Genomic DNA, 57,671 nt, shown 5'->3' with positions numbered 1-57,671 from the left:
GCGGCAGGAACCTCTATTTTGCCCCGCACCTTCCCGTTGACCTGCACGACGATGGTGATTTCGTCCTGCGCAAGAGCGGCTTCGTCCCAACTCGGCCAGCCCTGGGCCTCAATTCCGCCTTCATGACCCATCTGTGTCCAGAGCTCTTCACTGAGATGGGGAACAAAGGGGGCGAGCAATCGCACCACGGCCTCGAGGGCTTCGCGCAGCACCCCGGGCGAGCCGTCCTTGTCCGCAAAGGTATAAATGGCATTGACCAGCTCCATGATCGCGGCAATAGCGGTGTTGAAACTGAACCGTCCGTCAATATCTTCCGTTACCTTGCGAATGGTGCGATGAGTAATGCGACGCAGATCGCGCGCCGCGCCCTCGGCACTCCGAGGAATCTCAGCGCTGCGGATCCCGTCCAGGTTGTCATGGACCGCGCGCCAGACCCGATTGAGAAAACGATAACAGCCCTCAACCGCCTGGTCGCTCCATTCAAGATCTTTTTCAGGCGGTGCGGCAAACAGGATGAAGAGACGAGCGGTATCGGCACCGTAGCGGGAAATGAGGGCATCGGGATCGATCACGTTTTTCTTCGACTTGCTCATCTTTTCGTTGCGCCCGAGACTGGCGGCCCTGCCGCATTTGCTGCAGGTCCCGTCGCGAACCTCTTCGGGGTAGAGCCAACCATGCTCGGGACAGGACAGGGTCTCCATGCAGACCATACCTTGGGTGAGCAGGTTCTGAAAAGGCTCATCGAGATCGATCATGCCTAGATCACGAAGCACTTTCGTGAAGAATCGCGCGTAGAGCAGATGCATGACCGCATGTTCAATGCCGCCGATGTATTGGTCGACGGGCAGCCAATACTCGGCGGCCTCACGGTTGAGGGGGGCCGTCTCATGCCGCGGGCAGGCGTAGCGCAGAAAATACCAGGAACTTTCTACAAAGGTGTCAAAGGTATCCGTTTCGCGTCGTCCGGGTTTGCCGCAACGGGGGCAATCAACAACGAGAAAAGCTGCGCTGCTTGCCAGGGGCGTGCCCCCTTCGCCGCTGAAAGCGACATCGGTCGGCAGCACCACCGGCAGATCGGAGCGAGGTACCGGGACGGCTCCGCAGTCGTCGCAGTAAATAATGGGGATAGGTGTTCCCCAATAGCGCTGACGCGACACGCCCCAATCCCGCAGGCGGTAATTGACGGTTTTTTTGCCCAAACCCTGCGCTTCGAGGGACTCGGCGATTTTCTCTTTGCCCTCCTCGTTGGGCAGGCCGTCGAAATCACCCGAATTGACCAGCCCCCCCTCCCCGACCCAGGCTTGCTCCATCGTTTCGGGGTGCAGCGTTTCACCCTCTGGTTGAATAACGACCACGAGGGGCAGATCGTATTTGCGGGCGAACTCAAAATCGCGTTGATCATGAGTCGGTACGGCCATGACCGCGCCGGTTCCGTATTCCATGAGGACAAAATTGGCCAGATAAATGGGCATTTCCCGCCCGGTGAGGGGATTGAGGCAGAAAGAGCCGGTAAACACACCCTCTTTTTCAAAATCTTCGCCCGAACGCTGGTTTTTGTCCTGCCGGCGTACCTTCTCGATAAATGCATCAACCTCGGCGCGCCGCTCCGCACGGGTCAGCGACAACGCCAGGGGGTGCTCCGGTGCGAGACTCATGAAAGTGGCGCCACAGAGGGTGTCGGGCCGAGTCGTAAACACTCGAATGCGCGTATCGCCGCCTTTGACGGGAAATTCAATTTCACACCCGGTGCTGCGACCAATCCAATTGCGTTGCATGGTCAGTACCCGTTCGGGCCAACCCGGCAGACGTTCGGTCCAATCAAGCAACTCTTCGGCGTAATCGGTGATCTTGAAAAACCACTGCTCCAGATCCTTTTGCGTAACAACATCGTCGCAACGCCAGCAGCAGCCGTCTTCGACCTGCTCGTTGGCCAGAACGGTCTTGCATTTGGGACACCAGTTGACCGAGGAGTTTTTCTTGTAGGCCAGCCCCCGCTCCAGCATGTCGAGAAAAATCAGCTGTTCCCACTTGTAGTAATCGACATCGCAGGTCGCAAATTCACGCTCCCAGTCATAAGCCAAGCCCATTTTCTGAAGCTGGCTGCGCATGTGGTCGATGTTCTGGCGCGTCCACCCGGCAGGATGGATGCCATGCTGGATGGCGGCATTCTCCGCGGGCATGCCGAAGGCGTCCCAGCCCATGGGATGCAGCACGTTGAAGCCCTGCATGCGCTTGAAGCGTGCCACCACGTCACCGATGGAGTAATTGCGCACATGCCCCATATGAATGCGCCCCGAGGGATAAGGAAACATTTCCAGGACGTAATATTTGGGCAGACTGAGATCCTCCTGAACCTTGAAGACCTTGCCCTGCTGCCAGTGCGATTGCCATTTGGCCTCAATGGCGCCTGGATTGTAGCGCTCTTCCATAAAACCTCCAGCGGGGAATGACCAACCCTGGGCCTGATCCGAGTGCCCTGCCCAGGCTTAAAAAAGGAAAACCGGCAGACGCCGGCATGGTCACAGGATAGGGACTGCGGAAAGGGGCAACCCTCAAGCGCAAAAGGCGGCGGCGCGCGGAGCGATCCGCTGACGCCGCCCGGTTCCGCAGGGTTGCAGCCGTCCTTATTTTTCCCGATAGGTGATGCGGCCCCGGGTCAGATCATAGGGAGACAGCTCAACCGTCACCCGGTCGCCGGGAAGAATGCGGATGTAGTATTTTCGCATTTTCCCCGAAATGTGAGCAAGAATTACATGGCCGTTGTCAAGTTCGACCTTGAACATGGCATTCGGCAAAGGTTCGATCACCTTGCCCTCGACTTCAATGGCTTCTTCCTTAGCCAAGAGAACCTCCCTTTAATTCAACGTTACTGGTCCTGTCCGGCAATGATCCAAGACAGATAAAAAAATCACAAATCGGCTAAATCCGCACTATTAAACATAACTGGCGTATCTTTTGTCAAGTTTGCAATGATTTTGCCCGGATATGGAAATTGCGCGACGAGTTTCTCAGAGGTATGGAGGTACGGCCTGACCGCGGCGCAAAATCTCGGGTCCGATATCTGCCAACGGCAGGATGCGATCCACATCCCCCGTCGCGATTGCTTCTTTCGGCATGCCGAAAACGACACAGGATTCCTCTGATTCAGCGATAACCTGCCCACCAGCGGATTTGACCCTGCGCACGCCCTGGGCGCCGTCGTTGCCCATTCCGGTGAGAACGACCGCGACAACAGGAACTGGAGCGACCTCTATTGCCGAAGAAAACATAACATCGACTGATGGAAGATAAAGCTGCCCCGGTTCGGGGTCAACCACCTGAGCTAAAATTTCTCCGGCGCGTCGATAGAACTTGAGATTCTTTCCGCCTGGCGCAACCAGCACACGCCCCGGCGCAAGACTGTCGCCCGAACGAGCCTCAAAAACTTCCAACTCGCAGAACTTGTTGAGACGCTCGGCAAACGCCCGGGTGAACCCTGCCGGCATGTGCTGACAGACGGCGAACATCAAAGGACAATCGCCTTTGATGCCGGCCAGGATATTCTGGATCGCCGGCGGACCACCGGTGGACGCCCCTATCAAGACCAGGCGATTCCGGCTGGACGGCTGAACCTCCCCAGCGGCTCTGGAGAAAATCCGCGGTCTGCTCTGGGTACGCGGGGAGTTGGCGTTACGTTGCACGATTTTTCGCATGTCGGTGCGGGCACAGTAAAGAACCTTCCGCACCAGGTCGTCTCGAATATCAAACAATTGGCTGTCGCTGCGCGCCGTGGGTTTAGGGACAAATTCGACCGCACCAAGCTCCAGCGCCTTGAAAACATTCTCGTCACCAGCTCGCGATGAAACGACAATGACCGGTGTCGGCTGCTTCTGCATGATAATCCGCAGAAAGGTGAAACCGTCGATACGCGGCATCTCAAGATCCAGGGTGATGAGATCAGGCCGCAGATCGGAAGCCTTGCGCAGCCCCTCCTCGCCGTTGACGGCATAGCCGACAACCACCACTCCGGGGATTTCTTCAAGAATCCGGGTAATGGTGCGCCGGTTGTAAGCCGAGTCATCGACCACCAGGATGCGGATAGGAGCCAAGGACATCACAAGCGTCCTCCACCAGGCTGGTCACCGCTCTTGAGGGGATGTTGATAAACCATGTCATGGGTGAAGTGCCGCAACGCAAAACGCGTACTGACGTTGATCAGCGATTCCGAATGCCCGAGCATCAGAAATCCACCGGGGTGCAGGCGCTGAAAAAAGTTCTCCACCACTTTTTTCTTGGCTTCGAGATCAAAATAGATAATGACGTTGCGACAGAAGATGGCATCCATATGACCGAGCAGCGAAACCCGTGAATTGTCGAACAGATTAAGGTGACTGATATTCACCATCCGTCGAACTTCGTCGACAATTCGATACTTGCCTTCTGATTCTTCGAAATAATCTTGGATATAGCGGCTGTCGGTGGTACGGAAAGACGAGGGCCCGTAAACACCCTTGCGCGCAACCTGCAACACCCGCTGGCTGATATCGGTACCGATGATATCGATGTTCCAGTCGTGCAGACCGGCGCGATGCAGCAACATGGCCAGGGTGTAAGGCTCTTCACCCGTTGAGCAGCCGGCACTCCAGATGCGCAGTTTGCGGCTGCCTTCACTTTCACGGCGCTTCTTGATTTCGGGAATGACTTCCTCGACAAACGTGCGCAACTGGCTTTCTTCACGAAAGAAGTAGGTTTCGTTGGTGGTTAGAAGATCGATGGCCTGGGCCAACTCATCATCGCGTGTCTTGCTGTAGCGCAGCAGATAATAGTAATCCTTGAAGCTTTTAAATTTATGCAGACGCACCTGTTTGCTCAGGCGTTTCTCCAGAAGATATTTGTTGTCTTCCGAAAAATGCAGTCCGCAATGCTGATAGATGAGTTCCCGCATGAGGCGGAACTCCTCGTTGGTCATTGGGATGTCGGGGGTAAAATTAAACATCAGTAGCTCATTCCCCCTGCTGTGTGCGACAAGCCAGAAGATTTTCGATCGCCTGCCGAACGAGATCATCGCCTTCTATAATCAGCCGCGTTTCCAGAAGAGGGCGAATTGCGTCATTTTCCACGGATGCCAGCAGGCTGACCAGCGCCAAGCGCACGTCCCATTGGGGATGATCGATCATCTTGATCGCCACCTCGTCAACCCAGCCGCCTTTCGGCAGCTGCCCCAATCCCTGCAGCGCCGTTTTAACCACTTCTTCATCGTCATGGTCAAGGGCGGCCAAAAGGGCTGAACGCGCGCGCCTGGGATCAAACTCGGCCAACGCTTCCAGGGCGGCAATCGCCACCAGACCAACCGGGTCATGCACCAACTGCTCAACCAGGTTGTAGGCGCGCTCACCGCCGATTCGACTCAAGGAGCGCACGGCATTGGCGCGCACCCAGATGTCATCATCCGTCAGCGCCAGACCAAGGGATTCAACGGCCTCATCCCCTCCCACATGCCCAAGATTTTCCGCTGCCAGCGCCCGCACTTCGGCGTCCTCATCGGTTAGGGCCAATTTAAATCCGGCCGTCAAATCTTCGCCGCCGCATCCAGCCAAAGCGCGCACCGCGGCCTGGCGCACGGCGGGCGACTCGTCCTTAAAAGCCATATCCAAATAAGATCGGCAGCTCGGCTCGCCGATCTGCCCGAGAATTTCCACTGCGCAGGTCCGCACGGAGGCGCGAGCAGCTTCAACCATGGGCGAAACCTTTTCCAGAACCTGACGCGGCGCTTGGCGGCCAATGGCGGCAAGGCCCGCGGCGGCCGCATCGCGCACCTCTTCCACCTCATCGTCAAGGGCTTCAAGCAAATGTTGGATCACCTCGGCGCCGCCAATTTTCGTCAGTGTTCGTGCGGTTACCAGGCGCATCTGGGCATCGGCCGCCGCCAATCCGGCAGCAAGGCGCCCCGCCAAGTCACGGCATTGTCCTTCGCCGGCCAGATACACCAGATAAACATCCATGGCCGAATCCTCACCGAGATACTGCCGGACCAGGTCGCAGACCACCTCCTGCCCCATTTCCATGAGGGCGCTAAAAACGCGAGAGCCAAGTGCTTCATCGCCGAGCAGAGTGAGCATGCGACCGGCGGCTGCGCTATTGCCGATCCAGCCGAGAATGCGAACGGCAGATTCCTGAACGCTGCGGTCGCGGCTTGCAAGCAAACCCGCCACCGAGGTGGCCAGATTGTCATCCTGGTGAAGGCGCAGGCACTGTTTAACCTCTTCGGGAAACCGATCCGCCAGTGTAACCAACGCCAGAGCAGCAGCTTCCCGACATTTGCGCATGTCGTCTTCAAGACCCTCAACCAGCAAAGCCGCGGCGTCGCGGTCGCCAATACTGCCGAGACAATCATACAAAGGCTTGCGCAACAAGCGATCCCCGCGAAAAGGAGCGAGCCTTGCCAGGGGAATGCGTTCGCCGATTTGCGCCAAAGCCTCAAGTATGGTGAACCGCCAACTGAAGTCGGGGGTATCCATGGCGTCAAGCAAAGCCGGAATTGCCTCCTGGGATTTAAGTTTTCCGAGGTTTTCCACCGCGGATGAACGCACGTTTATATCTGCGTCGGTCAAAGCCTCCACCAGCGTGCCGATACAAACCTCATCGCCGATCTCACCGAAGATATCCAAAATAAATTTGCGCACATCCTGATCGGCATGCGCCATTTCCGCTTTAAGATCGGCAACCGCCGAAGAACCCATGCCGATCAGCACGTCCATGGCCGCATTGCGCAAACCCGCATTGTCTTGGGAGTGCAGCAGAGCAATGGCATCAGCAGCAGTCCAGCGGCGATGCGCGCCTTTCAAAAAGCAGCTGACCGCCTCTTTACGCACCCGCCAACTGGCATCTCCCAAAGCTTCGGCCAGAACTGCCATAGGCAGAGAAAGATCAAGCTCCCGAGCGGTGCGCACCGCTTCGATGCGATCTTCCTCATCAGGGGAAGCCAATCGATCCTGTATCTGCTCAATGTTCACAGGCCCGTTACCTTTCGCTTGCTTGAATACGCACGCCATGCATGGAATAAGTTCAGCAAAAAAACCAATCCCGGCGGCAGGACGACAGATCAGTCACGAATTCACCGACAAAATCAATCCATCCGGAGTGTCTCGATTTTGATTACTTCTTGGTGGGATAGAATTTTTTCCAAATCAAGGATGATGACCAGAGAGCTCCTTAATCGACAGACGCCAAGAATGAAATCGGTTTCGCGTTCTTGCATGAACTGAGGAGCGGGTTGAACTTCCTCGCGAGTAAAATTGCGCACCTCCGTGACTTCATCGACCAGCAACCCAATAATTTTCCCGGCAACCGAACAGATGATGACGCGGGCTTTGTTTTGCAAAACTCCAACCGGCAGCTCGAAACGCCGACGCAAATCGACAATGGGAATCACCGCCCCGCGCAAATTGATGACGCCTTCGATAAACGCCGGCGCCTTAGGGACGGGTGTCAGTTTCTGCGGCTTGATGATTTCACGAATTTTCATGATGTCGAGGGCGTAAAGCTCATCCCCCAGACGAAAGCATGCCAGTTGAACTTCACGGCGCTCCGTGTTGTTTTCCTTGACCGCCTTTCTGGCATCAATAAGCATTGATGTCATCTGGACAAATACCTCTGAATGGTTTCGATGACCATCGCCGACTTGAAAGGCTTGGTGATGTAGCAGTCGGCGCCGACTTCGCGGCCGCGCTCCATGTCTTCGCGGGTTTTTTTGGCGGTGAGCATAATGACCGGGATATGGCGGGTCACCGGATTCTGCTTGATGCGCCGACAGACCTCGAAACCATCCATTTCAGGGAGCATAATGTCTAGAAGAACCAAATCGGGCATATCTTCTTCAAGACCTTCAAGCGCTGCTCTGCCATTGGCGACCCCCCGAACCTCGTAGCCCTTCGACGTCAGCAAGATGCTTTCCAACTTCAAAAGGCTTTCTTCATCTTCCACGATCAGTATTTTTTTCTTGGACACGCAAGTGCTCCTTTCACTGCCTGATAGTCACGCCAGCATTGAATATGCCGTCAAGATTGAGCAATATCAGAAAACTGCCCTGATGACGGCCGACACCATTAACCAGATCGACGTCGATATCCGGAAGCAGGGATGGGGGTGGCTCGACGTTGCGTTCGGCAATACGAACCACCTGGTTTATGCCGTCAACCAGAAAGCCCGCGGTTGCCTCATCCTTCTGGCAGACGATAATGCGTGAAGTTGGGGTCTGCTCACCAGCACCGAGCTGCAGCCTGCGCTTGAGATCGAAAATGGGGACGATAACCCCGCGCAAGCTGATAATGCCCAGCACAAAATCCGGAACCCGAGGAATTTCCGTAATTTCTCGGGGCTTAATGATCTCGGCAACGGCACTGATGTCCAGCGCATAGTCTTCACTGCCTAGAGAAAATGTCAGCCATTCCAGGCGTTTTTCGTCGTTCTGCTCGATGTTGCCCGTCAGTCCTTGAAAGTATATCTCTTCGCTGGCCAGTTGCAGACTGTTTTGCGACGAAAACAACCGATCGAGAGAATCATTCACCTTCGGCGATCCGTCAGCTGTTCCCTCCGGGACGCTCACAGCCCTGGCCGGTACCCCCTGGACGGAATTCTGCGAAGCTTCAGAGCCTTGCTTATCCTCAGGAGCGACCGCCGCTTGCGGGGGAAGGTCTTTTTGCTCCCGGGCTTTTTTTCGAATGTCGGCGAGATCAATCATTTATTTACCTGCTGCATGAAAAGCGTGAGAGGCAACCCTAAATAATTTTTAGGTCTTATTGAAAAAGGCGCAATTCATCCGCGACCGCATCGAGGATACTGCCGTCGAGTTGCCTGGCTTCCCGCCCGAAACCCTCAATGAGCGCAAGAGACGCGGCGTGATTGATCCGTCGCGGCACTCCCTGAGAAAGCTCATGAATGCGATCGACAGCCGCCGGTGAAAACAACCCGGCTTGCCCACCGGCCGTCTGCAAACGAAAATCAAGGTAATGTTCCGTTTCGTCGCGGTTTAAACACTGCAACTCATACTGCATGCCGATACGCTGCCGCAGGGGTTCATAGACCGGATGACTCAACCTTCGGCGCAATTCCGGCTGGCCCATGAGGATCACGCTCAACAGATTGCGGTCATCAAGCTGAAAATTGGTCAACAGACGGATTTCATCAAAGGTCTCCTTGTGCGGCACCAATTGCGCCTCATCGATCACCAGAACCGGGCAAACGCCTTGCTGGTACAGCAGATAGAGTTTTTCTCCAATCTGCTCAAGCAAATCGGTCTTGAAAGTCGAGGGTTCCTCAACCCCGAGGTGGCGCGCCAGGGCGCGCAAAAATTCCAGAGGGGTGAGCCGAGGATTGATCAGCAAAATCACTTTGAACGACGAATCGAGCTGATCCATCAGCGCCCGTGAAATGGTTGTCTTGCCGCAGCCGATCCCACCGGTCAAGAGAGCCAGATCGCGCTCTTCGACGGCAAAAAGGAGGCGGGCCAGAGCCTCTCGATGTGAGCGGCTCAGATACAGAAAGCGCGGGTCCGGCGTCTTGCTGAAGGGCCTTTCGCGAAATCCGTAGAAGCTCTCATACATTGAGGGTCAACTCTCCCCGCAAAGATTCGCTCATCAGGCTGCCGACATCAAGCACCAGAATGGTTTTGCGGTTGCCCAGTTCAGCGGCACCGGCAAAACCACGCACCAATGACAGGATATTACCCAGGGGTTTGATCACGACGTCCTGCTGGCCGAGCAGTTCGTCAACCACTAATCCCATGCGTTTTTCCGCCATTCCTACGACCACCACAAAAAATGGGCCTTTACCATCGTCGGCAACAGGTTGATAGTTGAACAACTTCGCAAGACGCAACAGGGGCAGCGTACTCTGCCGCAATTCGATCACCTCGCGCCCCTCGATAGTGCGCACGGAAGTCCTTTCAACCATCAGGGTTTCCATAACCGAGGTGATGGGAATGGCGAATTCCTTATCCATCACCCGGATGATGAGAGCCTTGATGATGGCCAAAGTAATGGGCAGAGTAATCACCATGGTGGTGCCTTCGCCCAGGCGGCTGGAGATTTCAATCATGCCGGAGAGTGCCGAGATGTTGTTTTTGACCACGTCCATCCCCACCCCGCGCCCTGAAAGCTCGCTGACCTTATCCGCGGTGGAGAAGCCCGGCAATAAAATCAGTTCAAAGACTTCTTCCTGGCTCAGATCGGCACTCTCGTCGATAAGCCCGCGCTCAATGGCCTTGCGGCGGACTTTTTCTCCGTCGATGCCGCGTCCGTCATCGTGAATCTCGATGACGACATGATTGCCCTTTTGCACGGCGTACAAGCCGATGTGACCATTCTCGGGCTTACCGGCAGCCAGCCGTGTTTCAGGCAGCTCGATGCCATGATCGATTGCGTTGCGGATGATGTGCAGCAAGGGATCGGAGAGATCTTCGGTGATCAGTTTATCGAGCTCGGTTTCCGCTCCGCGAATATCGAGGACGATCTTTTTGCCGACATCACCGGCCATGCGCCGCACCACACGCGCCATTTTATCAAAGAGCTGACTGATGGGCACCATGCGCACTTCCATGACTCCCTTTTGCAACTCGGAAAGACGTCTTTCGAGTATGCGCGTCGCCTTGACCAGATCGCTGCCGAGGCCATGCCCTTCGAGCTTAAGGCGGTCGGAAAGTTCGCCGATGGTTCCCTTGGCGATAACCAACTCGCCAACGATATTCATGAGAAGGTCAAGCTTGTCGATATCGACTCGTACCATGCGGCTGATGGAGCGCATCGAGGCCGTGGAGTCCCCTTTTTTCGCGGCCGGCTCAACCGATGTCTGCCGCGCGGGGGGCAGCGCCGCAGACACTTCAGGCTTTTTTCCTTTGGTGCCGATTCCCTCAACGGACAAACCCTCGCGCGCGACCAACGCACAGAGTTCATCGAGACTCAGGGGCGAGCCGACCAGGATCTGAAACGCGATGGCATCGTCACTGCCGCCGTCACTGCTGGGAAGGGTACTGATCACCTCGCCGTCCTTCTTGAGAAGTTCGGTGACCTCGGCAAGATCCGTATCGAAGGTTGTCAGCTGAAAGCAGGCCAGAACGCGAAAGAGATTGCGCCCTTTCTTCATATTCTCCAGCAGTCGATGCTCTTCATATTCCGTGAGTACGTCAAGCACCAAGGGATCAATATCAAGGGCGGCGAAAGGGTTGTCTCTGCCCTGCTCCCCGTCTCCCTTGAGCATGCCTTCAAGACTTTTGACCACCGGTCCCACATCAATGGTGTAATCAGCGGACTCGCCCTTGCCGTGAACCAGTCGCCCAAGAATCTCGAGAGCTTCGAACAGGGTTTCAACCAACACCTGCTCAAGGGGTAGCTTACCCAGACGCAGACCGTCAAGTACGCTTTCCAGCTGATGAGACAAATCGGCAATATCGACAAAGCCGAACATGCCCGAGAGGCCCTTGAGTGAATGCGCGCCGCGAAAAATGCTGTTGAGCAGATCCGGATTGGTGTCGCCACCCTCGATGGTTTCTCCAAGCTCCATCAAATCAGCACTGAGGTTCTCCAGAATTTCTTCGGCTTCACCGAGGAATTCCTTGATCGCTTGTGAAGATTTCTCCGTCAAGGAAGCCTCCTTAAGATAGGTACTTCTTTACCAGTTTCTGCAATTCTTCCGGCGAAAAAGGTTTGACCAAGTACGCATCGGCGCCAAGCTTCAAACCCTTTTCTCGGTCTCGCTCACTGCCCTCGGTACTGACGATAACCAAAGGAATGGCCTTGTACTGATCGTTTCGTTTTATGAAACTCACCAGTTCAAGGCCATTGATATCCGGCATATTGATGTCTGTGATCACCAGGTCGAACTTTTCCCTCGGGAGCATGCGCAGCGCCTCGAAACCATTGGGAGCTTCGAATATATCAAATTCACCCAACGCTTCGAGCGTGGCGCAAATCATCGCCCGCATGGTGGGCGAGTCTTCGGTAATAAGTATTTTTTTAGACACGCTGACAGCCACTCCTTCGCAAAAAAGGCATTTCACCAGCACAACAGCCGTTTACCTGGACAAGCATGGCAGACATGAAAAAAATTCCTGCCCAGGCGACCGTCCTGCTCCCCCTGAAATATCAGTCAGTCTACCAGCAAACGAGCCTACTGCCAGGTCTGCCTCGACTATCAGGGCCATATTCTGCCGCGATTGCAGAAAAATGAGCCGCGACAAAGCCCGCCAGTGGATTCTGACACACCATGAATGAATGTGATTTAATATATAGAAGGAGTGCGGGTCTGTAAAGTTTTTTTGCGAGGCAAGGAGCCTATCTGCGCTCCCGGTCCCGAAAGATCAGCCGGATAGGGGTTCCTTGAAAACCAAAGGCTTCGCGGATTTTGTTGGTCAAATATCGTTCATAGGAAAAGTGAAAACCTTCAGCCTTGGATACAAAAATCATAAAAGACGGGGGACGCACACCAACCTGGGTGGCATAGAAAATTTTAAGGCGTCTTCCCTGGTGCATTGCCGGCGGGTGAGCGGTGACGGCCATTTCCAGCGCCTTATTGAGCTCTCCCGTGGTCACCTGGCGATTGTATTCCGCGGCAACCTTTTCGATTTCAGCCATGATTTTTGCAACCCGCTGACCGGTCAGAGCGGAAACAAACAAAATGGGAGCGTAGGGAAGAAACTTAAAATTGATGCGAATGTCCTCGACAAACCGACCCAGGGTCTGATTGTCCTTTTCGACGGCGTCCCACTTATTGACCACCAGCATCAGCGCCCTGCCCTGCTCATGGGCATAGCCGGCAACTGTTAAGTCCTGTTCGGTTACGCCCTCGACGGCGTCGATCACCATAATCACAACGTGGGCACGCTCAAGGGCTTTGAGCGCCTGCACCACACTGAACTTTTCGAGTTTCTGACTCACCTTGCCCTTGCGTCGGATCCCGGCGGTATCGATCAGAAGGTAGGGCTTGCGGTTATAGACAAAAGCGGTATCGATGCTGTCGCGCGTGGTGCCGGCCACGGGATTGGCCACCACGCGTTCGAAACCCAGAAGGCGGTTGACCAGACTCGACTTGCCGACATTGGGCCGCCCGATCACCGCAATGCGGGTGACTTCTTCGGCAGCGGCCGGCCCGGGCGCAGACGGAAGCCGGTCGAGAATGTTCGCCACCAGATCATTGATTCCCAGACCATGCTCTGCTGAAACGGTAAAAAGCTCTTCGACACCCAAGGCATAAAATTCGGCGGCAGCCTGTTCCTGGCGCTCACCATCGACCTTGTTGATCGCGAAGAGCACAGGCTTGTCAACCCGCCGCAACATCGCCGCAACCTCCTGGTCCGCAGGCGTCAGGCCCTGTTGCACATCGAGAAGAAAAACAATGAGGTCTGCCTCCTCGATGGCCAACTGCGATTGTTCGCGCATCTGCTGTAGCAGTCGTTCCTGCGATTGCGGCTCGAATCCGCCGGTATCAATGAGGGTAAACGGCCGCTCAAAGCGTGTTACTTCGGCATAATTTCGATCGCGAGTGACGCCGGGAAAATCCTCGACGAGAGCTTTTCGCCGGCCGAAAATGCGATTGAACAGAGTCGATTTGCCGACATTGGGGCGGCCGACGATGGCAACTACGGGCATGGGAATCAGGTCCTTAAATTAATTCACGGGGGTAGACAAATGGCGTACTCGGGGCAATTGACGTCCATCCGTCATCTGTCTTGCTGTTTCAATGGGTGGTTTATTCGTACCCTAAATCACGCACCAGTCGCTCGGAGCGGGTCCAATCTTTCTGCACGCGCACGAACACTTCGAGAAATACCCGGGCACCGAGCAGAGCTTCGATGGACTTGCGCGCCTCGCTGCCGATATTGCGCAGCATCGCGCCTTTGTTACCAATGACGATGCGCTTGTGTGCTTCGCGCTCGACATGGATAACCGCCTCGATGACCACGAGATTTTTCTCGGGTTTCTCCGTGAATGATTCCACTTCCACCGCGCAGCCATAGGGAATCTCGTCGCGGGTCAGGCGCATGACCTTTTCACGAATGAATTCCGCCACGATAAAGCGCTCGGGCAGATCAGTCACCTGGTCGCTCGGATAGTAGCGCGGACCTTCGGGCAGATAACGCCCGATGGTCTGCAGCAGACCATCAACTCCTTCACCGGTCAGGGCCGACACCGGTATCGTCTCGGCAAAATCATGACTACGATAGGATTCGATGATCTCCAGCAACCGCGGACGCGGCACCTGGTCGATCTTATTGATCACCAGAAACAACGGGCGACCGCAGGCGGCGACTCTCTCCAGCACTTCGTCGGCGCGCCGCAAAGGGCCGGATGTCGCCTCAATGAGATAAAGCGCCAGGTCAACTCCGCCGCAGGTACTCAGTGCCTGTTCTACCATGTAGCGATGCAAGGGTCCGCGGGCCTGATGGATCCCGGGTGTGTCAAGGAACAGCATCTGTTCACCGGGACGGTTGCAGATGCCGAGAATGCGATTGCGGGTGGTCTGCGGCTTATTCGAGGTGATGGAAATCTTCTGCCCGAGGACCCGGTTGAGCAGGGTCGATTTACCCACGTTGGGACGGCCGATAATCCCCACGAATCCAGAACGCAGGGTTTCTTGTTCTTCAGGCTGTTCGATCATTGGCTCTTCTCGCTCTCATCCGTCAATATTCATGGTATTTAGTGCAGCGCCGGCGGCAAGCTGCTCGGCACGCTTTTTGGTGGAACCCTCGCCGGAGCCGATCACATCTCCATCGAACAAAACCTCGACCCGGTAGAGCCGGTCATGGTCCGGGCCGCTCGACCCGACGAGATGATATACAGGCGTGCGGCCAAAGGTTTTCTGGAAATGCTCCTGCAGACGGGTCTTGTAATCGATGCCGGCTTTGCGCCGGGCACTCTGGACAATCTCATCTGCAAGCAACCTGTGGATAGTTTGACGCGCCGCGGCAAAACCACCATCGCAAAACACGGCACCAAAGAGCGCTTCCAGGACATTGGCCAGCAGACTGGACTTATTGCGTCCACCGCTGCGTTCCTCGCCGCGACCAAGAAGCAGGTGCCCCCCCAGTTCGAGTCGGCGGGCAATCGCGGCCAGACAGGATTCACTGACCACTTCGGAGCGAATGCGACTCATTTCACCTTCGCTCAACGCCGAAAAAGTCTCAAAGACATACTGGCTCACGGCCAAACCGAGAACCGCGTCACCAAGAAATTCGAGCCGCTCATTGTAGGACCAGGTCGAATCGCCCTGCTCGTTGGCGTAGGATTTATGGGTCAAGGCAACCTGCAACAGCTGCGAATCACCGAATTGGTAGCCAATGCGTGACTGCAGAGCGTCTACTTGACTATGTTCGTTCATAATTGTCTTTTTTGAAAGAAGGTGCTTGCATGAAAACAAAGAGCGTACCAGAATCACATCAGGGAGTACAGTCTGTTCATCGCCCTGAATGGCGCATGGCCTGGGTTTTTCCTTGATTCCCCGGGAACCAATCCATTAGTATGCAGCTTTTATGGATATTTACGGGCGCCATGTCATTATTCATCACTTTTGAAGGTATTGAAGGCTCAGGCAAAACCACCCAGATCAGCCGTCTGGCAACGCACTTGCGCAGTCAGGGTCTTGAGGTGGTGCAAACCCGCGAACCCGGCGGCTGCCGCGTCGCCGACGCCATACGCGGCATTCTGCTCGATAGCGACAACGCCGGGTTGGCGCCGACTGCGGAGTTGCTGCTTTATGCGGCGGCCCGCCGGCAACATGTCGAAGAAGTGATCCAACCGGCCCTGGCCGCGGATCAGGTGGTTCTCTGTGACCGCTTTACCGATGCGACCCTGGCCTACCAGGGGTACGGGCGCGGGCTTTCCCTAGAACTCATCGAGAACCTCAACACCCTTGCGGGAGCCGGCCTCTGCCCTGACCTGACCCTTTTATTTGAATTGCCGGTTGAGATCGGCTTGAATCGCGCCCTGCGCCGCATCGAAAACGCCACCGGTCCCGCGGAAGATCGCTTTGAGCAGGAATCCCTGGCCTTTCACGAGCGGGTTCGACAAGGGTACCTAACCCTGGCCGAGCGCAATCCTCATCGCTACCGATTGCTCGCCGCCGAGGCTCATCCCGACCAGGTTTTCGCCCAGGCTGTTAAGATCGTTGATAAAATCCTGATTAAGCGACAAGGGTTATGATTTTTTCGCAGATTCTCGGACACGAGCGGCAAAAAGACATCCTGCGACGAGTTCTTGCTGCTGATCGCCTGGCCCATGCGTATCTGTTCACCGGACCCGAGGGCGTCGGCAAGCGTTTGATGGCACTGGCTCTGGTGCGCGCCGTTTTCTGCCCACATCAGGGTTGCGGCAACTGCATCGCCTGTCGCAAAGTTGACCACTTCAACCATCCAGACCTTCATCTGCTCGAGCCTGACGGCAACAGCATCAAAATTGAGCAGGTTCGCGCCATTCAACGGGAATTTTCCTATCGCCCTCTCGAAGCGCCCAAAAAGGTGTGCCTGATTGAACAGGCGGAAAAAATGGTTCCTGCCGCCGGCAACGCGCTGCTGAAAACCCTGGAGGAGCCCTCTGGAGAAGCCTTGTTCATTCTTCTGAGCGCTCATCCCGAGCAACTGCTGCAAACGATCCGGTCACGCTGCCAGCCTCTGCCCTTTCATCGCATCCCGGCTGAGCTTTTAAAACGCGATCTGGTTCAGCGCCTGGAAATCGACGATGCCGGTGCCCATCTGCTGGCCGCGCTGTCCGACGGCAGCTTTCGAAAAGCCCTGGGGCGTGATCGGGAACTGTTTCTCACCGGCCGGCGCGATTTTCTCAAAGCCGTAACGGCACTTTCTCCCGGAAGCGTGCTGCCGCTTTTCGATCTGGCACGGGATCTGGCCGAGAAAAAAGAACAGATACCGGAACACCTCGAAATTCTTGAAGCCTTTTATCGCGATGTGCTACTGACCCTGCACGGACGCCCTGAAGAAGATCTGGTCAATATCGATTTACTGGAAAAGGTGCGACGCTGTGCCGGGCGCGAAACCCCGGCATCGGTGCTGGGCAAACTCGAGGCGGTTCAGACCACCCGCCGCTACCTGAGCCGCAACGTCAACAAGCAACTTGCCATGGACCATCTGTTGCTGCAGCTCTGCGCGTGACGGGTACCGTTAACCTGGAGACACGGATCTAGCCCGATCGCAGCGGTTGGGTTTGTGACGAACCATCGCTTGACCAGATCCGTGTAGAAATGATTCTTCATGTTTTTTAAATAAGGAACAGGCAAACCGTTCATGATTCGAGTCGTTTCCATAAAATTTCGTGAGGCCGGCAAAATTTATGATTTTGACGCCGGTGACCTGGAGCTTAACGTCGGCGATAAAATCGTCGTGGAAACCGAACGCGGCCGCGCTTTGGGGACGGTGGTGCTTGCTCCCCGCGAGGCGGAGCAAACCGGGCAAAATGAAGATCTCAAAAAGATCTTGCGTCAAGCCACCGAAGAGGATCTGGAACTGGCCTTACGCTACGCCGCCCGGGAGGAAGAAGCCTTTCGTTTTTGTCGCAAGCGCATCGAAGAGCGCGGCTTGGCGATGAAACTGGTTCAGGCGGAATATCTTTTTGACGGCTCCAAGATCGTTTTCTACTTCACGGCCGATGGCCGCATCGATTTTCGCGATCTGGTCAAGGACCTGGCCCAGTATTTCCACACCCGCATCGAAATGCGTCAAATCGGCGTGCGTGATGAAGCCAAGCTGGTGGGCGGTATTGGTATCTGCGGGCGGGAACTGTGTTGCTGCACTTTTTTGCGGGACTTCAATCCGGTCTCGGTGAAAATGGCCAAAGAACAGGGATTGGCCCTCAATCCCAACAAAATTTCCGGCCAGTGTGGGCGCCTGCTGTGCTGCCTGGGGTACGAATACGAAACCTACTGCCACCTCAAGCGCGGCCTGCCCAAGATCGGTCGCATCATCAAAGTCGGCGAACTTGAAGCAATGGTCCTCAGTCAGAATATCTTTGCCGGAACGGTGAAGGTCAAACTGGAGACCGGAAGCGAGGCCATCCTTTCGGCTCAAGACATCGAGCGAGGTGAACTGCCGTCACCCAAAGCAGCGTCCGAAGAACCCGTTGAAAAGCCGAAGCCGACCGCGCCGGCTGCAGCTTCCGCGCAAGAACGCAGCGACTCGGAGAAGCCGCCACGCAAACGATCGCGCAGTCGCTCACGCAGCAAAAAAAAGTCACCAGCCACCGGAGGCAGCGAGAACAAACCCGCGACCACCGAATCTCAAAAGCCATCGGCGGATTCCGGTGAGCGCAAGCAGCCACCAGCTTCCAGCGCCGAACAAGCCGCTAAGCCGCAAGGCGGCGAACGCAAACGCCGGCCGCGCCGCCGTTCACGAAAAAAAGACCAATAAGGGGAGATCGAGATCATGCCAGAGCCTTTTTACATCACCACGCCCATTTATTACGTCAACGATGTTCCCCACATCGGCCATGCCTACACCACCCTCGCCTGCGATGTCATAGCACGCTACAAGCGCGCCCGGGGCCACGAGGTGTTTTTTCTCACCGGCACCGACGAGCATGGCCAGAAAGTTGAAAAAGCCGCCCAGGCCAAGGGTGAAACGCCGCTGGAGTTGGCTGACCGCGTGGTTAAACGTTTTCAGGCTTTGTGGGAGCGGCTCAACATTTCTCACACCGATTTCATCCGCACCACCCAGGAACGGCACAAAAAAGGCGTGCATCGCCTCTTCCAGATCATTCAAGCCAAAGGCGATATTTATCTGGGCGATTACGAAGACTGGTATTGCACTCCCTGCGAAACTTTTTGGACGGAAAACCAGCTGCTTGACGGCACCTGCCCCGATTGTGGACGCCCCACGGACAAACTCAAGGAAGAGTCCTATTTTTTTCGCATGAGCAAATATCAGCAGGCGCTGCTGACGCATATCGAAGAGAACCCCGACTTCATTCAACCCAAAACGCGCCGCAATGAAATTCTCAATTTCGTTCGCGAAGGGCTGCGCGACCTGTCCATTTCGCGCACCTCTTTTTCCTGGGGCACACCGGTGCCCGGCGATGACAAACACGTAATTTATGTCTGGTTCGACGCCCTGACCAACTACATCAGTGCTCTGGGTTATCCTGACGACCCCAACGGACACTTCGCCACCTTCTGGCCTGCTGACGCTCATGTCATCGGCAAGGACATCCTGCGCTTCCACACCGTCTACTGGCCGACCTTTCTCATGGCCGCCGGCATTCCCTTGCCCAAAAAGGTGTTTGCCCACGGCTGGTGGACGGTGGAGGGCAAGAAGATGAGTAAGAGCCTGATGAACGTGGTCGAGCCCAACATGCTGGTCGATAAGTACGGTGCCGACGCCATCCGCTACTTCCTCATGCGCGAGGTGCCCTTCGGCTTGGACGGCGATTTCTCCCATGCCTCCCTGGTGCATCGCATCAACTCCGACTTGGCGAACGATCTGGGCAATCTGGTGAGCCGCTCGACGGCCATGCTCAGCAAATACTTCCGCGGCGAACTACCTGCGGCAGAAGTCCAGACGGAACTCGACGCTGCGTTTACCGCGCGTTTTCCCGCCGCGGTAAAACTGGTGGACGGACACATGAATGATATGGCCTTCAACAAGGCACTCCAGGCAACCTGGGAATTGATCAGTGCCGCCAACAAATATATCGATGAAACCGCGCCCTGGGCTCTGGCCAAAGATCCGGCGCAGAGCGGACGCCTGGGCACCGTCATGTATAACCTGCTCGAAGGCACACGCATCATCGCCTTGCTGATCAATCCCTTCATGCCGGAAACTGCTGCGAAGATCATGGGCATTCTCGGCGGCGAAAAAAACGATTTGACCTTTGCCGACAATGAGGTGTGGGGTGGTCTGCAGGCCGGCACAATTATCGCCAAAGCAGCCCCCCTGTTCCCTCGCATTGAGACGCAGTAACTGTTGGAAAGAACAAACCTTTCACTGATAACACCCCAAGGGGCGCCACGGCGCCCCTTGGTTTTGCCGGAGCATCGCATGTCCCTGAGATCTTCTCTCATCGATACCCACGCCCATCTCTACAATCGCCCCTTTGCCGAAGACCTGGACCTGGTCATCGCCCGAGCGCGGGACAACGGGGTCGAAACCATTCTTACTGTGGGCTGTGACCTTGAGAGTTCGCGTAACAGCATTACGCTTGCGGAACGTTTCGACGAAGTCTATGCAGCGGTGGGCATTCATCCCCACGACGCCTTGCAAGCCGACGAGGAAGGTATTCGGCGGCTGCGCGAACTGGCCGCCGCTCCCAAAGTTGTTGCCATCGGCGAAACGGGACTCGATTACTATCGCGACCGCGCTCCCCGGGATGCCCAACGCCTCGCCTTTCGCCGCCAGATCAGACTGGCCCGCGAACTGGCTCTGCCGCTTATCGTGCATGATCGCGACGCCCATGAAGACATATTGAGCATTTTGCGCGAAGAGCAGGCCGCCGAGGTCGGCGGGGTCATTCATTGCTTTTCCGGAGACGCCGCCATGGCGCGCGCCTGCCTGGAAATGGGCTTTTACATCAGCTTTCCCGCCACCATCACCTATCCGAAAAACGAAGAGCTGCGCGCGGTGGTGCGCAGCGTTCCCATGGAACGTCTGCTGGTTGAAACCGACTGCCCATATCTTGCGCCCCAACCCTTTCGCGGCAAACGCAACGAACCCGCCTATGTGCGCCTGACCGCCGAGAAGATCGGTGAAATCAAGGGGTTGTCTCTGGAGGACGTCGCACGCATCACCACCCTCAACGCCGGCAACCTGTTCGGCATCGGCCAGGCCGAACAGGCCGTGCGCATCGCCTATGCCATTCGCAACAGCCTCTATCTCAACATCACCAACCGCTGCACCAATGCCTGCTCTTTCTGCGCAAAATTCCACGACTTCACCGTCAAGGGCCACCGCCTTAAGCTCGATCATGAACCCGACGCCGCCGAAGTCATCGCCGCCGTGGGCGATCCACGCGCCTATGATGAAGTGGTCTTTTGCGGCTACGGCGAACCGTTGCTGCGCCTCGATCTCATCAAGGAAGTCGCCGCCTGGCTCAAGAAAAAAGGCTGCAAGGTGCGCATCAACACCGACGGCCAGGCGAACCTTGTGCACGGGCGCAACATCGTTCCGGAGCTGGTCGGGTTGGTGGACAGTTTATCGGTGTCCCTCAATGCACCCGACGCTGCCACCTATCAGGATCTGTGCCATTCACAATTCGGCGAACTCGCTTTCGAGGGGGTCAAGGAGTTTATTCGTGAAGCAGCGCGGTGCATTCCCGAGGTCGTCGCCAGCGCCGTCACGGTGCCAAGCCTCGACATCGCCGCCTGCCGGAAGCTCGCGGAAGAACTGGGGGCAAAATTTCGGGAACGGGAATACAACGAGGTGGGATAAGCTTTCGGCCTCAGTCGGATCGACTGAGGCCGATTATTTTCAGGCGCCCTCTTGATCGACGCAGGTCAGGCGCGGCGGCCCGCCATCCTTGAGTTCGGGATGGTCGTAGGCCAGCGCCCAAAGGCGCCCATCATTGGGATCGCGGTACAGAGCATTACGTCCTTCGCCGCGTTTCACCAGTTCCAGCTTTTCATGGATCAACCAAAGAATGCGCTGCCAGGCGGCATCCTCCTCCATGCTGCTGCCGAGGTCGATCCAAAAAGCCCGCAATTCCTGGTCCCTGGGCTGAAGTTCCCAATCCTCCTCATGAATAGCCATGGTTTCCTCCTTGTTTAGTGCGCATTTTTAGCCCCCCGGCGGCGCAGATTGCCGAACCATCCACGCGGGGGCTTGTCATGTAAAAGAGAATAGAGCACCGGCACCACCACCAGGGTCAGCAGGGTCGCGACCGCCAGGCCGAAGATCACCGCCACGGCCATGGGCCCCCACCATTCCGCGGACTCGCCACCGATCTGAAAACTCAGGGAGCGAAAATCGAAACTGAACCCCACGGCCATGGGCAAGAGGCCCAGAATCGTGGTTGCAGCCGTGAGCAGCACCGGCCGAAAACGCACCACTCCCGCCCGCACCAGAGCCTCTTCCAGCCCCATCCCGGAGCGGCGCAACTGATTGACATAGTCGATAAGCACGATGGCGTTGTTGACCACCACCCCTGCCAGAGAGATGACGCCGATGCCCGTCATAATGATGCCGAACGCCATACCGGTCAAGGTCAGTCCGAGAAAAACCCCGGACAGGGATAGGATCACCGAGGTCATGACGATGAGGGACTGGCGAAACGAATTGAACTGGGTTACCAGCACCAGGGTGATGAGCAAAATGGCGGCGATAAATGCCTTGCTCAAAAAGGCCACGGCCTTTTCCTGCTCTTGCTGCTCACCGCTGTAATCGATGCGGTAACCACCGGGCATCTCCAGATTCTTCAGCAGCCCCTGCGCCTCGCGCAGCACTTCGATGCTGTTGCGCCCGGAGGTGTTGGCGGTGATGGTCACGACCCGCTTCTGGTTGAGACGGCGGATAGAACCGAACCCCGTGCCCATCTCAAAGCTCGCCAGACTGGAGACAGGCACCGGATCGCCGGTCATCGTCGGGATCAGCAGCCCGGTGACATCCGCTAATGACCGCCGCCGCTCCTCGGGCAGCCGGGCGACGATGTCGTATTCCTCATTGCCCTCGCGGTAGACCCCGAGTTTGGTGCCGCTTACCGCAGCCTTGACGGTTTCGGAAATATCCACCGTAGAGAGGCCCAGCAGACTGGCTTTTTCTCGATCCACAAGAATGCGAATTTCCGGATTGGCTCGCACCAGATCGTCCTTGAGATCCACCAGGCCCCGCACGTTCTTGATGCGCTCCCTGATCTCATTGGCCACCTGAGCGAGAACTTCGATGTCCTCGCCGCTGACCTCGATGCTCACCGGCGCACCCGTGGGCGGTCCCTCCTTGTGTTTTTCCACTTTGATTTCGGCACCGGGCAGAGCAGCAACGGCCTGGCGAATCCGCGCCAGCACCTTGTCGGCATGCTCACGACGCTCTTCGCGCTCGATGAAATCCAGAGAGATCTTGCTCTGGTGACTTTGCCCACCGCCCTCCCCGCCCATATCGGCGTTGGCCGACACCCCCATTTCGGAAATGACGAAGCGCAGGTCACCTTCCTGAAAGGTAATGTCCTCGACCGCGCGCGCCAGCAGATCCGAGGTGTCGAGATTGGTACCCTCGGGGGCGCTGATTTCAACATAGGCCAAATTGGGTTCGATATCAGGGAAAAGTTCGACACCGTGCTCAAAATAGGCGTAGAGGATGGCGATGCCGATCAAGAATCCTCCCGCCGCGCCCAGCACCAGCACCCGCCAGCGCAATGACCATTGCAGCAGACGCTGATAAAAACGCAGAATCGGCGGCAGCGCATCGCCCTCGGCCTTGCGCCGCCCTACCCAGAGAAAGCTTGCGCAAACCACCGGATTGATGACCAGGGCCACAAACAGCGAGGCGCTCAGGGTGACGATCAGGGTCAGGGGCAGAAATTTCATGAATTCGCCCATGATACCCGGCCAGAACATCAGGGGAGAAAAGGCGCAGAGCGTCGTCAGGGTTGAGCTGATGACCGGCCAGCCCACCTCTGTCACCGCATCGCGCGCGGCCTGCACCCGATCCTTGCCCTCCTGCATATGTCGGTAGATGTTCTCGACAATGACGATGGCGTTGTCCACCAGCATGCCGAGGGCCAGAATCAGGCTGAACAGCACCACCATGTTCAAGGTGATGCCCAGGGCATGCAGCACCGCAAAGGAGATGAGCATGGAAAAAGGTATGGCCAAGGCGACGAACAGGGAGTTGCGCAGGCCCAAAAACAGGAACAACACCGACACCACCAGGATCAGCCCGGTAAGGATGCTGTTTTCAAGCTCGGCGACCATGCGCCGGATGTCTTTGGACTGATTGAGGGTGACCGCCATCTCGACTTCTGGCGGTAATTGCCCCTGTGCCTGTTCGAGGACGGCAAAGACCTGATCAGCCACGGCGATGATGTTTTCGCCCGTGCGTTTCTTGATCGCCAGGGTCACGCTGGGTTCGCCGTTGAACCGCGCATAGCTTAGGCGATCTTCAAGGGTATCGACGATGTTGGCGACATCCTTGAAGTAGATGGGGCGACCGTCGCGCACCACCAGAACCAAATTGTCGATCTGCGCAGGGTCAGTAAATTCTCCGGGGATGCGCAGCAGATATTTGCCTTCGCCGATGTCGATGCTGCCGCCGGGGATATTAACGTTTTCCCGCTGAACGGCAGCCATGATTTCGACAAAGGACAGGCGATAAGCCGCCAAGCGATCGGGGTCGAATTCGACGCGTACCTGACGCTCGCGCCCGCCGGTGATCGCTACGTCGAGAACCCCGGGGATCTGTTCGATGTAGTCCTCAAGGCGCTCGGCTACTTGCTTGAGTACCATTTCGCCCACGGGACCCGAGACCGCGATCATCAGAATGGGAAATTCCGCGATGTTGATTTCCAGAATGGAAGGATCGTTCTCCAGATCGTCGGGCAGATCGCCCTTGGCCTGATCGACACGATCGCGCACCAGTTGCCGGGCGTTGTCGATATCGACATCCGGGGTGAATTCGATGGTGATCATGGAAGATCCCTCGGAACTCACCGAGCGCATCTTCTCCACATCCTTGAGGCCTTTGAGCTTGCGCTCCAAAGGCAGCGTGATGAGAGTTTCGATATCCTCGGGCGCCACTCCCTCATGATTGGTGACAACCAGCACCACGGGAATGGTGATGTCCGGAGCCGATTCGCGGGGCAGTACCAGGTAGCTGTAGAGGCCCGCCACCAGAGCGATCATCATGAGAGTGAAGACAGTGCTGCGGCGGCTGATGGCGGCGTTGCTGAGCAGCATCAGTGATTACCCGTCGTCACCGCTGTGCCGTCTTCGAGCAGTTGTTGGCCGCGCACGATAAGACGCTCTCCTGCCACCAGTCCATCTTGAATCACCACCCGATCGCCGATGATGCTTCCGGTGGTCAGAAAACGCCGGCGCGCCACGCCTTGCTCTTCAACATAAGCCAGGGTTTTCCCATCGCGCTCCACCAGGGCATAGAGAGGAACGGCCACGGCCTCAGGAAAGGCCTGGCGCAGAAAACGTACGCGCAGAATCATGCCGGGGCGCAGGGAACCATCGGCATTATCGACGACAACCTTGGCGCGGTAGGTGCGCGTTGTCGGGTCGGCCTTGAAGGCCAGATAAAACAACTCGCCGGAGCGAACCGGCCCCCCCTCGCCGACCAGACGCGCCGCAACCACCTCGACCCGGTCGCCGACCTGCAAAAAGTGCACGTCCTTTTCCGGCACTTCGACAACGGCTTGCAGCCGGTCGACCTGGACCAGTTCGGCCACCGGAGTCCCCTCGGAAACAAATTCGCCGCGATCCACATGCAGCCGATCAATGATGCCGTCCAAGGGACTGACCAGAACGCTTTTGGCGAGGGCCACTTCGGCGCTGCGCAAAGCGGCGCGGGCGACCTCGATGTTGCGCCGCGCTTCCTCGAATTCCTGGGGACTGATGATCTGTTCATCGACCAGGCGGCTCATCCGCGCGAAGTGGCTTTGTTGCACCTCGAATTCAGCCCGCGCTCGATCAAGATCGGCCTCGCGTGCCTCCGGATCGATGCGCAAAATGACATCGCCCTTGCGCACCCGATCCCCTTCACGCGGCCCGACGTAACGCACCGGGCCGGCAATTTCCGCAGCCAGCAGCAAATCCTCCCAGGCTTCAAGAGTCGCCGGCAAGGTGAATGTTTCTGAGAGGTTGGTGGACTTGAGGGTCTCCACCGCAACGGAAACAACCCGCACCTGGGGTCCCTGTCCTGTGTCGGTCTCCGCCGTGCTTTCGCGGCCGCAACCCCCTAAAACCCAAGCGGCCAGTACAATGGCCCACAGTGGAGCCAAACCTATCCTGATAATTCTCACGGTGCAGTACCCTCAGAATGGAAAAAGTAACGATTCGTAATCGCCTCGTTATCGGCCTGCAGACCTTGTACCAACGCCTTCTCTAACCGATCAATTTTATCTTCCTGGTCGCTTTCCCGTCAAAGCAATTCTTAACCCGATTTTACTAAAAAAGCGCCGCCGATCCTGGACTCTTCTTTAGAAAAGCCGGGACCGGCGGCGCCGTGATAAATAAAAGTGACTCTGAAATCCAAAAATTCAGATTGTCATCACCTCATTTGAAGGTTTCCAAAATGTAGTGCCCGATATTCTCACCTTGTTCGTCCGAGATGGTATTTTGGTTGAATGCCGGCATTCCAGGTCCCGGATCCCGCAGATAATCCCTGAGACTTTCCGGCGTTCCCAAGCCCCTTTCCATCAGATTGGCATGAGTGAGATTTCTCTCGGGACGCATGACGTTGCCGCCGTCCGCATGGCAAGCGGCACAGTGCTGATTGAAAAGCGTTTCTCCCGCTTCGAGATCCGCCGCGGCAGGCGTTGCCGCAGGGGTAGCCGCCGGTGCAGGTGGCGCCTCCTCTTTGCGTTCACTGCAACCAAAGAAGACCAGACTTCCCAGAACCAGTGTCACGATCACAAATTTCGATCTGCTGCGTTTCATTTTTTCCTCCCGACAAAGGTTAAATTAAAGACCGGCTTCCGACCAGGACGGAAGCCGGAAAGAACAATCACCCGAGCATCTGCTTCATGTCTTCTTCCACCGTACCGATGGGAGCGATATTGAAATTCTCGACCAGAAAGTTGAGCACGTTGGGCGTGACGAACGCAGGGAGACTGGGGCCGAGCTTCATGTTCTGCAGGCCGAGGGAAAGCAGTGACAACAGGACCACAACGGCCTTCTGCTCGTACCAGCTCAGGATAATGGACAGGGGCAGGTCATTGACCTCGCAGTCAAAGGCTTTGGCCAGGGCCAGCGCGATCTGTACCGCCGAATAGGCATCGTTGCACTGACCGACGTCGAGGAGGCGCGGAATCCCGCCGATATCACCGAGATCGAGCTTGTTGAAGCGGTATTTGCCGCAAGCCAGGGTGAGGATCACCGTATCCTTGGGCAGTTGCTCGGCAAATTTGGTGTAGTAATTGCGCCCGGGCTTGGCGCCGTCACATCCACCGATGACAAAAAAGCGCTTGATGGCCCCGGAATTGACCGCTTCGATCACCTTGTCGGCGAGTCCCAACACCGCGTCATGCCCGCAGCCAGTGAGGATGTCCTTATCCGCTTTTTCACTGAAGCCCTCAGCCTTCTGGGCGGCGGCGATGACTTCGGAGAAATCCCAACCCTCGACGTGCTTAACGCCCGGCCATTGCACACGTCCCCAGGTGAACAGACGATCTTTGTACTCGTCGGCAGGGCGCTGGATGCAGTTGGTATTGAAGATGATGGCGCCGGGGAAGTTCTGAAATTCCTGGTACTGGTTCTGCCAGGCGCCGCCGAAGTTGCCCACCAGATGTTTGTATTTTTTGAGCCCCGGATAGCCATGGGCAGGCAGCATCTCAACGTGGGTATAAATGTTGATGCCCTTACCTTCGGTCTGCTTGAGCAGCTCTTCGAGCATCTTCAGGTCGTGGCCCGAAACCAGAATGGCCTTACCGGCCTTGGTCCCGATATTGACCGGGGTGGGCGTGGGCGCCTGATAATTTTCGATGTGCGCCTGATTGAGCAACCCCATGCATTTGATGTTGGTCTGGCCGCATTCCATACACAGGGTGACGAAATCCATCAGGCCGAGCTTGCTCTCGGCAATGGCCGCCAGCGCCTTATGGATGAAGGCGTAAATCTCGTTGTCGTCCTTGCCGAGAATGTGGGCATGATCGGCATAGGCAGCCATCCCCTTGCAGCCATAGAGCAGAATGTTCTGCACCGAATTGATGTCCGCATCGCTGTTGAAGCTTTTGACGCCGCGTTCGCGGCCGAGGGTGGCCATCTCTTCGCGGTTGGCGGGGCAGATCCAGTTGGCGGCGGCATCTGGAACCTCGCCGGTATAGGGACCGTTATTGGCTTTTTCAAAGAGGGCCCAGGCCTTGTCGCGCATCTGGACGGTCTTCTTTGCCACAGCGGCACAGTTCTCCGGATCAAAATCGACATTGGTCACTGTGGTGAAGAGCCCCTCAATCATGTGCACGTCGATATCGCGGTCAATGGCGCCTTTTTCACGCGCCTTGTGCGCCCAGAAGGCCATGCCCATCAAACCCCAAACAATGAGGTTCTGCAATGCCGCCACCTCAGGGTTCTTACCGCATACGCCCATCTTAGTGCAGCCAGTGCCCTGGGCCGCCTGCTCGCACTGAAAACAGAACATCTCTTCCATGTTTCTTCCTCCGTGGTCTTTTAGTTCGTTTTATTGCCCTGCCAAGCAAAACGAGAAGAGGTCGGAGCCAGCTAAGACACCGACCAGAATAAAAAGCAGTACCGGAGGATAGTTTAACAGACAAAGAACATTTTTCCAGGGAGGGTGGAATCAGGATTGTCCACGAAACCACCCTCACCTATCGGGGGAGTGCTCAGGCTTGCGTCTCTGCCCGCATGGGCGGCGAAAATCTCCGCAAGCGCAAAGCGTTGCTCAGGACGCAGATGCTTGAAGCTGCCATGGCCATGGCAGCAAACACCGGCGAAAGCATCAAGCCAAAGAACGGATAGAGGGCTCCAGCCGCCACTGGAATGAGCAAAGTGTTGTAGGCGAAAGCCCAGAACAGGTTTTGTTTGATGTTGCGAAGGGTCGCCTTAGACAGGGCAATGGCGTTTGGCACGTTACGCAGATCACCGGACATGAGCACCACTTCGGCGGCCTCCATGGCGATATCCGTGCCGGTGCCGATGGCAATGCCGACATCGGCCTGGGCCAGCGCCGGAGCGTCATTGATGCCGTCGCCCACGAAGGCCACCTTGTGCCTTTGAGATTGCAGTTTTTTCACCGCTTCGACCTTACCGTCGGGCAGCACCTCGGCCACCACCTGGTCAATGCCGAGGTGCCTGGCAATCGCCTCGGCGGTACGGCGGTTGTCACCGGTGATCATGACCACCTTCAACCCTTCAGCGTGCAGAGCTGCAATGGCTGCCGGAGTCGATTCTTTGATGGGATCGGCCACTGCGAGAATCGCGGCGAGCCTACCATCCACCGCCGCATAGAGGGGCGTTTTTCCTTGATCGCCAAGTTCTAACGCAGCTTCGGCGAAAGCTTCCAGGTTCAGCTCAAGGCGGCGCATATAACGATCCGCGCCGACATGAACACGATGTCCCTCGACGTCCGCGACCACCCCGAAACCAGGCTCGGCCGTGAAGTTGCTCCCTTCCGCCGGCTTGAGTCCGCGGGATTTTGCCGCCGCGACGATGGCCTCGGCGATGGGATGTTCCGACAGGCGCTCCACGGAGGTCACCCACCGCAGCACATCTTTTTCAAAAAAACCCTCGGCGACGACGAAATCGGTCAATTCCGGGCGCCCCCGGGTCAGAGTCCCCGTTTTGTCCAGGGCGACCACCCCGGCATCGCGCAGGCGCTGCAAAGCATCGCCTTTGCGAAACAATATGCCCAATTCCGCACCCTTGCCGGTGCCGACCATGATGGACGTCGGCGTTGCCAATCCCATGGCGCAGGGGCAGGCGATGATGAGCACGGCCACGGCATTAACCAGGGCAAAGGTCAAGGCCGGTGCAGGCCCTAACAATAGCCAGACGACGAAGGTAAGCACCGCCGCACCAATCACAGCCGGCACGAAATAATTGGTAACCCGGTCGACCAGTGCCTGAATGGGCAGCTTCGCGCCCTGGGCTTGCTCGACCATGCGCACGATCTGCGCAAGCAGTGTATCGGCGCCGATTCTGGTCGCACGAAAGGTAAAGCTGCCGGTCTTGTTGATCGTGCCGCCCACCACCTCGGCGCCCTGCTCTTTTTCGACCGGTAGCGGTTCACCGGTGATCATCGATTCATCAACGTAGGACCGCCCCTCGACCACCTCGCCGTCGACGGGAATTTTTTCACCGGGACGCACCCGCACCAAATCATCGACCCGCACCTCCTCGATGGCCGTTTCAAGCTCTTCACCATTGCGCACCACCCGCGCGGTTTTCGCCTGCAAACCGATCAGCCGCTTGATGGCTTCGCTGGTGCGCCCCTTGGCTCGGGCTTCGAGATAACGACCGACCAGAATCAGCGTAACAATGACCGCAGAAGCCTCAAAATAGACATGCACCGTACCTTCAGGAAGAACTCCCGGCAGGAAAGTCGCCACCACCGAATACCCCCAGGCCGCTGAAGTGCCAAGCATGACCAGCGAATTCATATCCGGCCCACCGCGCACCAAAGCCGGCCAGCCCTTCTTGTAAAATCTCAGTCCCGGGCCGAACTGCACCAGGCTGGCTAACACAAAGAATAGGTAAAACAGGTTCTGCTGACCCAGACTCCGCACCAGCCAATGGTGAAAAGGCGGGATAAAATGGGAGCCCATGTCGAGCACGAAAATGGGCAGGGTCAGGGCCGCGGCAAATAAAACCGAGCGCTTAAGGCGGCGCGCCTCCTGCTCACGCGCCTCTCCCTCTTCAACGCTGCGCTGCGCGGCGGAACCCAGTTCTTCGGCCTCATATCCTGCCTCCCGCAGCGCGGCAATGATCGTCTCAACCATCACCGCGCCCGAGACAATGCGTACCCTGGCTTTTTCCGTGGCAAGGTTGACCTGTCCTTCCAGAACTCCGGGCACACGCCCCAGGGCCTTTTCCACCCGACCGACACAGGAAGCGCAATTCATGCCGTGGATAGCGAACTCCAGATTTTCTACCTTTGGACCATAGCCGGCTTGCTGAATCGCGTCGAGGACCGCGGCGACATCTCCCTGCTTCGCGGCAAAAACCACCCGGGCACGCTCCGTAGCGAGGTTTACCGATACCTCGACAACCCCCGGCACCTCGCGCAGGGCTTTCTCAACGCGCCCCACACAGGAGGCGCAACTCATTCCGGAAACACCTATATCCAAGGTTTGGCCGCTTGACAGCGGTCCGGAAGAATCATCCGAAGTCATTTGTTTGCCCACGAGAAAAAGATCTCCTATTTGCAGAAGGGTTCAGCGGCATTGCCAAAAATCGCTCGTTTTCGCAGGAAAAACTTGCTACTGTCCATCCGGAAAAAATCGATGGTCAAAGTTAAGATTATGTCACACTGGCCTCTGGACGCTAGCACTCGCACCACCACTATGGAGAAAAGGAGAATCTCGTCTATGCAAGCCCTGATCTGCGGTTCTTTTGCCTACGACAACATCATGGTCTTTGGCGACCGCTTCAAAAACCACATTTTACCCGACCAGGTGCACATCCTGAATGTATCGTTTTTGGTGCCGGAGATGCGCAAGGAATTCGGTGGTTGCGCGGGCAACATCGCTTACAATCTTCAGTTGCTCGGTGGCTCACCGCTGCCCATGGGCACCGTCGGCGAAGACTTCGCTCCCTATGCCGAATGGATGGATGCATGCGGCATTGAGCAGCGCCACGTGATCCGGATCGAAAACAGTTTCACGGCTCAGGCTTTCATCACCACCGACCTGGACGACAACCAGATCACCGCCTTTCACCCGGGCGCCATGGCCTTCGCCCACCACAACAAGGTCAGCGATGCCCAAGGCGTCTCTCTGGGCATCGTCTCTCCCGACGGGCGCGAGGGGATGATCGAACACGCCGCCCAGTTCGTCGCTGCCGGGATCCCTTTCATCTTCGATCCCGGCCAGGGGCTGCCCATGTTCGACGGCGACGATCTGCGTCGTTTCATCGATCAGGCCACCTGGCTGACTGTCAATGATTACGAATGGCAACTGATCCGCGAACGGACCGGCTTGAGTGCCGCCGAAGTCGCCGGACGGTTGGAAGCGCTGATCGTTACCCGCGGCGGCCAAGGCTCCACTATTTATACCACTGGAGGTGAGATTTGCATTCCCGCCGCCCACGCAGCACAGCTCAAGGATCCCACCGGCTGCGGTGACGCCTATCGTGCCGGGCTGCTGTACGGACTCATGAACAAGCTGGACTGGGAAACCACCGGACGCATCGCCTCGCTCATGGGCGCCATCAAAATCGAACATCAGGGCACCCAGAATCACCGCTTCGACATGACTGAATTCAGCAACCGCTACCGCGAGGCATTCGACCGCGAACTCTAGTGCATCGTGTGCTAAGACAAGTCGGCACAGCGCAGACCGCGGCCGAAAGAGCCGGAATCAGACGTCATGACGCCTCGCACGGTGCGTTCCCATATACCACCAAAGCCTCTTGAGTCAGGGGCTTTGGTGGTTTTTTATCGGGCGATTTGGATTGTACCCTGGTACCGCGAAGTCGGCAGCGGCCGGCACCGAGGCTGCCGGTGAGGCTGTGCGCCTTGTTCTAAGGTTTCGATCTGCTCTGGGCCGGCGTCGGTCGACATATTCGTTTCGTTACCAATCCGTCACCTTTCATCGGCCCAAGTCGAGGCGTTTCATCACACTCGGCGCGCTGATCCCGTGAATCACGATCGAAATAATGATGACGGCGAGTACGATACTCCAGAGGGCCCTGGCGTCGGGAAAATCCACATGAAAAAGCCCGTAAGCGAGGTAGTAAACAGAGCCGATGCCGCGAATCCCGAAAAATGAAATCGCCCAGCGTTGTTTGCGCGACAGGTCGCTTCCAACCAAAGCGAGCATGCTGGTCAGGGGCCGAATGAGAAAAACGATGGCCAAGGCGACACCCCACATCCCGGGAGTCATCATGTTCAAGGCCCCACTGGATCCATAAGCTCCGACGAAAAACATGAGGACAGCCACCAGCACACGCACGGTTTGCTCGGCAAAATCATGCACCAGTTGCTGATACTGATGGTTGCGTTCGTAGTGGCGAAAGACGCAGGCTGCAACAAAAACAGCGATAAAGCCATAGCTTGAGGCCAGCTCAGCGAATCCGTAAGGAACAAGAGTGAGGCTTAGGGCTAGAACCCCGGTCATAGCCGTCATGAATTTGGACAAGATAATCTTGGCGATCAAATATCCGCAAGAGGCTCCGATAACAGCGCCCACCGTGAGTTTGTAAAAAACGTCAACGGCCAGCCAGCCGGCGACCCAGCCCGATGGCGCCAATCCCACCAGAGCCACGGCAATGGCCAGGTTGGTAAATGGAAACGCCAAACTATCGTTAATGCCGGCCTCTGTGGTTAATGCCAACCTGGTTTTGGATCGCTCCGGCTCATTGTGAATGCCGGCCTCAGTGTTTAAAACCAATCTGGTTTTTGGCCCTTGCGGCTCGTCCGGCGCACGGACTTCAACATCGCCGGCGAGCACGGGGTCGGTCGGCGAAATAACTGCGCCCAGCAGAATGGCAGAGGCTGGAAGTAGACCGGCCGCCCACCAGCCAAGCCAGGCCGAAGCGGCAACAGTCAGCGGCATGGTCAACACCAAAAGCCGCCAACTGATTCGCCAGCTTGCCCACGCGAAAGGGCTGTTGAGCTTCAGTCCCGCTGACGTAAGGGAAAGGATCACGCCGAGTTCGGCAACACGTTTCAGCCACGCGACGTCATCCACCAAGTCCGGCAACAGTGGAGCCCAGGGCAGGATAAAAACCAGGACTCCTAACCCCATATAGAAAATGGGTACCGTGATCAGCCGTTTTTCAGACACCAGTCCCGGAAGAAGTGATGCAATGAAAATGATGAGGCCCGCCAGCAAAAGACCGATGTCATACAGATCAATACTGAACACATCGAATTCACCATAAGAGATCAGCCGCTGCGCTGAATATGACATAATAATAAGTTCCGTCGACTGGAATTAGAAATAGCCAGGAATGCCATTGCGGTTTGAGCCCACCTGCACCCTCTGGTTTACAAAGGAACCATCTTTCCAGGGAAAAGCAACCTTGAACAGCCGCCGAAAGGATCTTGCGTGCTCTCAGGGTCAAGTTTCGTCAGTTCCACATCCCAATCCTTGCCCTTTTAGCTGCTGTCGTCGCGGACTTTCTTCACCTGACATACAACTTGAAAACGATTATCTTTTTCCTTGACACTCAGGCAGGCTTTCAGCAAAAATGCCTATTGTTTTCAAATTCATTTATCTTTCTGCTGTCGTCTGAGCAAACCTTCCGGCAGCGGTTTTTTTCCAGCGATTAAAATTCCTATCAAACTGAAGGAGACATTCGCATGACTCACTCCTTGCGACGGCTTGCCGTCAATGAACGGGCGCGGATTACCTCGGTTACGGCCGGTGGAGAAATCGGCCGACGTCTGCGCGACATGGGACTGACTCCCGGCACCATCGTACAGGTCATCGGCCGTGCACCGCTCAGGGATCCCGTGGCTCTGCGACTGCGCGATTTCACGCTGACCCTGCGCAACAACGAAGCCGACGTCATCATGATCGAAAAGCTGGAGGAGTAGTCCATGAGCAGCACAGCGACAATAGCCTTTGCCGGCAATCCCAACTCCGGAAAAACGACACTTTTCAACACTCTCACCGGGTCGCGGCAACGGGTCGGCAACTACCCCGGCATCACGGTGGAGCGCAAGGAAGGCCACTTCACTTTCGAGAACGTCAAGGTCAACGTGATCGACCTGCCGGGGTGCTATTCCCTATCGGCCTACTCCGCGGAAGAACTGGTGGCGCGCAAGGTGCTGGTTGATGAGCGACCCGACATCGTGGTCGATATCGTCGATGCCACCAAACTCGAACGCCACCTCTACCTGGCAGTTCAGCTCTTCGAGTTGGGCGTTCCCGTCATGTTGGCACTTAACATGATCGACGACGCAAAAAAACAGGGACTGCGCATCGACACCGGCCGCCTGAGTGAGCTACTCGGCTGTCCGGTGGTCGAAACCGTTGCCCGCACCGGCCAGGGCAAGCAGGAGCTGACCGCTAAGGCCCTCGCCCACGCCAAACAGCGTGGCGGCACCTGGGAGCCACTGGCCGTCTCCTACGGCCCCGACATCGATCCGGCTCTCAAGACCATGAGCGAAAAAATCGAGGCCGCAGGATTCATGACCAATCGCTATCCGGCTCGCTGGGTGGCCCTGAAGTACATGGAAGCCGATGAGGAGATCGTCGCGGCCGGAAAAGAGATCGGCGGGCTCCACGACGAGCTGCAGACGATCGTCGCACAAACCCGCGAGCATTGCCGCAAGACGCTGAACACGGTGCCCGAGGCGATCGTCGCCGACTACCGCTACGGCCTGATCAACTCGATCATGAAGCAGGATATCGTCACCAGGGAGATCTCTCAGCGAGAACGCGTCGACTTCAGCCAGAAGCTCGACAGCGTCCTGACCAATCGCGTTCTCGGCCCCTCGATCATGATCGCCGTGCTCTACACCATGTTCCACATCACCTTTACCGTCGGTGAAATTCCCATGGGCTGGCTGGAGGGCTTTTTCGGCTGGCTCGGCGAGACGGCAACGGCCCTTATTCCCGATGGCATGGTGCAGTCGCTGGTGGTCTCGGGCGTCATCGACGGCGTCGGCGGCGTTCTCGGTTTCGTGCCCCTGATCATCGTCATGTTTATCATGATTTCCTTTCTCGAAGACTCAGGCTACATGGCCCGCGTCGCCTACATGCTCGACCGAATCTTGCGGATTTTCGGCCTGCACGGCTGTTCGGCCATGCCATTTATTATTTCCGGGGGCATCGCCGGCGGCTGTGCCGTCCCCGGCATCATGGCAACACGCACCCTGCGCAGCCCCAAAGAGAAGCTGGCCACCCTGCTGACGGCCCCCTTCATGCCCTGTGGCGCCAAGCTGCCGGTGTTTTTGCTGCTGGTGGCGGCCTTCTTCTCTGAACACCAGGCCCTCGTCATGTTCTCCATCACCCTGTTCGCCTGGGCCATGGCCCTGCTCGTTTCCAAGCTGGTGCGCTCGACCATTATCAAGGGCGATCCGACACCCTTTATCATGGAGTTGCCTCCCTACCGCATGCCGACTCTGCGTGGCGTCCTGACCCATACCTGGGAGCGGGCCTGGCAGTATATCAAGAAAGCCGGTACGATTATTCTGGCCGTTTCGATCATCCTGTGGGCTGCTTTGACCTTTCCGGGGCTGCCGGAAAGCGAAGAGGCCCGCTTCGAAGCACAACGCCAGAGCGTCATGGAAACCGTTCTGCAGGAAGAGCAGCGGCAGAAACTGTTAATCGAGATTGAAAATGCGCAGGCCCAGGCGGCTGTCCGCAACAGCTTCGCCGGTCAGGTCGGCACCTTTTTCGAACCGGTCAGCCAATGGGCCGGATTCGACTGGCGCACCAATATCGCCCTGGTCGGGGGCTTTGCCGCCAAGGAAGTCATCGTATCGAGCTTCGGCACGGCTTACTCCCTCGGCGAAATCGATCCCGAAGAATCAGCGCCTCTGTCAGCCAGGCTCGCGGCCGACCCGATGTGGACACCGTACACGGCCATTGCGTTGATTGTCTTCGTGCTCCTCTATGCGCCTTGTTTTGTGACAGTGGTAACCATGGCTAAAGAGTCCTCCTGGCGCTGGGCGCTGTTTTCGACCGTGTTTAATACTTCTCTCGGGTTTGCCATTGCGGTTCTGGTCTATCAGATCGGCAGTGCTCTGAGCTGAGGCAAAGACTGGGAATTTATACCCTCAGGAGAAATCTGAAATGGGTCTCTGGGACAGCATTATTACCCTCGTCATCGTTATCGGCGCCGCATTCTATCTCTACCGCAAGTTCAGCCGGACTCGCTCCGACAGTGGTTGCGGCTGCTCCGGTGAGGGAGGTTGCAACCAAGCGGGCTCTTCGCGCGATCTCCCCCATGCCGGATGCAAAAGCGACCGGAAGCGTTGAGTTCAATCGAGTTGACAGAAGCATTTCAATTAGTGCGCGCATTTCCCAGGGGACGAAGAAAATCTCCTCCGTCCCCTGGGCACCACAAATCAGCCTCTCAATAACCAACTAGATCACCCACCATAAAAAAACCTGCATCGAAAAATGCAGGTTTTTTTATGGAATCTACACCGCTCACAAGCGGTGTTTTTTTATCTGCAGGGTCGTTGCTGGTCAGAACTGAAAAGCGAGCTGAGCCATCACGCTGTGGCTCTTCTCGGCATCGCTGTCGCCATAGAGATATTCCAGAGCCAGCACCGTACTGCGGAACAGACCACGGGAAACAACACCACCGTAACGCTGGAGATCGTCCTGAAAATCCTTGGCGCCTTCTGCCTTGACCCCCAGCTGCCAGCGCTCCGCAGGCAGCCAGGCCAGCTCAACATTCCATGCCTGGGGGCGCTTGCCCGTCAGATCCTCGCCTGCGGCAACGACATCGGCAGAAAAACCTCTAAGCGCTGCGACATATTCGGCCTGAAGTACGAAAGCGTTCATCTCCCAAGTCCCATAAAACGCGATTCCATCAACACTTGAGGTATACAAATCGGCATCCGTCACCAGCCCGATATCGCTTTCGGCCAGATCGCTGAGGTACGAAACCCCCATGGACAACCCCTCCGCCAGGATAATATCAAACGATGCCACCCAGGAGTCGATACTGTCATCGTCGCCGACGGTATCGACCTCGCCGTTAAACACCCCGACGCGCAGGACCGCAAAATCTCCTTCAACACCAAGGACCACGGCGGTCTGATTGGTTTCGCCAAGTTCAAGAGTCAGGGGATCGGTGATGAAGACGCTTTCGAAATTTCCGAAAGGCAGATACATTTTCCCCCCTGCAAATGTTGGATGCATACCCCATACGGGATAGGGATGACGCAACAGGATCACGGCCTGATCGACCTCCATGGATTCGGTTTCACCCTCCTCCCACAGCAGTGAAAGGTGTCCGCCGATATTGTCGTTGATGGCGACATCGGCATAGAGTTCAATAGTTGCCAGTTGCAGATCGCTACTCTCGTCACCGCCCTCGCTCTTATGCCAGGACCCTTCCAACTCCAGCAAACCACCGAAATCGATGCGCTTGCCCAGCGCCCACAAGCTAAAGGGCTCGTCCAGCTCCACCTCATCTTTTTCCAGAGCTGCAATACGCTTCTTTAAATTTTCAATCTCACTGCGTGTCGCGTCATGTGTCGGCTGTGCCACGGCCATCGTCGGCACCAATGCCACAGCCACTATGATCGCGACCAAAATGGGCCAAAATCCTGCTTTCTGCATAGTTACTTTTCTCCTCTTCGGGGTTAATTTGGCGTAACATAAGACATTTGAAAGCGATTTTCAAGTACAAATTCAAACTATTGCCTTGACCTCGGGAACGAGTTATCTATGATCAAAAATTCTCTTGAATATCTTTTCCAGCGACGAGTGCGGGTTATGATGGACGAGCAGAAAAAAACGAATGTGCTTCGCCAAGGTGTGGCGGCTGCCTGGCCGATCTGCCTGGGCTACTTTCCCCTCGGCCTGGCACTAGGCGTGCTGGCGCAGAAAGCGGAAATTCCCTGGTGGGCGGTAGCCATGATGTCCGTTCTGGTTTTTGCCGGCAGTGCCCAATTCATTTGCGTCGCCATGCTCGCCGCTGGAGCCTCGATGCCGGCCATCATTCTGACGACCTTCTTCGTTAACCTGCGCCATGTACTGATGAGTTCGGCACTGGCGGTCTATCTGCAGGGCGTCAGCCGTCGATTCCTGGCCCTTTATTCCTACGGCGTCACCGACGAGAGCTTCGCCGTGAACCTGACTCGCTTCCGCGCAGGAGCCTGGGATCGCTGGCGGGCCCTGATAGTCAACCACCTGGCCAATTCGGTCTGGATCCTGGCAACGATCTGCGGAACCCTCGTCGGGCAATTTGTCCCGCCCGGCGCTCTGGGTATCGACTATGCCCTGACCGCAATGTTCATCTGCCTACTGGTTCTTCAGTTGCAGGGTGCCATCTACCTTCTTACCGCCGTGATCGCCGGCGCGCTGGCCGTTGTCTGGTACCTGACGATTCCCGGTGACTCCTACATTGTCGGCGCCTCGATAAGTGCCGCGACAATGGGCTACATTCTTAAGCGGCGACTGCGGAGGGAACCATGAAATTCATGGATTACCTGTTTCTCTTCGCCGGCATGGGGCTGGTTACCTACCTGCCCCGCGCCCTGCCCCTGCTCTACTTTACCCAGCGGAAAATGCCACTGTGGCTCATCGACTGGCTCAGCCTGATTCCCGCAGCAATTCTTAGCGCCCTGCTCGCGCCGACCCTTTTTACCGATACCGCGACGCGCACCCTTTCCTTCAGCAAGCTCGAACTGCTGGTGGCGATTCCAACCCTGTTGTTCGCATTAAAAACGCGCAGCCTAGGAGGCACGGTATTGGTGGGCATGCTGCTTTACTGGCTGGGGGGAATGCTTTTTTGACAAGATTTGCGCGGCTCTGAGTGCATCCTGCGCGTGGATATCGGCACGTGGGCGCAACGCGGGCCGCGCTCATCTCTAAAAACAAGGAGAAAGTTTCTCATGCGCGATGATCTGGTTCTGGACGAATTCGAAAAACTTCTGGAGGAGCGCCTCGCCACAATCCAAAGCGAACGCGAAGCCCAGCGCAAAGAAGGGGCACCCGTTGAGCTTGATCAAACCAAGGTCGGGCGTCTTTCGCGTATGGACGCCATGCAACAACAGGCCATGGCTCAAGCTACGGCTAACCGTGCTGAATTGGAAACGCAGCGGATCCGAACCGCTCTGAGCCGTTTGCGCTCAGGAGACTATGGCTACTGCGTTAAATGCGAAGAAGAGATCGCCGAGGGGCGCCTACGGGTTGATCCGGCAACCTTGATCTGTATCGATTGTGCTCGGACCGCAGAGAAAAAATAAAGGGAGGATATCAACATAAATTCTGCTGATGCGAGCCATAATGGCTGACAGGTGAGAAAAAAAAACCTGACATCTCAACCACGCTTGTTAAAGACAGCGGTGAAAGTCAGGGTTTATTTTCTCGAAATCCGCAAGAATTTCGAAATTTTAAATTGGAGCGGGAAACGGGATTCGAACCCGCGACCTTCAGCTTGGGAAGCTGACACTCTACCACTGAGTTATTCCCGCCCAGAATGTGGAAGTGGATTATAGGAACCGCCCCACCCTTTGTCAATCTTCTTTTTGGCTCAGGGATTTCAGGAATTCTTGCGCGCTTTCAGGGCTTGTGACGGAGCCGTTAAGTTCGGCTTCAGTAAGAGCATCCAGAAGTTTCCCGACCGTCCTGCCGTTGCTGACGTGGAGTTCGCGTCGCACCCAGTCGCCGCCGAGCAGAGGCGGCACACGCCCGTCGAGATTAAGGGACTGCCAGGCCCTCGCGACATGGGGAATAAGTTTTTTGAGCTGCGCGGTCGCATCGACTTGGCAGGCTAAAAACACCAAGGCATCAAGGGGGTCGCGGCCGAGGCGCGCGGCCCACAGGGCGAGTTGCCGCTGTGATGGATTGTTGTTGCCGGGCAGGGGTGAAATTTGGCTGGGCCGGAGCAACGCCAGAGCCTGTAAGCGATTGGTTGTGACCCGCGCCAGAGCCAAACGTTGGCCCAGCCCAATCAGCCCTAAGGCGATGGGATAAGCACGTAAAAATGCTCCCAGGCGCAGAAGGCCTGCGCGGGTCAGCCCCGCTTCCACGCCGTCCGCCAGACAATCCTGCATGCCGTCCAGGGCGCTCAGGCGTTCACAGAATTCAGTCGTTTCTTCAATGGCAACGCTCTGCTCCCGCTCCGTGGCCGCGCCGAATATATTTGTCAGGCCTGCACAATCGGCCAGGACCTCTAGACCCTTCAGGAGTTGCGCACTGCCAAAGAGGATAAAGAGTTCAGCCTTGATGCGCTCACCGGCCACCTTGACCAGTTGCGATGACGCGGCCTGGGCCAGAGAGCAGGTTTCGCGATCGGGGTAAAGGTCATGAACCGCCGCAAAGCGCGCCGCCCGCACCACCCGCAGAGGATCATCCGCGAAGCTCGTCGCCGCGCAAGCCCTGAGCCTTCCCTGGGCCAGATCCTGCGCGCCCCCCAGGGGATCGATGAGCTCCGGCGCGTCTGTGGCGGTCATGTCGATGGCCAGGGCATTGACCGTAAAATCGCGGCCGCGCAGATCACCCTCCAGATCGGCTGCGCGAAAAGGCGAAAAATCAAAGGTCGGCTCTTGGGCACCACGTCCAAGGACCACCCGACTTTGACGGCGTGGCTTATCAAGCCAGAACCAGTGGCCTTTGCACTGACGCGCCCAAGCCCGCGCCAGAGATGTCGGATCACCCGGAGAGGCAAAATCATAATCATGAATCGCGCGCCCGCGCAGAGCATCACGCACTGCTCCCCCGACCAGGTAGCAGGCTTGCCCTTCAGGAAGAAACCCAATAAATTCAAAAATCTTGCAATCTTTTTCAAGAAACGACTTGAGGTTTTTCAACGACCCACCAAAAAGAAAAGGCCCGCCGAAGCGGGCCTTTTCCCTACTGTTTCAAGGCTCAGGTTAAATCCTGAACCGCCTGGTAAATGATGTCGAACAATTCCGGAATATCTTTCTCTTCGATACACGAGAAGGCGATCCGCAGATCGGTCTTGCCGATGGAGATAGTGCCCACGCCGTATTTGTCGAGCAGATGCACACGCAAATTTTCGGCATCGACGTTCTTGAGCTTGAGGCACATGAAATAGCCCGAGTTGAAAGGATAGTAATCCCAGGCCTTGTCGAACTTGCCGCTGTTGAGCACCTTTTTGACCTTAAGCGCGCGGCCCTTCATGACCTTGTATTTTTCTTCCTTCTGCTTCTGGAATTTGGGCGACTTGAGCGCCTCGACCACGAAGGTTTGCGAAGGATGCGGACAGTTGGAAATGGTGGCGCGGATGATGCCCAGAGTTTTCTTTTCCAGAGCGGTAATCACCGGGGCGTTTTCGTACTCATGTCCATCGGCGAACGTGATAAATCCAATGCGAAAACCCCAGACATACTCTTCCTTGGTCGCGCCGTCGAGTTTGACCGCCAGCACGCGCGGGTGCCGGTTAGCCAGTTTGCCAAACAGCGACTCGGTCATGGAATCCTCGAAAAACAGACCGAAATAAGCGTCATCGGTGACCGCAACGATCTTGCAGCCGCTCTCGGCCACCTCAAAAATCGCCTCGATGATGGCATCACCCTCGGCAACCGTCGGCGTGTAGCCGCTGGGATTGTTGGGGAAGTTGAGCAACACCACCGCCTTGCCCTTCTCTTCAGCCGAATTTCTCAGCACAGCTTTGAAGGCATCGACATCGAATCCGCCCGCGACGGTAAAGGTCGGATACTTCTTGATGATGGCGCCACGCCGAGTGGCAAAGGTCAGATTATAGTTGCCCCACAGCATGTCGGGAAGAATCAGATGGTCGCCCGGATCCATGAACAAGTCTGCGACAATGGAAAGACCATGGGTCAAAGCGTTGGTGACGATGGGCAGGCTGATGTGTTTGCCCTGAAGGCTGGGGTTTTCTGCCAGCATCTTGTCGCGCCAGAGGTTTCGCAGGTCCAGGCGCCCGGCCGGTGGCGCATAGGGGTAGATATCCTTGGGCTCGAAAGCGGAGAGTTTTTCGTGAATGCACGGCAGATACATGGGTCCGCCCTTTTCCGTGGCGATCCCGATGGTGGCGTTGAACTTGTGCGCTTTTTCCTTCGCTTCGGCCGACTGGGTCAAAATCCCCTTGGGGAAAAACAGGTTTTTCCCGAGATCCGAAAGGGATTCAAGAACATTGGAGTTGTGCTGCACAAGCATTTCATTGAGTTCGGCGGCCAGTGGATTCATCAAGTCCTCCCAGATACAGGTTTCCAACGTTTCGAGCCTTTTCGTGGCAGGGAAAAGGCCTGCTCAAAGTCGGTATTTAATCAGGATGGTCGGGGACTGTCAATGGGAATCAAAGTCCCTTTGAATGTATACAAACAAGGCCCTCAATCGTGCGAGAGAAGCGCCAGGGGCCAGAAACCTTCGCCCTGTGCCTCGCGCCCCTTGCCGTCGACGATCTGCCAACTCAGGTAAACCTCGTCGCCGGCGCGAATGTGCCCGGGCTCGACAGGGTGTACCACCACGGCCATGTCGAATACCGAGGTGAAGTAGTCTCCCCGAACAGGCTCGCCCCGCGGATACTCCATCTGAAATGCCTTGACCTCAACGGGGCGATCAAAAAAGACCAGCATTTCCCCGGGAATCGCGTCGGAATCCTCGTGCAGCAAGGCCTGCAGGACAATCGGCGGACCGGGGTCCACAACCTCGGTTCCCGCCAGCGAAATATCGCCTTCGGGCAAAAGGGCCGGCACCTGTCCAGCCACCATCACCCTGACCCGCTCTATCTCTTCGAATTGCAGCAGAGTTTGGCCGATGGAGGCCAGCATGGCCTGTTGCAAATCGGATCGCATCTGCATCAATTCAGCGGAAAAATGAGCTATCGCCAGCCCGTCGCTCACCGCGACCTCGCGCAGGACGGCCTCTTCGGGGAAGGGATTGAGCAGTGAGGTCTCCATGCCGAAAGCCTCCGGTCCATGCATGACCTGCCCCAGCACCATTTGCGGCCGTCCCTGGGTCGCAAAGGTGAAATGCGGCACAGGCCTTAACTTCGTCGGATCTTCGGCCAAGGGATAAAACCCGACCAGCGCATAGCACACGCCTTCGGCAACCGTGGGCGGCTCACCAAAATGCGCGCGATAAGCTTCGCTGGCCACGACCCGCGCGGTGGGTGCCTCCTGGCGCTGGCAGCCAAGAGCCAGAAAAAAGACAACCAGCACCGCAATCATGAACGTGCCGAACTTCATGGGAATCTCCTTATGTTTGTGGGGCTTCGTAACAGTCTACCAAAATGTCATCTGCGCTGCAGAGCGTTGCGCCGCGCAAGGCTGCATGCTACTCTCCTGCTTCATTCCGCGCGAGGTTTCCATGCTTTTCGTCCAGGTTGTCTTACCTGTTTTTCTGATTGTTTTCAGCGGCTTTGTTCTGGAAAAAAGCAGCCGCCTGGATTTTCGCACGCTCACCATCACCTCGCTCTACCTGCTTGCACCTGCCCTGGTATTCAGCGCCCTGATGAAAAGGGACTTCGACCTGAGCCTGGCGGGCGACCTGTTTCTCTTCATGGTGCTTTACACGGCGATCCTCTATGCCCTCTCCCGCGGGTTGGCCGCACTGCTCGGCTTTGATGACGAGAGTCGCGGCGCCCTACTGCTGACCACCGTCATGATGAATGTCGGCAACTTCGGTCTGCCCCTGACCTATTTCGCCTTTGGTGAGGCAGCGTTGGAAATCTCTGTGCTGACCTTCGTCCTTTTTAACATCCCTTTGGGAACTCTGGCCATCGTTATTGCCCAGGGATCCCGCAGCTCCCTGCCTACGGCCCTGGGCAACATGGCAAAAATCCCCATCTTTCATGCGGTCATTCTGGCCTTTTTCTTTAAATGGCTCGGCTGGCATCCCCCCGAATTCATTCTGCGCCCTCTCGATCTGCTCGGCCAGGCGGCGATTCCCCTCATGTTGGTCATGCTCGGCATGCAACTCGCGCGCACCCAATGGCAAAGCCGTGTCGGATTTTTCTCGCTGGCCACAGCGGTGCGGCTCGGTGTCGCTCCTATTCTGGCCTGGGGCCTGACTGCCGTCCTGGGGATAGAGGGCCTGACACGCGCGGTCCTCATCCTGCAAACCAGTACGCCTTCTGCGGTGTTGCCCCTGCTCTACGCATTGCGCTTCGGCGGACGTCCCGACCTGGTCGCCGGCACCATCCTCACCACGACTTTGATCAGCGCGGTGACGCTGACGATTTTGCTGTATTTACTCTAGGAGCAGAAATCGGACACGGATCGAATCTGATCAAACCGGATTCAACAAAAAGAATTTTCCGAAAACCCTGTTGGTCGGATTTATCATCCGTCTTTATCAGATTGGATCCGTGTCCCATGACCGGGTCTAACCAAAAAAAGCCCCCCGGCTGAAACCGGGGGGCTTTTTGGTGCTGCGATCGAAATTGCCGAGAGATCAGCAGTCGTAATACAGAGCGAACTCCAGAGGCGCGGGACGCATGCGCACGGGGTTGACTTCGGCGTTCATTTTGTAGTCAATCCACATGTCGATGACGTCCTCGGTGAACACGTCGCCCTTAAGAAGGAATTCGTGGTCATTGCGCAGGGACTCGAGGGCATCCTGCAAGGAGGTGGCAACGGCGGGGATGTCCTTGAGCTCTTCGGGGCTGAGGCCGTAGATGTCCTTGTCGAGGGGATCGCCGGGATCGATCTTGTTCTCGATACCGTCGAGACCCGCCATGAGCAGCGCAGCAAAGGTCAGGTAGCCATTGCACGAGGGATCGGGCGTGCGGTACTCGACGCGTTTGCTCTTGGGGTTGGTCGTTGCGGGAATACGCAGCGACGCCGAGCGGTTGCGGTTGGAGTAGGCCAGGTTGACAGGCGCTTCAAAGCCGGGCACCAAACGTTTGTAAGAGTTGGTGGTCGGGTTGGTGAAGGCACACAGCGCCTTGGCGTGCTTCATGATACCGCCGATGTACCAAAGGGCTTCCTTGGAGAGGCCGCCGTAGCCGTCGCCGTAAAAGAGATTGACGCCGTCTTTCCAGATTGACTGGTGACAATGCATGCCCGAACCGTTGTCTCCATACAGAGGCTTTGGCATAAAAGTTACGGTTTTTCCATTACGTACGGCAACATTCTTAATAATATACTTGAACCACTGAAGGGTATCGGCCATGGAAACCAGGGAGTCGAAGCGCATGTCGATTTCACACTGGCCACCGGTAGCGACTTCGTGATGAGCGGCTTCAACGCGAACGCCCACGCCTTGCAGCACCTGCACCATCTCGTTGCGCAGGTCGATGAGGGAATCGGTCGGCGCGCAGGGGAAATAACCTTCCTTGTGGCGCGGCTTGTAGCCGAGGTTGGGAAACTCTTCACGGCCGGTGTTCCAGATGCCTTCCACCGAGTCCAGGCAATAGAAGGACTCATTGGCACTTGAGGCGTAGCGCACATCGTCAAACACGAAAAACTCGGGCTCGGGACCAAAAAAGGCGGTGTCGCCGATACCGGTAGACTTCAGGTAGGCTTCGGCCTTCTGCGCGATGAAACGCGGATCCCGAGAATACCCCTCGCGGGTGAAGGGATCGATGATATTGCAGATCAGGCTCAGAGTAGAAACTTCCGGGAAAGGATCAACCTTGGCGGTGGCGGGATCGGGCATGATCAGCATGTCGCTGTTGTGAATCGGCTGCCAGCCACGAATAGAGGAACCATCAAACCCAAGACCTTCCTCGAAGATGTCTTCTCCAAATTCACTGACGGGGGTGGTGAAGTGCTGCCAAACACCGACGAAATCCAGGAATTTGTAGTCAACCATCTGGCAATTATTTTCTTTGGCGAATTCGACAACTTCTCTTGGGGTCATGCGCATCTCCTTTGAACGTTAAACGTTTCTGAACAGTCCTTCCCTTTGAAGGATAGCTCAACACTTTGTTGCATAATCCTATGTCGCGACGGGATCAGAGGGCATCGTCACCGGTTTCGCCGGTACGAATACGTACCACTTCATCAACCGGAGTGACGAAAATTTTCCCGTCACCGATGCGCCCGGTGCGGGCGGCCTCGGCGATGGCATCGACCACTTTCGACACCAGATCATCGCGAACAATAATCTCCATCTTGATCTTCGGAATGAAATCAACGACATACTCGGCACCGCGATAAAGTTCCGTGTGCCCTTTCTGGCGCCCGAAACCCTTGACCTCACTGACGGTGAGGCCCTGGATCCCAATTTCGTTGAGAGCCTCTTTGACCTCATCGAGTTTAAAGGGCTTGATGATTGCTTCAACTTTTCTCATCTTTTTTACCTCCAGAACGATTTTGGAAAACCAAGCATGCAAAAGGTTGACAATTATAGGCTTCACATCTCGCCCAAGCAAGGTGAATTGCGGGATTGTGTTTTCCGCTGCGCTCTCGAGATCCAAATAATAGCAAAGAGTCTGCCCATTTCTGGCAACCCTCAACAGAAACACAACAAGCCTATGTAAACATTAAGTATTTAAATTTATCAAGGAGAATTCTTACCGCGCCCCGAACGGGTTCAGGGCTCAAAAGTTAGGCATCCAGACAACGCCCGTGCCTAAAAAGAGAGCAACAATCAAAGAACAGGGTTAACCTGCGATGCATTTGCAGGCAGGTGCCAACAGCGGCTGGACCAATAATCCTTTGACCTGGTTAAAAACCTATTGTATAAAAATTACCAACTATTATTCCCTTTCATCAACTGGGACCCCATGAAAAAAAACCTCACTGTGCTGGTGGTGGATGACAGTCCGACCCAGGTAGCCGTCTTACAGGACGCCCTGGAAGAAAGGGGATTTTCGGTTCAGGCAGCTGCCAACGGCATCGAAGCGATCGGCAAAGTCTACCAAAATCCTCCCCACTTGGTTCTCAGCGATATCATTATGCCTGAACTCAACGGCTACCATTTATGCCGATTGCTCAAGAACGACCCCGCGACTGCCGAGATACCCGTCGTCCTTCTGACTCACCTCAGTGAACAACATGATCGTTTCTGGGGCCAGCATGCAGGAGCGGATCTCTATCTCGAAAAATCATCTCCCACAGATCAGATTGCCGAGGCTCTGGAGAAGCTGGCCCAACAAAGCCCCCTGGCCAAAGCCCCCGGGTTTTCTCCCGCCGTCACAGGCAACCCGCCGCGGGAGGTTATCCAGGCACAGGTCAATGCGATTCTTGATCGGCTGCTTTACGAGTCCACCATTTCCAACGAAGTCCTCAAGCTAACCAGTCTCGCCCATGATGTCGGCGCCCTGGCGCAGGAGCTACTGAAGTTTCTCAGTGCTATCTGCCGTCATGATGCTGCAGGCCTTTTGCTACGCCACAGTCGCAAGAAACAGACTTTGGCCTTTTGTCTCAATGCGCCCATGCCGAGCGGATTTGCCGCCCAGGCACAGGAGATGATGCTGGCTCGGGCAGGCCTTGAGGCCGACAGCGTGGCGCGTACACAGCTCTTGATTTTCCCCGAAGGGCAGGATTCTGCTCCTGAGGATGAGGAGAAGGGCGAAATCCATGTTTTTCATGCTGCTGAGGTCAAAAGCGACGGCGAGCTTTTGGCCCTGATCTGCCTTTTCAATCGCGCTCCTCGCCGCCCCAGTGAAGGCATTGTCCAGGCGCTGCAACTGGTGGCCGAACGCTTTTTGATCGTGGCGCGCTACCTATGTAAATTAGCCGAAATCGATGAAGTTAAAGCCGACTTCATATCCATGCTGGTTCATGACCTGCGCTCCCCCCTGACCAGCATTCGCGGTTTTTCCGACGTCCTGGCCCAGGGAATGCTCGGGCCGCTCAACGATGAACAAGCAGGTGCCCTGCAAAATATCCAAGGCGGCTCAGACCGCCTGCTGTCGCTGATCGAAGATATCCTGCATCTCTCAAAACTTGAAGCCGGAAAAATGCAGATTCACCCCGGCCCTTTTCGATTCGACACCCTGGCACGCGCTACTTTTCAGGATCTGGCCGCTCTGTTTCTTGAAAAAGACCTTCAGTTGGATTTTTCGCCCGACGAAAATTTACCCGTCATTCTCGGTGACGAGCAACAATTGCAGAGGGTTCTTGCCAACTTGTTGACGAATGCGGCGAAATTCAGTCGCCGCGGTGGACGGATTCTCATCACTGCGCGGCTGCTTGAGGCTTTGCCCGAAGGCGCGACTTCTTTGCAGGTCGAGGTTGCCGATGAAGGTCCGGGAATCGCCAAAAACCAACAGAAAGAACTCTTCGGCCGCTACCAGCAGATCCGCGGCGACACCCCACGCTCCCGCGAGGGAACCGGGTTGGGGCTAGCCATCTGCAAAGAAATCGTGCATTTGCACGGTGGCCGGATCTGGGTTGAGAGTCCCATCAATGCTGCAGGCGGTAGTCGCTTTTGTTTTACCATCCCCCAACCCCGGCATTGACATCGGTCTGTCTGTTTCTGCATATCGCACATTGCCCTTGCCGCAGTCCGGGCTTGGTGGTATATCCATGGCGATTTACTCTGTGGAACAGTCGGCTGTGGCGGCATCGCTTGCAGTGACAACTCACCTGCGGCTCAAATATCCAACGCGACACTCAACGCCGCGGTCGGCGGCCCGATGGCCCATCGCAACTGAATAGTCGAGTTGCTTTTTTCAACGTCTTCCCAAAGGTGTTTATCATGGCGGTGAGAATTCATCCCAGTGCATATGTTGATCCGAAGGCTCAGTTGGGCGACGGAGTGGACATTGGCCCTCAGGCATTTGTCGATGCCGATGTGGTGATCGGTGAAGGCACGCACCTCATGCACGGCGCACACATCGCCCGCTGGACGACTCTGGGTAAAAACAATCGGATTTTTCCCGGTGCCATTATCGGCCAGGAGCCTCAGGATCTCGGTTACAAGGGTGAGGAAAGTTACACTCTTATCGGAGACGGAAACGTGTTTCGCGAAGGGGTCACGGTGCATCGCGGCAACCGCCCTGGTACCCGAACCCTGGTGGGCGACAATAATTATTTCATGGTCAACAGTCATATCGCCCACAACTGCATCCTCGGCAATCACATTATCCTGGTCAATGGCGCTCTGCTTGCGGGCCATGTGGAAATCGACGACCGAGTCATCATCTCGGGCAACTGCCAGGTTCATCAGTTCGTGCGCATCGGTGCATTTGCCATGATGCGCGGCGGTTCGGGAGCAGCCAAGGACGTCCCTCCTTTCTGTATAAACGACGGCCTCAACTGGATTCGCGCGATCAATGTGGTGGGCCTGAAACGCAACGGTTTCACTCCGGAAAGAGTCCGAGCGATCAAGGAGGCTTTTAAGATCATTTTTCGTTCGGGAGTTGGCCTGAAAGTGGCCTTGGAGAAGGTCGAGCAGGAGGTGCCGATGACGGAAGATGTACAGGCCATGCTGGCCTTTATCCGCGCCAGTGCGCGCGGCATCGGCAACGGACGTGGCTCAAGCAGGGAATGAGTTGATCTGAGTCCCTGAGGCGGAACAGGAATCAGTTATGCAAGCGGGCAAGGAAAATTTCAAGCAGGGAGCTTTTTTCACCGAGAAGAAAATTTCGCACTTCGTCGCGCGCAATGTTGCGGTCCCAGCCTCGGGCGACCAACTGATCGAGAACGCGTTGGAATTTCTCTCGACGCCGGCGACCCGGTTCGCTGTCGTCGCGCCGATCCCAGTAGTGAGCCACCAGGGTCGATCCGCAACGGCAATTGCGGTACAACTGGACAAAGCTCAGATCGTTGTCCGCCAAGGGCTTGAGTCGGCCGCCGCCGAACAGCCTGCGGGTCTTGCGCACATAATCCTCGGTTGACTGGAATACAGCGCCGCAATTGCCGCAAATCTTTGGAAAGGTTTCGGCGTGCAGGGCTTTCAGACTCTTCAGAATTTCATATCCTGGATTTCCCTCCATGGCCATGGGCCACCTACCTTCCTTGGGGTCGCTTACGGCACCTGCACAAAAAAATTAACTCACTCAAATATATTCGCAACAGAATAAATTGCAAGGGTTATTTGATCTATTCCAGCATTTTTTTCGGTTCAACCCGTAGGGTCGTGAACGCCTGCACACTCACCAGCCCCGCCGGCGCTCCCTTGGGCTTGCGCACGTCGGCGGCACGCGCCACCATCACCTCGACTTTACCTGCCGCAGACCCTTTGGAATAGCCGGCCGCCAGCGCCGCCGCAAAGAGCATGTCCTCGTCGGGGATCTCTTCGCCCCGGTTACGCACTTTGAGCACCAGGTGGCAACCGGGCATGCCCTGGGCATGGAACCACCAATCTTGCGGGGCGGCCAGCTCGCGTGTCACATAATCGTTGGTGCGATTGTTGCGCCCCCAGAAAATGCGATAGCCGCCCGGACTGACGGCTGAACGAACCCGACTGCGCGGATCAGTGACGGGGCGTTTGCCGAGACGCCCCTGCGAGGCAAGCAGGCCCGCCTCTTCGAGTTCATGGCGAACGGCGGTCACATCAACAGCTTCCTGCGCCTGTTCAAGAGCGTGCTGCACCGACTCGAGCCAGTCGCGCTCCTGTTGCGATTCCTGCAGGCGCCGGGCAATATGCCCGGCGCCGCGCCGCCCTTTTTTATAACGACGAAAATACTGTTCGGCATTCTGGGCTGCGCTGAGGCGCGGATCAAGGTTAATGGTCAGGGGTTGTGGCGGATCACGATAATAATCTTCCACTTGGATCTGGTGCATCCCCGCCGAAATGCGATAAAGGTTGGCCAGTAACAACTCCCCCTTTTCGCGCAAGCCTTCTCCCTCGGCAAGTCGCCGTTCTTCCTGGCGAATCTTCTCGATCCGTGCATTGATCCGCGCCAACTGCCGCGCCACTCGTTGCAGCAATTGCCGTTTTTCGCCCAACTCGCCGGCCTCCCCCATGGCCAATTGAAAATAATACTCAGCCGCCTCCGAGGGGGAGGTAAAGTGGCGCACATCCTCCAACTCCACGAAGTGCACCGGGAAGGCAGAGATAAAAGGCGCGCCTTCCAGGCGCCCGACCGTCGGGGCATAATCGCGCTCCCCGCGGCGAATAATGATTTCTTCAACAAGCTTGCTCAATGAGCGACCCTGTTGCAAGCCGGCGGCAAGTTCCGCCGCTACAAACGACGACATAGGCGTCAGCGTGCGAAACAACCAGCGCGCGACCTCGTCAGGCGCACCTCGGTCTTCCGGTAATTCGTGAACCTCGGAGAGGGGCGTCAGGAGCCGGGGGGCGGGAAGTTGATAGGGTTGCCCAGGCAGCAGAATGCGGGCTGCGCTCTCTTGTTTTTCACGTTTCCAGAGATCGACGATGAAACCGTCGCCGTCAACCAGCACCAGATTGGAGCGCCGCCCCACGAGTTCAACGGCCAGCAGATAGGCCTCGCCGCCGGGTCCGCTACAGTGCAGATGCACGATTCGCTCATTGGGTACAAGGGCGATGCGCTGAAGGCGGCTGAGTCGCGCACGCAGCAGTTGGCAGAAGCGCGGCGGTGCGGCCGGGTTGGGAAAACTCTGCTCGCTCAGGTGCAGACGAGGAAAGCGCTGCGCGGGAGAAAGCAGCAGACGCAAGTTTTCGCGGCCATTCCACAGGCGCAGAATGAGGATATCGGCCTCGGGTTGAAATATCTTGTCGATGCGCGAGCCTGCCAGCTTTTCTTGAAGTTCGGCAGTCACCGCTTCGATCATGAGAATGTCCATGGTTTCTCTCGAAGATGAAAAAAATGTTGAACTTTTTTTCGGATTTGATATAGGTACAAAGTTAGTTTCTTTATAATTTTACTTAATTTCTGCGAAGATTTTCCCCTCAAGGCAAGGAGTCATTCAATGAGTGAAGAAAGAAAAACCGGTCTCGGCACCAAGGCCCTGCATGCCGGCCAGGTCCCCGATCCCACAACTGGCGCCCGCGCCGTTCCCATCTACCAGACATCTTCCTACGCCTTCAGCTCCTCGGAACATGCGGCCAATCTTTTTGCCTTGAAGGAAATGGGCAACATCTACACCCGTATCATGAATCCGACCAGTGATGTGCTGGAAAGACGGCTGGCGGAACTCGATGGCGGGGTGGGCGCGCTGGCGCTGGCTTCGGGCTCGGCCGCCATCACCCTGGCGGTGCTCAATATCGCCCGCGCCGGGGACAATATCGTTTCCACCAGCTACCTCTACGGCGGCACCTACAACCTCTTCCGCCATACCCTGGCGCGCATGGGCATCCAAGTCAAGTTTGTCGATTCGTCCAACCCGCAAAACATCGCCGAGGCCATCGACGCCGACACCAAGGCCGTCTTTCTGGAAAGCATCGGCAACCCCAAAAACAACGTCGATGATTTCGAGACCATCGCCACCCTGGCCCATGGGCAAGGGGTCCCGGTTATCGTCGACAATACCGTGACCACGCCCATGCTCTTTCGCCCCATCGAGCACGGCGCCGATATCGTCTGCTACAGCCTGACCAAATTCATCGGCGGCCACGGCACCAGCATCGGCGGCGCGGTCGTCGACAGCGGTCGCTTCGACTGGTCGAGCGGCCGCTTTGCCGAATTCACCACGCCCGATCCCAGCTATCACGGTCTGGTCTATCATGAGGCGCTGGGCAACCTGGCCTACATCCTCAAAATGCGCCTCACCCTGCTGCGCGACATGGGGCCCTGCCCCTCACCTTTCAACAGCTTTCTCTTTTTACAGGGGCTTGAAACCCTGCATGTGCGCATGCCGCGCCACTGCGAGAACGCTCTGGGCGTCGCCCGCTTTCTTGAGCAGCATCCCCAGGTTTCCTGGGTTAATTATCCCGGGCTTGAAAGTCATGCGGACTACCAGCGCGCGCAAAAGTATCTGCCCAAGGGTCAGGGAGCGATTCTCGGCTTCGGCATCAAAGGCGGGGCCGCCGCCGGTGCAAAATTCATCGACAACGTCAAGCTGGCCAGTCATCTGGCCAACATCGGCGATGCCAAAACCCTGGTGATTCACCCGGCGTCCACAACCCACCAGCAGCTTTCCGCCGAGGCGCAGACTGCTGCCGGAGTGACGCCTGACTTCGTGCGGGTTTCAGTAGGCCTGGAAGATCTCGATGACATCCTTGCCGATCTCGACCAGGCGTTGCAGGCCGCAAAATAGAAAACCCGATGGCTGATGCCTGAACATTTATCAGGCATCAGCCATCGCCCCGAAAGTTCACCGTCTGACCCCGACAGCCGCCTCCACCACCGCGCTACGACCAATTCGCTCTTCAATCGCCGCTTTTATCTCGTCAAGTGCCACATCGTCGATGGATGTCGCCGACAGCAGGCGCATGGATAGATAAATCGGCTCTCCCCTGCGTACCGCGACATCACGGAGGACCACATTATGCACCTCCATGCCTTCCAGAGCGCGCACGATGGCCTGCTCTTGCTGCATGCGTACAAAACCAAACGCCAGCGGCACGCACACCAGGCCAACCAGCAGCACGGATAACAGTAATCCACGTTTGGCGCGGTGAAAGGGAGCGAAGCCCAACACCAGAAAAGTTAGAGTGCCCATCAACACAATACCGGAGAGATTGGTCAGAAACAGCAGCAGAGCTCCCCAGAGAACCTCCCAATTCATCCAGCCGATGCCGATGCCCGCGACCGCCAGGGGCGGCACCAGGGCTACGGCGATAGCCACGCCCGCCAGGCTCTTGACCACTTCCTCCCGGGCATGGGCATAGGCACCGGCGATCCCCGAAATGACCGCAACGCCCAGGTCCAGCAAGGTCGGGCTCAGGCGCGCCGCGATTTCCGGTGTTACCACGCGCAGCGGCATCAGCCATCCGACCACGGCAGAAAAGCCCAATGCCAGCGCAATCCCAAGCCCCAGGGTGCGCAGGCTACTGCCAAGAAGCGCCGCGTCCTGACGGGCGACGGCCATGGAAAGAGAAATGATGGGACCCATGGTAGGGGCTAGAATCATCGCGCCGATAATAACCGGCGAAGAATCGGCGAACAGGCCGACGGTTGCCAAAAGGGCGGCAAGCACCGTCAGGGTGAGATAATGGGGCGTCGTTCGCGCGTTCGCCCAGAGGTGTTCATAGAGATCACGGAACTCTTCGGTTGCCGCATGGGACATGATTGGCAGCGGCTTGGCCATCAATTCTTTGCAGGCTTCACCGACCGGAAGAGCCTGAATCCGGAAAACCTCTTTATCCGAGATGTCTCCTTCATCAATATCCAGGTCGCGGCCGGGGATCAGGCGCAGCACTCGGGAGGATACCTCGAAGACCAACTCCTGGCTGCTCAGCCAGGCGCCGTCCTGGACATACTCCAAAGGCTGATTGCTGGATATTTTCAACCATCCCGTGCGAATATGGCCGATAAAAGGAGCCCGCCGCCCCCCTCGGCGACCGCCCAAAAACAAGGCGTTGACCAAAAAACGCAGCATCTCCATCAAGCTGCGCGGCGCCAGCACCAGGGCATGCAGCTTGCCGTCATTGATGTTGGTGTCAGGTAGGATACTGCGCGAGAGTACCGAGTTGCGCGCATGCTCGACCACCACGACACCCAGCGCCGCGGTTTCGAGGTTTTTTTCCTGTTGAGTCAGTATCTGAAAAAGCTGTGGGCGCAGCTTGCCAAGACCCTTCAGGCGTTTGAGAAAGCTGGAAAATCTCACGCTCAGGCCCTCCACATCGGCGGCTGGGCGTAAACCGAATACCTGACCGGAAACCACCGAGTGGAATACCGGACGACCATTGCAGAACAACAGGTCAACGCGCCGCTCCTTGGGCTCGGCCAGAATATCGGCAACCGCATCTTCGAGTTTCTTTGCAATGCCATAGCCGGCCAAGGCATGCTCCATGTCCGGATGGGGAAGCAAGCCCAGGCACCAGCCCCGTTCGGCTGCCAGGGGCACAAGCTCATACATATCCTCGTCGCTGAGATATGTGACGACCCTCTGGTCTTCGCCCCACTCAGGAAGCGCCTTGAGCAGAAAAGGGAGGATTTCAACCTCCTGGGCTTCAAATAGGGGAGCAAGTTTTTCATGCACTTCCTGCTCTCTGGCAGGGTCAAACAAAAGCTTCAATGAGCCGGGCATAACTTTTACCTCATGCTTGAATTTTTCCAATCGCACGGAAATCAGTGCTGCCATCGCCAAGGACAGACGCTGCAGCCTTGGCAGAATTTTGCCTGTCCGGAGTTTGCACGCAAGGAGTTGCCAATAAGAGGATTCTCGATACTCTTATATCAATTTTTTCAGCGACCGCCGGGTTTTTGAGAGACTATCCCCTTTTATCGATTGAGCAACGACAATCCGGAGGACAAAAATAAAACTCCACAACCAAGCACCCTAAGGAAAAAGCCATGCAAAAAACATTGATCGCACTGGTCGTTGTGGTTCTCGTCGGAGTTGCCGGGTTTTTCTATTGGCAAGGCACCCGGCATCGTGATCCTGAGCCGCAACCCCTGGTGGAAACACCGACCCAGCCACTTCCAACGCGCGAAGAGCCCGCCATGCGTTATCCGGTTCCGGAAGTGCCTCCGCCGGTTGTGGAGGAGGCCACCCCGGAGCCCGTCGAACCCATTCGGCCGCTGCCCACCCTGAATGAAAGCGATGCGGAAATGCAGGACCACCTCGCCAGTTTTTTCCCCGGGCAGGAGTTGAGTGAGCTTTTTGTACTCAACAACATCATTCAGCGCATCACGGTTACAATCGATACTTTGCCGCAAAAAGATCTACCGGTGCGGCTTCTGCCCACCAAACCCACCCCCGGCTCTTTCATGGTCGAAGGCCCTGAAGGTGAGCAGGTCATCAGCCCCCAGAATCAGCGCCGCTACGGCACCTTCGTCAGACTTGTGGATGCCGTCGACACTCGCCGGGCGGTGGCCGTCTATGTGCGTCTCTATCCTTTGTTTCAGCAGGCGTACCGCCAATTGGGTCATCCCACGGGATATTTCAACGATCGACTGGTCGCGGTGATTGATCATCTACTGGCCACCCCCCAGGTCACCGAGCCTGTACGGGTCGCACAACACGTGGTCCGTTACCGCTTCGTCGACCCGGAACTCGAAGCACTCTCGGCGGGACAGAAGCTCATGATTCGCATCGGTCCGGACAACGCTCGGATCATCAAGGCAAAACTGCGTGAGATTCGCGAGGCGGTGACCAACCTGCCCCAATAAAAACTTGAGGGCGCGCAAGACACTGGAACTGGACATACTTTTTGTAACCGTTCAGCCTGCGGCGCCACTCAACATTGCAGCTGAACAGGTACATTTTTTTTTCGATTTTTGTCGACAACAACCACGGAGTCCCATGTATTACTATTTCGATTACGAAGAACCCGTTTTTCGCCCACCGTCTGAAGCTCGCTCATTGATTTTGCAGGCCACCATCGGGTGTTCTCAGAACAGTTGCGGATTTTGCGGCATGTACAAGATGAAGCGCTTTCGGGTACGGCCTGTCGCCGAAACCCTTGCGGAGATCAGATCCATCCCCCGGCATCATCGGGAAGATATTCAGCGGGTGTTTCTTGCCGACGGTGATGCGCTGGTTGCGCCCCAGGCCGACCTGGTTGCCATCCTCGATGAATTGGCCGCGACTCTGCCCCATCTGACCCGGGTGGGAATTTACGCCTCCCCTAACAGCCTGACGACCAAAACCCAGGATGATCTTGAGCAGTTAAGGGAAAAAAAGGTGCGCATTCTCTATTTCGGCCTGGAAAGCGGTGACGACCCGACACTGCAACTGGCCCGCAAGGGCTTTTCGGCCCAGGAGATGCTCGCATTATGTCGCAAGGCGCAAGCAGCAGGGATAAAACTATCGGTGACGGCCATTCTCGGTCTCGCCGGACAGGAACGCAGCGCAGAGCACGCCTTGGCCACTGCCAATTGGATCAACGCCCTATCTCCCGAATATTTTTCACTGCTGACCATGTTCCGCCGTCACAACGACACGTACTTCTCCGCCATTCGCCCCCTGAGCAACGGGCAAATCATTCAGGAGGCGCTGACTCTGGTGAGGCAACTGCAGCCGCGCCGCACCATCCTGCGCTCCAATCACATCTCCAACAACCTCAACCTTGCCGGTAGCTATCCCAAGGATCGCGATAAAATCATCGCCCAGGCTGAAATGGCACTGCTCCAGGCGCGCCGTCAGCCAAGCTGGTTTGAGGAAATTCCGGACTACGGCGAGGCCTACTATTGACCATGAACTCAGATACGCAGGGCTTTACGCCCGCCTATCTGCGCCTGTTTCAGAACGGTGCTTTGGCCGAGCGCGCACGCCGTGCGCGGCAGCTGCTGGAAAACTGCACGCTGTGTCCGCGCCGCTCTGCAAGCAGCAAAAAAGTCAGGACTACGGCGCCTCGACCGCACCTGAGCGAAAGAACTCCGGATTT

The 57,671-nt window shown here is 56.6% G+C and carries 48 protein-coding genes and 1 tRNA gene (1 of these 49 cut by a window edge); 18 read left to right on the top strand and 31 right to left on the bottom strand.

The annotated features are described in order from the left end of the window. From leuS to rnc, 14 genes are all read right to left on the bottom strand, one after another. On the bottom strand, positions 1–2,429 hold the 5' portion of the coding sequence (leuS, locus tag GFER_RS01105) for a leucine--tRNA ligase (protein WP_040095304.1). The gene continues 127 nt to the left of window position 1, outside the view; only the first 2,429 of its 2,556 coding nucleotides appear in the window; it begins with the start codon at positions 2,427–2,429; its stop codon lies beyond the left edge, outside the window. Between the two features lie 195 nt (positions 2,430–2,624). Further along, the gene (gene infA / locus GFER_RS01100) at positions 2,625–2,843 is read right to left on the bottom strand and encodes a translation initiation factor IF-1 (RefSeq protein ID WP_040095302.1); all 219 of its coding nucleotides are present in this window, start codon (positions 2,841–2,843) and stop codon (positions 2,625–2,627) included. Positions 2,844–3,008: 165 nt separating this feature from the next. After that, on the bottom strand, positions 3,009–4,088 hold the full coding sequence (locus GFER_RS01095) for a protein-glutamate methylesterase/protein-glutamine glutaminase (protein WP_139172139.1): 1,080 nt from the start codon (positions 4,086–4,088) through the stop codon (positions 3,009–3,011). Positions 4,089–4,093: 5 nt separating this feature from the next. Beyond that, entirely contained in the window at positions 4,094–4,975 is an 882-nt protein-coding gene (locus GFER_RS01090; RefSeq protein WP_040095297.1) for a CheR family methyltransferase, read from the bottom strand. Between the two features lie 7 nt (positions 4,976–4,982). After that, complete coding sequence (locus GFER_RS01085) at positions 4,983–6,992, bottom strand: HEAT repeat domain-containing protein (RefSeq protein ID WP_040095295.1); 2,010 nt, start codon at positions 6,990–6,992, stop codon at positions 4,983–4,985. A gap of 113 nt (positions 6,993–7,105) precedes the next feature. Continuing rightward, positions 7,106–7,618 (bottom strand): chemotaxis protein CheW, encoded by a 513-nt coding sequence (locus GFER_RS01080; protein ID WP_235263983.1) that lies wholly within the window; start codon positions 7,616–7,618, stop codon positions 7,106–7,108. Next, positions 7,615–7,986: a response regulator transcription factor gene (locus GFER_RS01075; RefSeq protein WP_040095293.1), complete on the bottom strand. Its 372-nt coding sequence runs from the start codon at positions 7,984–7,986 to the stop codon at positions 7,615–7,617. Before GFER_RS01075 ends, GFER_RS01080 begins: the two co-directional genes overlap by 4 nt. 13 nt (positions 7,987–7,999) lie before the next feature. Further along, positions 8,000–8,719 carry a chemotaxis protein CheW gene (locus GFER_RS01070; protein WP_052445830.1) on the bottom strand — a complete coding sequence of 240 codons (720 nt, stop codon included), beginning with the start codon at positions 8,717–8,719 and terminating at the stop codon, positions 8,000–8,002. Positions 8,720–8,774: 55 nt separating this feature from the next. Then, positions 8,775–9,581, bottom strand: a complete 807-nt coding sequence (locus GFER_RS01065) for an ExeA family protein (RefSeq protein ID WP_040095292.1) — start codon at positions 9,579–9,581, stop codon at positions 8,775–8,777. Continuing rightward, positions 9,574–11,616, bottom strand: a complete 2,043-nt coding sequence (locus GFER_RS01060) for a chemotaxis protein CheA (RefSeq protein ID WP_040095289.1) — start codon at positions 11,614–11,616, stop codon at positions 9,574–9,576. The genes GFER_RS01065 and GFER_RS01060 overlap by 8 nt, the downstream gene beginning before the upstream one ends. A gap of 10 nt (positions 11,617–11,626) precedes the next feature. Continuing rightward, the gene (locus GFER_RS01055) at positions 11,627–11,995 is read right to left on the bottom strand and encodes a response regulator (protein ID WP_040095287.1); all 369 of its coding nucleotides are present in this window, start codon (positions 11,993–11,995) and stop codon (positions 11,627–11,629) included. Positions 11,996–12,305: 310 nt separating this feature from the next. Continuing rightward, entirely contained in the window at positions 12,306–13,619 is a 1,314-nt protein-coding gene (der, locus tag GFER_RS01050) for a ribosome biogenesis GTPase Der (RefSeq protein ID WP_040095285.1), read from the bottom strand. Positions 13,620–13,719: 100 nt separating this feature from the next. Next, positions 13,720–14,628 (bottom strand): GTPase Era, encoded by a 909-nt coding sequence (gene era / locus GFER_RS01045; protein ID WP_040095283.1) that lies wholly within the window; start codon positions 14,626–14,628, stop codon positions 13,720–13,722. Between the two features lie 15 nt (positions 14,629–14,643). Next, a complete protein-coding gene (rnc, locus tag GFER_RS01040) occupies positions 14,644–15,348 on the bottom strand; it encodes a ribonuclease III (protein ID WP_040095281.1) in 705 nt (234 codons plus the stop codon). A 170-nt stretch (positions 15,349–15,518) separates the two neighbouring features. On the opposite strand from rnc, the gene tmk reads away from it, so the two are divergent. The 5 genes from tmk to GFER_RS01015 all read left to right on the top strand — a co-directional run bounded on the left by tmk (position 15,519) and on the right by GFER_RS01015 (position 21,394). After that, positions 15,519–16,169, top strand: coding sequence for a dTMP kinase (gene tmk / locus GFER_RS01035; protein ID WP_040095279.1), 651 nt, complete (start codon positions 15,519–15,521; stop codon positions 16,167–16,169). Beyond that, positions 16,166–17,131 carry a DNA polymerase III subunit delta' gene (gene holB, locus GFER_RS01030; RefSeq protein WP_040095278.1) on the top strand — a complete coding sequence of 322 codons (966 nt, stop codon included), beginning with the start codon at positions 16,166–16,168 and terminating at the stop codon, positions 17,129–17,131. The genes tmk and holB overlap by 4 nt, the downstream gene beginning before the upstream one ends. 132 nt (positions 17,132–17,263) lie before the next feature. After that, a complete protein-coding gene (locus GFER_RS01025) occupies positions 17,264–18,382 on the top strand; it encodes a PSP1 domain-containing protein (protein WP_040095276.1) in 1,119 nt (372 codons plus the stop codon). 15 nt (positions 18,383–18,397) lie between these two features. Then, on the top strand, positions 18,398–19,930 hold the full coding sequence (gene metG / locus GFER_RS01020; protein WP_040095274.1) for a methionine--tRNA ligase: 1,533 nt from the start codon (positions 18,398–18,400) through the stop codon (positions 19,928–19,930). 78 nt (positions 19,931–20,008) lie between these two features. Continuing rightward, complete coding sequence (locus tag GFER_RS01015) at positions 20,009–21,394, top strand: TatD family hydrolase (protein ID WP_040095272.1); 1,386 nt, start codon at positions 20,009–20,011, stop codon at positions 21,392–21,394. A 39-nt stretch (positions 21,395–21,433) separates the two neighbouring features. On the opposite strand, the gene GFER_RS01010 is transcribed toward GFER_RS01015, so the two are convergent. From GFER_RS01010 to GFER_RS00985, 6 genes are all read right to left on the bottom strand, one after another. Further along, positions 21,434–21,712 (bottom strand): Imm27 family immunity protein, encoded by a 279-nt coding sequence (locus GFER_RS01010; RefSeq protein ID WP_082047744.1) that lies wholly within the window; start codon positions 21,710–21,712, stop codon positions 21,434–21,436. A 14-nt stretch (positions 21,713–21,726) separates the two neighbouring features. Then, positions 21,727–24,849, bottom strand: a complete 3,123-nt coding sequence (locus GFER_RS01005) for an efflux RND transporter permease subunit (protein ID WP_074669544.1) — start codon at positions 24,847–24,849, stop codon at positions 21,727–21,729. Further along, the gene (locus GFER_RS01000; protein ID WP_052445829.1) at positions 24,849–25,898 is read right to left on the bottom strand and encodes an efflux RND transporter periplasmic adaptor subunit; all 1,050 of its coding nucleotides are present in this window, start codon (positions 25,896–25,898) and stop codon (positions 24,849–24,851) included. The genes GFER_RS01005 and GFER_RS01000 overlap by 1 nt, the downstream gene beginning before the upstream one ends. Positions 25,899–26,172: 274 nt before the next feature. Further along, complete coding sequence (locus GFER_RS17360) at positions 26,173–26,556, bottom strand: c-type cytochrome (RefSeq protein ID WP_052445828.1); 384 nt, start codon at positions 26,554–26,556, stop codon at positions 26,173–26,175. Positions 26,557–26,623: 67 nt separating this feature from the next. Then, on the bottom strand, positions 26,624–28,255 hold the full coding sequence (gene hcp, locus GFER_RS00990) for a hydroxylamine reductase (RefSeq protein WP_040097104.1): 1,632 nt from the start codon (positions 28,253–28,255) through the stop codon (positions 26,624–26,626). A 202-nt stretch (positions 28,256–28,457) separates the two neighbouring features. Next, on the bottom strand, positions 28,458–30,965 hold the full coding sequence (locus tag GFER_RS00985; protein ID WP_040097101.1) for a heavy metal translocating P-type ATPase: 2,508 nt from the start codon (positions 30,963–30,965) through the stop codon (positions 28,458–28,460). A 195-nt stretch (positions 30,966–31,160) separates the two neighbouring features. Between GFER_RS00985 and GFER_RS00980 the strand changes: the two genes are divergently transcribed. Further along, the gene (locus tag GFER_RS00980; RefSeq protein ID WP_040095269.1) at positions 31,161–32,093 is read left to right on the top strand and encodes a carbohydrate kinase family protein; all 933 of its coding nucleotides are present in this window, start codon (positions 31,161–31,163) and stop codon (positions 32,091–32,093) included. A 288-nt stretch (positions 32,094–32,381) separates the two neighbouring features. On the opposite strand, the gene GFER_RS00975 is transcribed toward GFER_RS00980, so the two are convergent. Next, positions 32,382–33,704 carry a cation:proton antiporter gene (locus GFER_RS00975; protein ID WP_052445827.1) on the bottom strand — a complete coding sequence of 441 codons (1,323 nt, stop codon included), beginning with the start codon at positions 33,702–33,704 and terminating at the stop codon, positions 32,382–32,384. Between the two features lie 392 nt (positions 33,705–34,096). On the opposite strand from GFER_RS00975, the gene GFER_RS00965 reads away from it, so the two are divergent. Genes GFER_RS00965 through GFER_RS00955 form a run of 3 tightly spaced genes read left to right on the top strand, consistent with a single transcriptional unit; the run spans position 34,097 to position 36,725 of the window. Then, entirely contained in the window at positions 34,097–34,333 is a 237-nt protein-coding gene (locus tag GFER_RS00965; RefSeq protein WP_040095265.1) for a FeoA family protein, read from the top strand. Between the two features lie 3 nt (positions 34,334–34,336). Beyond that, positions 34,337–36,499, top strand: coding sequence for a ferrous iron transport protein B (gene feoB, locus GFER_RS00960; protein WP_040095263.1), 2,163 nt, complete (start codon positions 34,337–34,339; stop codon positions 36,497–36,499). Positions 36,500–36,539: 40 nt separating this feature from the next. Then, positions 36,540–36,725 carry a FeoB-associated Cys-rich membrane protein gene (locus GFER_RS00955; RefSeq protein WP_040095260.1) on the top strand — a complete coding sequence of 62 codons (186 nt, stop codon included), beginning with the start codon at positions 36,540–36,542 and terminating at the stop codon, positions 36,723–36,725. Positions 36,726–36,938: 213 nt separating this feature from the next. Here GFER_RS00955 and GFER_RS00950 read toward each other — a convergent pair whose 3' ends face one another. Then, on the bottom strand, positions 36,939–38,015 hold the full coding sequence (locus GFER_RS00950) for an LbtU family siderophore porin (protein ID WP_161807369.1): 1,077 nt from the start codon (positions 38,013–38,015) through the stop codon (positions 36,939–36,941). A 135-nt stretch (positions 38,016–38,150) separates the two neighbouring features. Here GFER_RS00950 and GFER_RS00945 point away from each other — a divergent pair, with 135 nt between their 5' ends. The 3 genes from GFER_RS00945 to GFER_RS00935 all read left to right on the top strand — a co-directional run bounded on the left by GFER_RS00945 (position 38,151) and on the right by GFER_RS00935 (position 39,673). Beyond that, positions 38,151–38,900, top strand: coding sequence for an AzlC family ABC transporter permease (locus tag GFER_RS00945; protein WP_235263982.1), 750 nt, complete (start codon positions 38,151–38,153; stop codon positions 38,898–38,900). Further along, positions 38,897–39,220: an AzlD domain-containing protein gene (locus GFER_RS00940; protein ID WP_040095255.1), complete on the top strand. Its 324-nt coding sequence runs from the start codon at positions 38,897–38,899 to the stop codon at positions 39,218–39,220. Before GFER_RS00945 ends, GFER_RS00940 begins: the two co-directional genes overlap by 4 nt. A gap of 99 nt (positions 39,221–39,319) precedes the next feature. Next, positions 39,320–39,673, top strand: coding sequence for a TraR/DksA family transcriptional regulator (locus GFER_RS00935; protein WP_040095252.1), 354 nt, complete (start codon positions 39,320–39,322; stop codon positions 39,671–39,673). A 153-nt stretch (positions 39,674–39,826) separates the two neighbouring features. Here the strand turns inward: GFER_RS00935 and GFER_RS00930 are convergent. The 4 genes from GFER_RS00930 to GFER_RS00910 form a co-directional block, all read right to left on the bottom strand. After that, positions 39,827–39,901 (bottom strand) — tRNA-Gly (locus GFER_RS00930). A gap of 42 nt (positions 39,902–39,943) precedes the next feature. Then, positions 39,944–41,239: a tRNA nucleotidyltransferase/poly(A) polymerase family protein gene (locus GFER_RS17355; protein ID WP_052445826.1), complete on the bottom strand. Its 1,296-nt coding sequence runs from the start codon at positions 41,237–41,239 to the stop codon at positions 39,944–39,946. A 58-nt stretch (positions 41,240–41,297) separates the two neighbouring features. After that, positions 41,298–42,602, bottom strand: coding sequence for an aminotransferase class I/II-fold pyridoxal phosphate-dependent enzyme (locus tag GFER_RS00915; protein ID WP_040095246.1), 1,305 nt, complete (start codon positions 42,600–42,602; stop codon positions 41,298–41,300). Between the two features lie 143 nt (positions 42,603–42,745). Beyond that, positions 42,746–43,603 carry a GerMN domain-containing protein gene (locus GFER_RS00910; RefSeq protein WP_040095244.1) on the bottom strand — a complete coding sequence of 286 codons (858 nt, stop codon included), beginning with the start codon at positions 43,601–43,603 and terminating at the stop codon, positions 42,746–42,748. Between the two features lie 85 nt (positions 43,604–43,688). Between GFER_RS00910 and GFER_RS00905 the strand changes: the two genes are divergently transcribed. Further along, positions 43,689–44,615 carry an AEC family transporter gene (locus GFER_RS00905; protein WP_040095242.1) on the top strand — a complete coding sequence of 309 codons (927 nt, stop codon included), beginning with the start codon at positions 43,689–43,691 and terminating at the stop codon, positions 44,613–44,615. A 195-nt stretch (positions 44,616–44,810) separates the two neighbouring features. Here the strand turns inward: GFER_RS00905 and glnA are convergent, their stop codons facing one another. Both glnA and GFER_RS00895 read right to left on the bottom strand, forming a co-directional pair. Then, positions 44,811–46,220 carry a type I glutamate--ammonia ligase gene (glnA, locus tag GFER_RS00900; RefSeq protein ID WP_040095240.1) on the bottom strand — a complete coding sequence of 470 codons (1,410 nt, stop codon included), beginning with the start codon at positions 46,218–46,220 and terminating at the stop codon, positions 44,811–44,813. Positions 46,221–46,314: 94 nt separating this feature from the next. Beyond that, positions 46,315–46,653, bottom strand: a complete 339-nt coding sequence (locus GFER_RS00895) for a P-II family nitrogen regulator (protein WP_040097095.1) — start codon at positions 46,651–46,653, stop codon at positions 46,315–46,317. A gap of 435 nt (positions 46,654–47,088) precedes the next feature. Here GFER_RS00895 and GFER_RS00890 point away from each other — a divergent pair, with 435 nt between their 5' ends. Together GFER_RS00890 and lpxA are read left to right on the top strand one after the other, a co-directional pair. Next, positions 47,089–48,768: a hybrid sensor histidine kinase/response regulator gene (locus tag GFER_RS00890; protein ID WP_040095237.1), complete on the top strand. Its 1,680-nt coding sequence runs from the start codon at positions 47,089–47,091 to the stop codon at positions 48,766–48,768. A gap of 239 nt (positions 48,769–49,007) precedes the next feature. Beyond that, positions 49,008–49,802, top strand: a complete 795-nt coding sequence (gene lpxA, locus GFER_RS00885) for an acyl-ACP--UDP-N-acetylglucosamine O-acyltransferase (protein WP_040095235.1) — start codon at positions 49,008–49,010, stop codon at positions 49,800–49,802. A gap of 31 nt (positions 49,803–49,833) precedes the next feature. Here lpxA and GFER_RS00880 read toward each other — a convergent pair whose 3' ends face one another. Then, positions 49,834–50,253: a hypothetical protein gene (locus GFER_RS00880; protein WP_052445825.1), complete on the bottom strand. Its 420-nt coding sequence runs from the start codon at positions 50,251–50,253 to the stop codon at positions 49,834–49,836. 100 nt (positions 50,254–50,353) lie between these two features. Then, positions 50,354–52,021: an Rqc2 family fibronectin-binding protein gene (locus GFER_RS00875; protein ID WP_040095233.1), complete on the bottom strand. Its 1,668-nt coding sequence runs from the start codon at positions 52,019–52,021 to the stop codon at positions 50,354–50,356. 126 nt (positions 52,022–52,147) lie between these two features. Here GFER_RS00875 and GFER_RS00870 point away from each other — a divergent pair, with 126 nt between their 5' ends. Next, positions 52,148–53,434, top strand: coding sequence for an O-acetylhomoserine aminocarboxypropyltransferase/cysteine synthase family protein (locus GFER_RS00870; protein ID WP_040095231.1), 1,287 nt, complete (start codon positions 52,148–52,150; stop codon positions 53,432–53,434). A 57-nt stretch (positions 53,435–53,491) separates the two neighbouring features. On the opposite strand, the gene GFER_RS00865 is transcribed toward GFER_RS00870, so the two are convergent. Then, complete coding sequence (locus GFER_RS00865; RefSeq protein ID WP_040097091.1) at positions 53,492–55,369, bottom strand: DUF389 domain-containing protein; 1,878 nt, start codon at positions 55,367–55,369, stop codon at positions 53,492–53,494. A 266-nt stretch (positions 55,370–55,635) separates the two neighbouring features. On the opposite strand from GFER_RS00865, the gene GFER_RS00860 reads away from it, so the two are divergent. Both GFER_RS00860 and GFER_RS00855 read left to right on the top strand, forming a co-directional pair. Continuing rightward, entirely contained in the window at positions 55,636–56,454 is an 819-nt protein-coding gene (locus GFER_RS00860; RefSeq protein ID WP_040095228.1) for a DUF3014 domain-containing protein, read from the top strand. Between the two features lie 133 nt (positions 56,455–56,587). Next, positions 56,588–57,478 carry a radical SAM protein gene (locus tag GFER_RS00855; protein ID WP_040095226.1) on the top strand — a complete coding sequence of 297 codons (891 nt, stop codon included), beginning with the start codon at positions 56,588–56,590 and terminating at the stop codon, positions 57,476–57,478. Positions 57,479–57,671 lie beyond the last annotated feature (193 nt).

The organism is Geoalkalibacter ferrihydriticus DSM 17813, assembly GCF_000820505.1.
Classification (GTDB): Bacteria; Desulfobacterota; Desulfuromonadia; order Desulfuromonadales; family Geoalkalibacteraceae; genus Geoalkalibacter; species Geoalkalibacter ferrihydriticus.
Note: the sequence above shows the minus strand (reverse complement) of the source record. Positions and strands in the feature narration are given on the sequence as shown.

What these genes read in the sequence shown, in the direction of transcription:
- GFER_RS01090 (WP_040095297.1), bottom strand. Translation starts at nt 4,975, where the DNA reads ATGTTTAATTTTACCCCCGACATCCCAATGACCAACGAGGAGTTCCGC.
- GFER_RS01080 (WP_235263983.1), bottom strand. Translation starts at nt 7,618, where the DNA reads ATGACATCAATGCTTATTGATGCCAGAAAGGCGGTCAAGGAAAACAAC.
- GFER_RS01070 (WP_052445830.1), bottom strand. Translation starts at nt 8,719, where the DNA reads ATGATTGATCTCGCCGACATTCGAAAAAAAGCCCGGGAGCAAAAAGAC.
- GFER_RS01065 (WP_040095292.1), bottom strand. Translation starts at nt 9,581, where the DNA reads ATGTATGAGAGCTTCTACGGATTTCGCGAAAGGCCCTTCAGCAAGACG.
- der (WP_040095285.1), bottom strand. Translation starts at nt 13,619, where the DNA reads ATGCCCGTAGTTGCCATCGTCGGCCGCCCCAATGTCGGCAAATCGACT.
- era (WP_040095283.1), bottom strand. Translation starts at nt 14,628, where the DNA reads ATGATCGAACAGCCTGAAGAACAAGAAACCCTGCGTTCTGGATTCGTG.
- rnc (WP_040095281.1), bottom strand. Translation starts at nt 15,348, where the DNA reads ATGAACGAACATAGTCAAGTAGACGCTCTGCAGTCACGCATTGGCTAC.
- tmk (WP_040095279.1), top strand. Translation starts at nt 15,519, where the DNA reads ATGTCATTATTCATCACTTTTGAAGGTATTGAAGGCTCAGGCAAAACC.
- holB (WP_040095278.1), top strand. Translation starts at nt 16,166, where the DNA reads ATGATTTTTTCGCAGATTCTCGGACACGAGCGGCAAAAAGACATCCTG.
- GFER_RS01025 (WP_040095276.1), top strand. Translation starts at nt 17,264, where the DNA reads ATGATTCGAGTCGTTTCCATAAAATTTCGTGAGGCCGGCAAAATTTAT.
- metG (WP_040095274.1), top strand. Translation starts at nt 18,398, where the DNA reads ATGCCAGAGCCTTTTTACATCACCACGCCCATTTATTACGTCAACGAT.
- GFER_RS01015 (WP_040095272.1), top strand. Translation starts at nt 20,009, where the DNA reads ATGTCCCTGAGATCTTCTCTCATCGATACCCACGCCCATCTCTACAAT.
- GFER_RS01010 (WP_082047744.1), bottom strand. Translation starts at nt 21,712, where the DNA reads ATGGCTATTCATGAGGAGGATTGGGAACTTCAGCCCAGGGACCAGGAA.
- GFER_RS01005 (WP_074669544.1), bottom strand. Translation starts at nt 24,849, where the DNA reads ATGCTGCTCAGCAACGCCGCCATCAGCCGCCGCAGCACTGTCTTCACT.
- GFER_RS17360 (WP_052445828.1), bottom strand. Translation starts at nt 26,556, where the DNA reads ATGAAACGCAGCAGATCGAAATTTGTGATCGTGACACTGGTTCTGGGA.
- hcp (WP_040097104.1), bottom strand. Translation starts at nt 28,255, where the DNA reads ATGTTCTGTTTTCAGTGCGAGCAGGCGGCCCAGGGCACTGGCTGCACT.
- GFER_RS00985 (WP_040097101.1), bottom strand. Translation starts at nt 30,965, where the DNA reads ATGACTTCGGATGATTCTTCCGGACCGCTGTCAAGCGGCCAAACCTTG.
- GFER_RS00980 (WP_040095269.1), top strand. Translation starts at nt 31,161, where the DNA reads ATGCAAGCCCTGATCTGCGGTTCTTTTGCCTACGACAACATCATGGTC.
- GFER_RS00975 (WP_052445827.1), bottom strand. Translation starts at nt 33,704, where the DNA reads ATGTCATATTCAGCGCAGCGGCTGATCTCTTATGGTGAATTCGATGTG.
- GFER_RS00965 (WP_040095265.1), top strand. Translation starts at nt 34,097, where the DNA reads ATGACTCACTCCTTGCGACGGCTTGCCGTCAATGAACGGGCGCGGATT.
- feoB (WP_040095263.1), top strand. Translation starts at nt 34,337, where the DNA reads ATGAGCAGCACAGCGACAATAGCCTTTGCCGGCAATCCCAACTCCGGA.
- GFER_RS00955 (WP_040095260.1), top strand. Translation starts at nt 36,540, where the DNA reads ATGGGTCTCTGGGACAGCATTATTACCCTCGTCATCGTTATCGGCGCC.
- GFER_RS00945 (WP_235263982.1), top strand. Translation starts at nt 38,151, where the DNA reads ATGATCAAAAATTCTCTTGAATATCTTTTCCAGCGACGAGTGCGGGTT.
- GFER_RS00940 (WP_040095255.1), top strand. Translation starts at nt 38,897, where the DNA reads ATGAAATTCATGGATTACCTGTTTCTCTTCGCCGGCATGGGGCTGGTT.
- GFER_RS00935 (WP_040095252.1), top strand. Translation starts at nt 39,320, where the DNA reads ATGCGCGATGATCTGGTTCTGGACGAATTCGAAAAACTTCTGGAGGAG.
- GFER_RS00915 (WP_040095246.1), bottom strand. Translation starts at nt 42,602, where the DNA reads ATGAATCCACTGGCCGCCGAACTCAATGAAATGCTTGTGCAGCACAAC.
- GFER_RS00910 (WP_040095244.1), bottom strand. Translation starts at nt 43,603, where the DNA reads ATGAAGTTCGGCACGTTCATGATTGCGGTGCTGGTTGTCTTTTTTCTG.
- GFER_RS00905 (WP_040095242.1), top strand. Translation starts at nt 43,689, where the DNA reads ATGCTACTCTCCTGCTTCATTCCGCGCGAGGTTTCCATGCTTTTCGTC.
- glnA (WP_040095240.1), bottom strand. Translation starts at nt 46,220, where the DNA reads ATGACCCCAAGAGAAGTTGTCGAATTCGCCAAAGAAAATAATTGCCAG.
- GFER_RS00895 (WP_040097095.1), bottom strand. Translation starts at nt 46,653, where the DNA reads ATGAGAAAAGTTGAAGCAATCATCAAGCCCTTTAAACTCGATGAGGTC.
- GFER_RS00890 (WP_040095237.1), top strand. Translation starts at nt 47,089, where the DNA reads ATGAAAAAAAACCTCACTGTGCTGGTGGTGGATGACAGTCCGACCCAG.
- lpxA (WP_040095235.1), top strand. Translation starts at nt 49,008, where the DNA reads ATGGCGGTGAGAATTCATCCCAGTGCATATGTTGATCCGAAGGCTCAG.
- GFER_RS00880 (WP_052445825.1), bottom strand. Translation starts at nt 50,253, where the DNA reads ATGGCCATGGAGGGAAATCCAGGATATGAAATTCTGAAGAGTCTGAAA.
- GFER_RS00875 (WP_040095233.1), bottom strand. Translation starts at nt 52,021, where the DNA reads ATGGACATTCTCATGATCGAAGCGGTGACTGCCGAACTTCAAGAAAAG.
- GFER_RS00870 (WP_040095231.1), top strand. Translation starts at nt 52,148, where the DNA reads ATGAGTGAAGAAAGAAAAACCGGTCTCGGCACCAAGGCCCTGCATGCC.
- GFER_RS00865 (WP_040097091.1), bottom strand. Translation starts at nt 55,369, where the DNA reads ATGCCCGGCTCATTGAAGCTTTTGTTTGACCCTGCCAGAGAGCAGGAA.
- GFER_RS00860 (WP_040095228.1), top strand. Translation starts at nt 55,636, where the DNA reads ATGCAAAAAACATTGATCGCACTGGTCGTTGTGGTTCTCGTCGGAGTT.
- GFER_RS00855 (WP_040095226.1), top strand. Translation starts at nt 56,588, where the DNA reads ATGTATTACTATTTCGATTACGAAGAACCCGTTTTTCGCCCACCGTCT.